The sequence below is a fragment of the Vibrio sp. Vb1574 genome, from assembly GCF_033338675.1.
On sequence record NZ_JAWOTC010000020.1, the window covers coordinates 1 to 57671 of the forward strand.

Consider the following 57671-nt stretch of genomic DNA (forward strand, 5'->3'; position numbering starts at 1 on the left):
GAGTAGTTTTACAGGCAAAGCCGAAACGGATGATAACCACCTACTGAAGTAGGTGGTTTAGGGCTGAAAACAAAAAAGCAGGCTACTAAGCCTGCTTTCTAACATCAGAATTTAATGGTGCTCTTCATTCAACAGATCGTCTTTCGCAGCAGCTAAATATTGAATCATTGACCAATATGTCAAGAAAGTTGCCACATACAAGGCCGCAAAGCCTAGCCAAACCATCCATTCATCGTAACGCCATATCAACACCCATAAGGCGAACATTTGCGAAACAGTTTTTACTTTGCCAACCCAAGATACCGCAACACTCGCTCGCTTACCGATTTCAGCCATCCATTCTCGCAATGCTGAGATAATGATTTCTCGCGCAATCATCGTTACCGCAGGAATGGTCACCCAAATTGAATGATAATGTTCCGTGATTAAAATCAATGCCGTTGCCACTAGCACTTTATCAGCGACAGGATCAATAAACGCGCCAAAACGAGAAGTTTGGCCAAGTTTACGGGCCAACATGCCGTCAAGCCAGTCAGTAAAACCCGCTACCCAAAACACCATTGCTGCTGCAAACGGTGCCCATGAATAAGGTAGATAAAAGACAACCACAAAAACAGGGATTAGGAACAGTCTAAGAAGAGACAGAATGTTCGGGATATTCAAACGCATTTTATTATTCTCTTACACATTGCGGCTTAATGTTGCGCGATTTTCCTTATTGTTTCAATGCTTGGAAAATAATTTCTGCTAAAGAGTGACTTATTCCCGGTACTTTGGCGATTTCTTCGACACTTGCACGTTTAAGTTCTTGTAACCCACCCATGTACTTGAGTAACGCCTGACGTCGTTTAGGGCCGATTCCCTCAATCCCTTCGAGTGCACTCGTACGTCTAGTTTTACCTCGCTTAGCACGGTGCCCCGCTATAGCATGGTTATGGCTTTCATCACGAATATGTTGAATAAGATGCAGCGCAGGAGCATCGCTTGGTAAATGAAACTCGTCCCCATCGACTGTAATCAGCGTTTCTAAACCTGGTTTGCGAGTAACGCCTTTTGCAATACCAATCATGATAGGACGCTTTGGCCAATCCCCCCAGTACTGCGAAATGATGTCATGCGCACGATTTAACTGACCTTTACCGCCATCGATAAAGATGATGTCGGGAATTTTCTCTACGTCCAATTGCTTCGAATAACGGCGCTCCAACGCTTGTCCCATTGCTGCGTAATCATCACCACCGGTAATCCCAGTAATGTTGTAGCGACGATACTCTTGCTTTACGGGGCCTTCGTTGTTGAACACAACACATGAGGCAATCGTGCTTTCCCCCATCGTATGGGAGATATCAAAACATTCCATTCGAGCTATAGACTCCAACTTCAATGTTTCGCGAAGCGCATGAAAACGCTGATTAATCGTCATCTTGTGATTGATTTTGGTGGTAATCGCCGTTAGTGCATTCGTGTTCGAAAGCTTGAGATACCTTGCTCGAGAGCCAGTTGGCGACGTATGAAAATGAACCTTACGCCCTGCCACTTCACTTAACGCTTTCTGTATTGGCGCAATATCTTCTGCCAACTCTTGATTCAAAATAATACGAGAAGGAATTGTACGTGCTTCGTTATGGCTCAAATAATATTGAGTCAGAAAACTATCGAACACTTCCTGCTGGCTTGTATTTTGTGGGATTTTCGGAAAATGGCTACGGCTACCAAGCACTTTGCCTTGGCGTATCATCAGGATATGGATACACGCGATACCATTCTCCTGAGCAAACCCGAGTACATCCATATCATCCATGCTGTCTTCTGAGACGTACTGCTGCTCTTGAACACGCCTAATCGCTTGGATTTGATCGCGAAATTTAGCGGCATCTTCAAAGCGCAATTGCTGACTGGCAACTTCCATTTTCTCGATCAGTTGTTTGAGTACTTGCTGATCTTTGCCTTGCAAAAACATGCGCACAAAGCCAACCAACTCTGCATATTCTTCATCAGAAATGATGGTATTAACGCATGGTCCTGCACAGCGACCAATTTGGTACATCAAACATGGGCGCGTTCGGTTGGAATAGACAGTGTCTTCACACTGGCGCACAGGAAATATCTTTTGCAGCAAATGCAATGTTTCTCTTACTGCACCAGAATCTGGGTAGGGGCCAAAATATTCACCTTTGCGCTTCTTGGCGCCACGGTGGATAGAAAGCCGTGGGTGCTTATGACCGCTAATAAAGATATAAGGGTAAGACTTATCATCTCGCAGCAACACATTGTATTTCGGTAAATACTGCTTGATGTAGTTATGCTCTAAGATCAGCGCTTCTGTCTCAGTGTGAGTCACCGTGACGTCTATTTTGGCGATATTACTGACAAGCGCGCGAGTTTTCTCACTGTCTACTTTTTTTCGAAAGTAGCTTGAAAGGCGCTTTTTAAGGTCTTTGGCTTTACCTACGTAGATTACAACAGCTTCGGCGTTGTACATTCTGTAAACGCCGGGCTGATGAGTTACTGTCTTGAGAAAGGAAGCCGAATCGAAGGGAGGATTCACGCTAAAGGGTCTCGGTGTCCAGCATTCCGTGGCGAATCGCTAAGTGAGTTAACTCAACGTCACCATTAATGTCCAATTTACTAAAGAGTCGGTAGCGATAGCTGTTGACTGTCTTTGGACTTAAATTAAGTTGCTCAGAAATATCCGTTACCTTTTGGCCTTTGGTGATCATAAGCATGATCTGCAATTCACGTTCGGATAAGTCTTTAAAAGGGTTCTCAGAGGCTGGAGAAAATTGACTCAATGCCATCTGCTGCGCAATCTCTGGCGAGATGTAACGCTGCCCACTATTAACTACACGAATCGCATTCACCATTTCGTCAGGGCCAGCACCTTTGGTTAAATAACCAGACGCACCTGCCTGCATCACCTTGGTTGGAAACGGGTTTTCTGTATGAACGGTAAGTACGATGATTTTCACATCAGGATTCACGCGAAGAATTTTTTTAGTGGCTTCCAAGCCGCCAATTCCTGGCATGTTCATGTCCATTAAAACGACGTCAGCATGATTACTGCGACACCATTTTACTGCATCTTCACCGCTGTCAGCTTCTCCTGCTACGTTCATTCCACGGACGTCTTCAATAATACGTCGTATCCCTGTGCGAACCAGCTCGTGATCATCTACAAGGAAAACATTTATCAAACTTGTATCTCCACACTTTGTATTGGTTCTGCACCCACATAACCATTATTTGTTAAATGTGGATATCAGTATGACTGCCTATATACTAACGTAATCGACAAAAAATTGCTTTCTATGAATATGTGCTGAAACGCAAACTTTAGCAAGAACTTATTCATAAACCACTCTATTATTTTAGAGCGTGATGAGCAGAACCGAAATCTAAGAAAAGACAATTAACAACATTAAGTACAATAAATCAAGTAACTAGGTTTCATATTGCCCAGAGAAACACGCTATAACTTAAAATGACACTGTCCCTCTTGCACCAAAGACTAACTTGTAATCACTAATTCCAGCAAAAATTTGAGACGCTTTCTTTACTGGTTATTTTTACAGTTCTTAGTGTTAAACTAACGTTCTTCAAGTTTTCTAAGGTTTCTCACATTTGAATATTCAACAAGGCTTCCTGCTAACTCGACAGGCACGAGACATCAAAGGTCAAACTCAAATCGAGCTGTGGCTTTCGACAGAAGCAGGTCCTACTCAGTTAATTATTAATGGTGAGAAGCCAGTATTTTTCATCGCTCAGAAACACTCAGAGCAAGCAAAAACACTCGCACGAGAAAAAAACATATTCGTCGACATCCGCCTTTTGGATCTCAAAACGTTTGAACATACGCCTCTTGCTGCCTGCTATACCAATGTAACCAGAGACGCTCTCGCACTCAAAGACACATTCGCTCAAAAAGATATCACTACGTATGAAAGTGATATTCGCCTCGCCGATCGCTACCTAATGGAGCGTTTTATCAAAGGCAGTATCGAGTTTACAGGCAATGTGACTCGCACCAATGGCTACCAACGCGTCCAGAGCGCAAAATGCCGTGCGGGGCAATATGAGCCGAAGTTAAACGTTGTCTCGTTAGATCTAGAATGCTCTGAGAAAGGCATTCTTTACTCAATCGGATTAGACAGCGTCATGGATTCCCGCGTTATCATGATCGGAGAACCAGAACCTTCGGAGACACCGATACAGTGGGTTAAGGATGAAAAAGCGCTTCTAGAAGCACTCATCGTTTGGTTTAAACAATTCGACCCCGATGTCATTGTCGGTTGGAACGTCATTGATTTTGACTTTCGTCTGCTACACAAACGAGCAGAATGGCACAACATGAAGCTAATGCTTGGTAGAGCAGACCAAGCCAGCTTTTTCAGAAGTTCATCTCAAAGCCAACAAGGGTTTATTTCCATTCCAGGGCGAGTTGTAATGGACGGTATCGATACGTTAAAAACGGCGACTTATCACTTTCGGTCTTGGTCATTAGAGTCTGTATCTCAAGAACTCTTAGGGGAAGGGAAAGAAATCCACAACGTTCATGACCGCATGGATGAGATCAATCGTATGTACCGCTCCGACAAACCATCGCTGGCTAAATATAATTTACAAGACTGCATGTTAGTGAATAAGATTTTCAATCACACTCACCTGCTCGACTTTGCAATAGAGCGCTCTCGTCTCACTGGTGTCGAACTGGATCGTGTCGGCGGTTCGGTTGCAGCATTCACAAACCTATACATGCCTCAGATACACCGAGCAGGCTACGTTGCTCCGAACCTACACCCTGAAAATTGGATTGCCAGCCCCGGCGGTTACGTGATGGACTCCATCCCTAACCTATATGATTCTGTTTTAGTATTGGATTTTAAGAGTCTATATCCATCGATTATTCGCTCTTTCTTGATTGATCCTATGGGTTTAGTTGAGGGGTTATTGCTCGATATTGGAAAAGAAGAAAATCAGGCTGTACCTGGCTTTCGCGGTGGGCAGTTCCATCGTACGAAACACTTTTTACCAGAAATGATTGAAAAGCTTTGGGCAGCACGTGATGTGGCAAAGAAGAACAATGAAAAAGCTTTTTCTCAGGCAATCAAAATCATCATGAACTCCTTTTATGGCGTACTGGGCTCATCGGGATGTCGTTTCTTTGATACTCGGTTAGCTTCTAGTATTACCATGCGCGGACATGAAATCATGAAGCAAACTAAGGTGCTGATTGAGGAGCAAGGATATCAAGTGATTTACGGCGATACGGATTCCACATTCGTGTCGTTGAATCGACCATACAGTCAAGTAGAAGCTGACGCTGTTGGAAATCAACTAGTTGATTACATCAACTCTTGGTGGCAAGAACACCTGCGTTCTGAGTACAACCTAACATCTATGTTGGAAATCGAGTATGAAACCCATTATCGCAGATTCCTTATGCCAACGATTCGTGGCGCAGAAACTGGCTCGAAAAAGCGCTATGCGGGTTTAATCGGTGAAGGAAAGCAAGAACGGATTGTATTTAAAGGGTTAGAAAGTGCCCGTACTGACTGGACCTCGTTAGCACAGAAATTTCAAAATACACTCTATAGCATGATTTTCCATGGTGAAGATCCAAGCGACTATGTCCGAGAGATGGTTGAGAAAACTAACAACGGTGAATTTGATGAACAGTTGGTGTATCAAAAGCGACTGCGAAGAAAACTGCATGAGTATCAGAAGAACGTCCCGCCACAAGTGCGTGCAGCTCGTTTAGCCGATGAGATAAATGCCAAGCTTGGCCGCCCATTACAGTATCAAAACAAAGGGCGAATTGAATACATTATTACCGTGAACGGCCCTGAACCTTATGAGTACCTCAATAGCCCGATTGATTATCAACATTACATTGATAAACAACTCAAACCCGTTGCGGATGCGATTCTCCCTTTCATTGGGACGGACTTTGACAGGCTTTCAGCGCCACAAATGGGGTTGTTTTAGCCGATACGAAACTCTGTTTTCTGGTACTGTTTGACTAACCAATCACCAAACGCATCAATTAGCCCGATAACAGAACGCTTGGGAATACCCCGGCCAGAAAGTAAAATTTCTAGCCGCTCGATCTCAAGCTGCTTTTCAGGATGATAAGTTAAGAATACCTTGCCACATTGTATAGGGTCATCAAACCAACGTTTATCTCGATACATCACCAAAGAGTATGACGCTCTTAGTAACTTTTTTGCAATCACGCGCTGGGCGGCCACCTGCTCTTCTATCGTCTTCGCTTGTACGATTTTTTTGCGATACACCGTAATCCAATCTTCCACATCCATATTCCAGTGCTTAGCAATTTCCCAACTTGGGACGTAATCACCGAAGCAGTCTGCTAGATCATCACCATAAACACAGACACAGCAATGCTTAAGCATAAAGCCCCAAGTAAAAATACTATCTAAATTAGCCACTTCGCTCACTAAGGCTGTACGGACCGATACACCATTAACGTGAGGGTAACTCTGCTGCGCACGCCACTTAATTGTGTTGAGCAAAGTCGCGCGATTGTGCTCAAAGGATGATTGAGTAACGACAACCAAGTCTAAGTTCGACTTCCCAACGATCGCTGTTTTGCGAGCAACACTACCGTATACATAAACGCTGTGTAAGTTTTGCCCCAGTCCACCTTTGAGACAAGCGGTGACTTCCCTAATTAAAGGCGCAAACTCTGGTTGAAATGGTTGTTTAGGATCGATAACAGGCAGAGACATGACTTAAAACGTGTTCTCAGATGGTTCAAGAAGTTGGACTATATGTTCTCTTAGCCGACTCACTGAATCAAGTCCATTCAGGTGTTTAGTCATGGGAGTAACAACAAATTTCTGCAATGAATTTTAATGCTAGGCGGCTAACTTAGCGCTATAATCACCGAGTTTTGCTTAATAAGTATGAATAGGAATATACAATGCCAAAGGCAAGTGAAATCAAAAAAGGCTTCGCAATCGAGTCTAATGGTAAAACTCTTCTAGTTAAAGACATCGAAGTAACGACTCCTGGCGGTCGTGGCGGCGCTAAAATCTACAAAATGCGTTGTACAGATCTAAACACGGGCGCACGTGTAGATGAGCGTTACAAGTCTGATGACGTTGTTGAAACGGTAGAAATGAACAAACGTGCAGTTGTGTACTCATACGCTGACGGAGATGAGCACATCTTCATGGATAACGAAGACTACTCACAATACACATTCAAGCACAATGAAGTTGAAGACGACATGCTGTTCATCAACGAAGATACACAAGGTATCCACATTATCCTTGTTAACGGTGCTGCAGTGGGTATTGAACTACCATCTTCTGTTGAGCTAGTGATTGAAGAAACTGACCCTTCAATCAAAGGTGCTTCTGCATCTGCTCGTACTAAACCAGCACGCTTCGCTTCAGGTCTTGTCATCCAGGTTCCTGAGTACATTGCAACTGGTGACCGTGTTATCATTAACACAGCTGAACGTAAATACATGAGCCGAGCATAAGCATGTCTGATTTGATTTCTTACGACGACGTCATCGACGCAGCGTACGACATTTTCCTTGAGATGGCTCCAGATAACCTAGAGCCTGCTGACGTGATTCTGTTTACTGCGCAATTTGAAGATCGTGGTGCCGCAGAACTTGTTGAAACCGGTGATGACTGGGTTGAACATGTTGGCTTCGAGATCGACAAAGAAGTATATGCAGAGGTTCGTATCGGCCTAGTAAATGAGGAAAATGACGTTCTTGATGACGTATTTGCTCGTATGCTAATCAGCCGAGACCCTGAACATAAGTTCTGCCATATGCTTTGGAAACGCGATTAACGTTTCTTCATCATGAACAAAGATACCAGCCTAGTGCTGGTATTTTTTTATCTGCTGTTTTTGTTTAGCTGAGATATTTGTTTATCCAAAACACCCTGCTCTATATCGGCTTTAGATCCTTTTGTTATGTAACAGATAAGAAAAAGGCTTGCCGAATTGGCAAGCCTTTCTGATGTTTTGCTATCGATTAACGATGCTTGTTGCGTGCGCCTTGGTCACCAGCAGTCTTCTTCGGCTTACGACGAGAAGGGTTGTTGCTGCGACCTTTTGGTGTGTTAACACGCTCTTCATGGCGCTTAACTGCGCGACGAATTTTTTGGCTGCGTGCACGCTCACGTTTGCGTGACGTGTTGTCTTTGTTCAGATCAAGCATGGTTTCTTTCTCTGGACGAAGCTCTACAAGCTCACGCAAGTAGTTTACTTCTTTCAGGTCAAGCTCCATCCAACCGCCACGAGGCAGTTTCTTGTCTAAGAAGATGTCGCCGTAACGAACACGTTTCAGACGGCTAACGGTACACTCTTGCGATTCCCATAGTCGACGAACTTCGCGGTTACGACCTTCGTTGATAACAACGTAAAACGTGTGGTTCATGCCTTCACCACCCGCGTAAACAACATCTTCAAAGCGAGCTAAACCGTCTTCCAGTTCAACACCTTTTACTAGATTACGAACTTTCTGTTCAGTTACTTCACCGAACACACGTACTAGGTATTCACGTTCAACTTGGCGGCTTGGGTGCATTAAGCGGTTCGCCAGTTCACCATCCGTTGTGAAAAGTAGAAGACCAGAAGTGTTCGCATCCAGACGACCAACTGAAATCCAACGAGAGCCACGAATTTTTGGCAGACGATCAAAAACAGTACGACGACCTTCTGGATCGTGACGAGTACACAGTTCACCCTCAGGTTTGTAGTACGCAAGTACACGACAAATCACTTCTTCTTGAATCTTTGCAGAGACAATGTGACCATCGATACGAACTACGCTGCTCTCGTCTTCAAGTCTTTCACCAAGCTTAGCGACTACACCGTTCACGCTAACGCGACCAGATTTAATTAACGATTCAATCTCACGACGAGAACCGTGACCAGCACGTGCTAATACTTTTTGTAACTTTTCGCTCATTTATCTACCTATGTGTCGTCTTCACAGACGTCTAGACCAGGATTGGTCTGTATTTTGCTATTTACCCATTTCAGTGGGATTTTTCGGTCGGACATTATACGTAACTTTCTTAGTTAATGTAAGCTAAATCGGCGCCATTCTCCACACCAAAATTCACTTCAAAAATGACCGAAATATTTGTCCTATTCTGCAACTTTTTTACTACTTAAAGCAGGCATTGCTCAACGAGAATCCCACTAATATCGGTCTTCCTGAACCACTTTAACCACGCGGTACCTGATAAAATTGTCAGGGTTACAACAATAACCACTTGGGGTGTGTTTACTGTTCGTATTGCTAGAAAGCAACGAAAAATAAGCCGTCCCTGTTTGCTGCTAAGTAATACCAATCACCGCAGACAATGAGCGCTCATAGCAAAGCAAGGTCGTGGGTAACAAGACAAAAATTGTCTTTAAGTCATTAGTTCACATCAAAAATAACACTAATGCTATCGTGTACTCTGACTCACTAGGTTCGCTCTGCACTCTCGGCGATTGGCATAAATCAGACAAAAAGGAATAGAACAATGTCTATGCTAAATCTCGACCTAAATTGGATTTTTGGGACATCTCAAGATGACGATATGACAGGCACAAAAGGCTCTGAAACAACCGATATTTTCTTCGGCTTCTGTGGTGATGATAAGTTTGTAGGATACGGAGGTAATGATATTGTCTTCGGTGGCTGGGGAGACGATACCTTGCTTGGTGGCCGAGGTAACGACTTTGTTTCTGGCGGCTTTGGAAACGATTTCCTATCCGGCGGATTAGGAAACGACAAACTCTTTGGTGGCTGTGGCGACGACACAATTTTTGATTATTCAGGCAACAACTACTTGAGTGGTGGCTGGGGTAACGACACACTCGTTGTTGGTGATGGTGAATCAGTACTGAGCGGTGGCTGTGGAGACGACACCTTCGTGCTTACAAACCGCCTGGCTATTGGTGTACCTGATCAGCCAGTATCTTCCAACGATATTGATGTCAAAGCCGACATTGTCGATTTTAATATTTTCCATGACAAACTTGTCTTTGATATGGGCCGAGACACTGATAACGATGGCATTCGAGATACCTTCTTGGATTCAGCGGATGATCTGACTTTATCTTACAATGAATGTGGCTGGGCAGTATTCTCAAGTGATGAATACAATGTTGAAGTGACACTAAACGGTGTGAGCTCTGCATACATCAACTATGCAGAACAAAATGGTATCGACATTTTCGATTTCGCTTAACCTCAATCAGTTAAGTTCAATGAGATATTCGATATGACAACTAAAATAGGAGGCGCGATGCCTCCTATTTTGTTTGACGGTGGTGTGCGTCTACTATTCGAATGGTGCAGGGTCACCAGATCCCAAACGAACCACAACAGGTTCACCTTCGCTAAAGTCAATTACAGTCGTAGGTTGTTCACCTAGGTAACCGCCATTAAGAATCACATCAACCGCATGTTCTAGTTTATCGCGAATATCCTCTGGATCAGATTCTGTTACGTCACTGCCAGGTAGAATCAACGACGTAGACATCATCGGCTCACCTAATGCTTCCAACAAGTCCAAGGCAATTTGATTGTCTGGAACACGGATACCGATGGTCTTACGTTTTGCATTCATCAAACGACGCGGCACCTCTTTTGTGCCTTTGAAGATGAAGGTGTAAGGACCTGGTGTGTTATTTTTCAGCAGTCGGAATGCAGAGTTATCCACTCGCGCATAGAGAGAAAGCTCCGACAAATCACGACACAGTAAAGTAAAGTTATGCTTATCATCCAGACGACGAATCTGACAGATTCGTTCCAGTGCCTGTTTGTTCTCCAACTGACAGCCAAGTGCGTACCCTGAATCAGTAGGGTAAACCACAACGCCGCCGTTACGAATGATTGCTACTGCTTGATTAATCAAGCGAGCCTGTGGGTTTTCTGGGTGAACGTAAAAAAACTGGCTCATTGTAATTCCTCATTATCGAGCCTCTCGGCTCTATATTTTTATGGGTTCTCGACTTCGTATTACTGAGTATTATTCAACGAAGGATCTATTCCCCAATCTTTCCAAACTGGTTCGACGCCAGCAGGCAACCATAGGTTCCTTCCTAGCTCCATCCACGGTGATGGGTAGTGAAAATCACTGCCTTGAGAGGCTAATAGTTTGTATTGTATAGCATAATCAGCCAAGTTGCGCCTTTCTTGTTGCGCTTGCTGTGGCTGTGCAACTTCCATCGCATCACCACCCGCTTCGACAAACGCTGCTAGAAGACGCTTAATCCACTTCGCTGTCAACTTATATCTACCAGGATGCGCTAATACCGCCATTCCACCAGCCGCATGGATAGCATCAACCGCATCCTTCATCGAACACCAATTCGGTGGTACATAACCTGGGTTATTACGCGTTAGGTATTTTTTAAACACCATTTGCATGGTTTTTGCGTAACCATTATCTACCAACCATTTCGCGAAATGCGCTCTTGTCACTGGAGCATCACCGGCGATTTGCCTTACCTCTTCAAGCACACCTACTCGAGTTGCTTTTTGTAGTCGCTCTGCAATTAACTCAGATCGTGTTATGCGATGCTGCTTCTGCTGTTCTATGAGGGCAGATAATTGTTCATTTTCCGGATCGATATTCAGGCCGACAATATGAATGTCTTTGTTTTGCCAGACGGTCGATATCTCAATGCCATTGATGATTTTTATCGGCAAATTATTATCTTGAACGTATTGCTTAGCTAACGCCAAACCGTCAACCGTATCGTGATCAGTGATCGCCAAAACCTCGATATCAAAACTCAGCGCCCTTTCCACTAAATCTTTAGGCTCTAACCGACCGTCCGATGCAGTGGTGTGACTATGTAAATCAATTCTCATATTTTTATCGTTTTAATGCCGTTTTGGGGTTGACTTTTTACTCTCGCACTAGTTAACTAGTACATAAATACAAAGTACGTAATTTAAGGTTCACCATGTTACAAGAATTTAACCAAAACCAAAAAGCGAAAGTTGCGGTTTGTCTTAATAAGGCAAACTCATCAGATCTTGCTTGGTGGCGCACTTGGACTAGTTCTTGGTGGGCAAACGTATACTTCTAGTTTATAGAACCAAACGTTGTAAAGCCCGCTACTTAAGCGGGCTTTTTTGTTTTGTTGCTCATTTCACATTCAACTGCCTAAACATTAATCGAATATAGCCAACTCTAGATTGGGAGAACGTTTGCTTTATGCGACTATGTACGGCAGGAAGATTTAAACAGCTACAAGGAGGTCTTGTGAACAAGGCCATTGAAATTAAGAAACTTGGACAGCTTGAAGTGCTAACGGCTTCCGTCCCTTATACTCAAGACCCGACTCGCTTGTTCCACACACTATGTGAGAACAAAACTGACAGCCTATTGCTGGAATCTGCTGAGATCGATTCAAAGCAAAATTTAAAATCCCTGCTGATCGTAGATTCAGCGGTTCGCATTGTTTGCTTCGGCCATACCGTTAGCATGCACGCCTTGACCAATAACGGTAAAAACCTACTGTCTCACCTAAACCAGAACATCCGTGGTGACGTTGAGAGCAAGTTCGATGGCGAAACGCTAACTTTGCAGTTTAACCAGCCATGCGACACGTTAGATGAAGACTCTCGCCTACGTGAAGCCTCTTCTTTCGATGCGCTGCGTTTGGTTCAGCATAGTTTTGATATTTCACAGCAAGACAAACACGCAATTTTCCTTGGTGGTCTGTTTGCCTACGACTTAGTCGCAAACTTTGAGCCGCTTGGTAATGCCGAAGCAACAAATCAGTGTCCAGATTACGTTTTCTACGTCGCGGAAACACTACTTGTTGTCGACCATCAAACGGAATCTTGCCAGCTTCAAGCGACGTTGTTTGTTGATGGTTCAGAGAAAACAGCGTTAGAGACTCGTATTGCAGAAATTAGCGCCCAATGTGCAGCGCCAAAACTGTTGCCGAGTGCAGAGCAAATAACAGATGTAACGGTAGAACCTAGCGTGTCTGATGCAGACTTCTGCCAAACCGTTCGCGACTTAAAAGAGTTCGTAGTGAAAGGCGATGTATTCCAAGTTGTACCGTCTCGTAGATTCACTCTACCTTGTCCTTCTCCACTGGCGGCTTATAAAGAACTGAAACAAAGTAACCCAAGCCCTTACATGTTCTACATGCAAGATGAGCTGTTCACTCTGTTTGGCGCATCACCAGAAAGCGCGCTTAAGTATGAAACCGATACCAACCAAATTGAAATCTACCCAATCGCAGGCACACGTCGCCGTGGTAAACGCCCGAATGGAGAGATTGATTTCGACCTAGATAGCCGCATCGAACTTGAACTGCGCACAGACATGAAAGAAAACGCAGAACACATGATGTTGGTTGACTTGGCACGTAACGACGTCGCTCGTATTGCTCAAGCTGGTACTCGCCACGTAGCAGACCTTCTAAAAGTCGACCGCTACAGCCACGTAATGCACTTGGTGTCTCGTGTGGTTGGTCAACTGCGTGAAGACCTAGACGCCCTGCACGCATACCAAGCATGTATGAACATGGGTACGCTCACCGGCGCACCTAAGATTCGTGCCATGCAGTTGATTCGCGATGTAGAAGGCGCACGACGCGGTAGCTACGGCGGCGCTGTTGGCTACCTCACTGGTGAAGGCACACTCGACACCTGTATCGTGATCCGCTCAGCGTACGTTGAGAACGGCATTGCTCAAGTTCAAGCTGGTGCTGGCGTGGTGTTCGATTCTGATCCACAAGCAGAAGCAGACGAAACGCGCGGCAAAGCACAAGCGGTAATCTCTGCTATCCAAGCAGCGCATAAATCACAATAAGGAATAGGGTTCAGAGATGGCTAATATCATTTTTATCGACAACTTTGACTCGTTCACCTACAACCTTGTGGATCAATTCCGCTCGCTAGGTCACTCAGTCAAGATTTACCGAAACAACATCCCAGCAGAAACCATTGAACAAGCGGTAAACGAGCTTGAAAACCCAGTGGTTCTGCTATCGCCAGGCCCAGGCGCACCGTCAGAGGCAGGCTCAATGCCAGAGCTTATCCAACGCATGAAAGGCAAAGTGCCGATGATCGGGATTTGTCTTGGTCACCAAGCGATTGTTGAAGCATACGGCGGCACCGTTGCTGGCGCAGGCGAAATCATTCACGGTAAGGTCTCTATGATGGAGCACCAAAACCATGCGATTTACCAAAACCTACCATCACCACTTGCGATTGCACGTTACCACTCGCTGGTTGCGACCAAGGTTCCTGAGAGCCTAACCATCACAGCAGAAGTGGATGACTTGGTAATGTCTGTTGTACATGAAGAAGATAAAGTTTGCGGGTTCCAGTTCCACCCGGAATCTATTATGACGACCTACGGAGCAACACTGTTGGCCAATGCCATTGAATGGGCACTTGAAGAACAAACTTCAGCTAACCCACTCACTGCTTAAAAAGCACTGGCACATAAGAAATTTAGGAGAGGAAATATGGAAGCAATCATCAACCCTATTATTACCAAACTGTACGAGCAAGAATCGCTTACTCAAGAAGAGAGCCAACAGCTATTCGACATCATTATCCGTGGTGAGCTAGACCCAATTTTGATGGCATCAGCGCTGACTGCACTAAAAATCAAAGGCGAAACACCAGATGAAATAGCAGGCGCGGCAAAAGCGCTGCTGGCAAATGCAAACCCATTCCCTCGTCCAGATTATGATTTCGCGGATATCGTAGGTACTGGCGGCGACGGTCACAACACCATCAACATTTCAACCACTGCGGCGTTTGTTGCTGCAGCATGTGGTCTAAAAGTAGCGAAACACGGTAACCGCAGCGTTTCAAGCAAATCGGGTTCTTCTGACCTTCTTGATTCATTTGGTATCAACCTAGCTATGAGCGCAGACGATACGCGCAAAGCGGTCGACGATATCGGTGTTGCTTTCCTATTTGCACCTCAGTACCACGGTGGTGTGCGCCATGCGATGCCAGTGCGTCAAACCATGAAAACGCGCACCATCTTTAACATTCTTGGCCCACTGATTAACCCTGCTCGTCCTAACATCGAATTGATGGGCGTTTACAGTGAAGAACTGGTTCGTCCTATCGCAGAAACCATGCTACAAATGGGTATGAAGCGCGCCGCTGTAGTACACGGTAGTGGTTTGGATGAAGTGGCGATTCACGGCGAAACAACCATTGCTGAAATCAAAGACGGTAAGATCACAGAATATAAACTAACGCCTGCAGACTTCGGTCTAGAAGCGCACCCACTAGAAGCGATCAAAGGTGGCGATCCTGAAGAAAACAAGGCGATCATTACCAATATTCTGACGGGTAAAGGTACAGACGCACAATTGGGTGCAGTGGCGGTGAACGTTGCTCTGCTAATGCGTCTATTCGGCCACGAAGATTTAAAAGCCAACACGCAACAAGCGATTGAGGCAATGAATTCAGGCAAGGCGTACCAATTGGTACAACAACTTGCCGCACACGCTTAAGGAATTGAAGAAGATGACTGACTTCAACACTCAGCAAGCTGACAACCTGTCTGAGCACGTTTCTAAAAAAGAAGCAGAAATGGCAGAAGTACTGGCGAAAATTGTCCGCGATAAATATCAATGGGTAGCAGACCGTAAGGTGTCTCAACCGCTAAGCACATTTCAGTCTGATTTGCTGCCATCGGACCGCAGCTTCTACGACGCTCTGAGTGGTGAAAAGACGGCGTTCATCACCGAATGTAAGAAGGCATCTCCTTCTAAAGGTTTGATTCGTGATCACTTCGACTTGGATTACATTGCATCGGTTTATAACAACCATGCTGATGCAATTTCAGTATTAACAGACGAAAAATACTTCCAAGGTAACTTTGACTTTCTTCCTCAAGTGCGCGGTCAAGTCAAACAACCCGTTCTGTGCAAAGACTTCATGGTAGATACCTACCAAGTTTACCTAGCACGTCATTACAGTGCTGATGCTGTGCTACTGATGCTTTCTGTCCTGAATGACGAAGAGTATAAAGCCTTAGAAGAAGCAACACACAGCCTGAACATGGGTATCCTGACCGAAGTCAGCAACGAAGAAGAGCTTCATCGTGCAGTTAAGCTAGGCGCACACGTTATCGGCATCAATAACCGTAACCTTCGCGACCTAAGTACTGATTTGAATCGTACAAAAGAACTGGCACCGACAATTCGCGAACTGGCTCCTAACGCAACAGTAATCTCAGAATCTGGCATTTATACCCATCAACAAGTTCGTGATTTAGCAGAATTCGCAGACGGCTTCTTGATTGGTAGTTCGCTGATGGCGGAAGACAACCTTGAACTTGCAGTACGTAAAGTGACGCTGGGTGAACACAAAGTCTGTGGTCTTACTCATCCAGATGACGCAGCGAAAGCGTATCAAGCTGGTGCGGTATTTGGTGGCCTGATTTTTGTCGAGAAGTCGAAGCGTGCGGTTGACCTTGAAGGTGCTCGCTTAACCATGAGCGGTGCTCCTCTGAATTATGTAGGCGTTTTCCAAAATCACGATATCGATTTTGTTGCTTCTGTCGTGACCTCTTTGGGTTTAAAAGCGGTGCAACTGCACGGTCAAGAAGACCAAGCTTACGTAAACCAACTCAAAGCCGAACTACCAGCAGCGGTAGAAATTTGGAAAGCTTACGGCGTGACTGATGCCAAGCCAGAACTGCTAGCAGACAACATTGATCGCCATTTATTAGATGCGCAAGTTGGCACTCAAACTGGTGGAACTGGTCAAGTGTTCGACTGGTCACTGATCGGCGACCCAAGTCAAATTATGCTAGCGGGCGGACTGTCGCCAGAAAATGCTCAACAAGCAGCGACACTAGGTTGCTTGGGATTAGATTTAAACTCTGGTGTAGAAAGCGCACCAGGCAAAAAAGATTCACAGAAGTTGCTCGCGGCATTCACTGCTATTCGCAACTACTAAAGCTGGATATCAGCTAAAAAATTTAAAGCTATTCGTAGCGAAAAATACGAGAAGGAATATAACGATGGCAAAACTGAATGCCTACTTTGGCGAATACGGCGGTCAGTACGTTCCGCAAATTCTAGTTCCAGCACTGGAGCAACTAGAGCAAGCGTTTATCGACGCGCAAGAAGATCCAGAATTCCGCAGCGAATTCATGACGCTTCTTCAAGAGTATGCGGGCCGTCCAACGGCTTTGACTCTAACTCGTAACCTAACCAAAGGTACGAAAACCAAACTGTACCTAAAACGTGAAGACCTACTTCACGGTGGCGCGCACAAGACCAACCAAGTGTTGGGTCAAGCGCTGCTTGCAAAACGCATGGGTAAAAACGAAATCATCGCAGAAACAGGCGCAGGCCAACACGGTGTAGCAACTGCACTAGCGTGTGCGCTGCTTGGCCTTAAGTGTCGCGTTTACATGGGTGCAAAAGACGTTGAGCGTCAAAGCCCGAACGTATTCCGTATGAAACTAATGGGCGCAGAAGTTATCCCTGTCCACTCGGGCTCTGCGACACTTAAAGATGCATGTAACGAAGCGCTACGCGACTGGTCTGCAACTTATGAAGACGCGCACTACCTACTAGGTACAGCGGCAGGTCCTCACCCATTCCCAACCATCGTGCGTGACTTCCAACGCATGATTGGTGAAGAAACGAAGAATCAGATTTTGGCACGTGAAGGTCGTCTTCCTGATGCGGTTATCGCATGTGTGGGCGGTGGTTCAAACGCGATTGGCATGTTTGCTGACTTCATCGAAGAAGAAAGCGTTCGCCTAATTGGTGTTGAGCCAGCAGGTAAAGGTATCGATACTGACCAGCACGGTGCACCACTTAAACATGGTAAAACGGGTATTTTCTTTGGTATGAAAGCGCCATTGATGCAAGATCCAAACGGTCAGGTTGAAGAGTCATACTCTGTCTCTGCTGGTCTTGATTTCCCTTCAGTTGGTCCACAGCACGCACATCTAAACGCAATTGGCCGTGCTGAATATGACAACGTGACGGATGATGAAGCACTAGAAGCATTCCAAGAAATTGCGCGTCACGAAGGTATCATCCCTGCTCTAGAATCTTCTCACGCACTGGCTCATGCACTGCGTATGGCTCGTGAGAATCCAGAAAAAGAGCAATTATTGGTCGTTAACCTATCAGGTCGTGGTGACAAAGACATCTTCACCGTACACGCCATCTTAGAAGAAAAAGGAGCAATCTAATGAGCCGTTATGAAAAGATGTTTGAGCGCCTAAACGAAAAGAACCAAGGCGCATTTGTACCGTTCGTAACGGTTTGCGATCCAAACGCCGAGCAGTCTTACAAAATCATGGAAACACTGGTCGAGTCTGGCGCAGATGCCCTTGAACTCGGTATTCCATTTTCAGATCCTCTTGCGGATGGCCCGACTATCCAAGGTGCGAACATTCGTGCTCTAGATTCAGGCGCAACACCGGATATCTGCTTCGAGCAAATCGGTAAGATCCGAGCTAAGTACCCAGAGTTGCCTATTGGCCTTCTGATGTACGCGAACCTTGTTTACTCTCGTGGTATCGAGAACTTCTATGAGCGTTGTGCAAAAGCAGGCATCGATTCTGTTTTGATTGCAGACGTACCAACTAATGAAAGTGCTGAATTTGTTGCTGCTGCAGAAAAGTTTGGTATTCACCCAATCTTCATCGCACCACCAACGGCAAGTGATGAAACACTGAAGCAAGTATCAGAGTTGGGTGGCGGATACACTTACCTACTCTCTCGTGCAGGTGTTACTGGCGCAGAAACCAAAGCAAACATGCCTGTAGGTCATATGCTCGATAGACTGAACCAATTTGATGCACCACCAGCGCTACTTGGTTTTGGCATCTCTGAGCCTGCACAGGTGAAACAAGCACTAGAATCTGGTGCGGCTGGTGCAATTTCTGGTTCAGCCGTGGTAAAAATCATTGAAGCGAACGTTGAGCAGCCACAAATTATGCTCGACAAGCTAGGTGAATTCGTTTCTGCAATGAAAGCTGCCACTCAAAAATAATTTCAGTTTGATATGACACAACAACGCCCGCTTAACATTATGTTTAGTGGGCGTTTTCTTACTATCGCGTTTATACCACGTCATTTTTTGTTCAACGCCCGCACTTTCCAAATCTATCTCAAGCAGAGCACTCAAAGAGTGTTAAGCTTGGGTAACTTAACTAACTCAATAAAGCAATGTGCAGTAAGGTTGCTACATGGAAGAAGTCAAAACACTGCTAGCCAAATGTCCTGTACTATCAGGGCTGCCAGATAAAGGGCTTAGTGAAGCAGCGCAAATGACTAAGGTTCGCTGCTTCGACGAAAAAGCACTGATTTGCAATAAAGGTGCGCTTCAATCTTCTCTTATGGTCATAGCTCAAGGTGCAGTGAGAGTGAACTCAATTAGTTCAAAAGGCAAAGAAGTCACACTGATGATTTTCGAAGCTGGTGGCTGGTTTGGAGACAATGTTTTTTCTCCCGGCATGCCTCGTATTTTTGGTGCGACCGCGCATTCGGACGTGACTGTAATGGAGCTTCCTGGAGATAAATTTCGCCAATTACTCGCCAAATACCCTCAAAGTTACCCCACTATACTCGACTTACTTAGCCGCCGCTTGTGGTCTGCTATTTCTGTTATCGAAGATGACGCGATTAGAGGAATTGAAGAACGAGTCGCCAAAAGGTTGCTGCTACTTGCTGAATACCAACTTAATCAAGCGATCAATACTCGACCATGCGTTGTCAGGGTAACAAGAGAACATATCGCTAACATGATGGGGCTAACTCGTCAGAGCGTACACAAGATACTAAAACGATTAGAAAGTATTGGGATGCTAGAGCTAAACTATGGCTCAGTAACCATTACCAATCCGAAACGCTTAGAAGAATACTTTAAAGAACTCGAGCAATAGATCCATTCAACAAACGGTAAGTATTGTCTAACGATAGCTAAAAACCTTATGCATCTAATTGGTCAAGAGCACAACACCATTTGCACTTAGGCAAGTGGCGCTGTGACACAAAAACCATTGAATTGACTAAGCTATATTCAATTCAGATTTCAACTCACGTTTCAAAATCTTTCCTGTCGCACTCATCGGGAGGTGTTCACGAATTTCGACATAACGAGGATATTTAAACGAGGCTAATTGCTCTTTACCCCACTTTTGTAATGAATCGGCGTCAATGTATTCTTTTGGTTTAAGTACAACGTAGGCTTTTATCTCTTCGCCATACTCTTCATTTGGAATCCCTATCACCGCGACCATTGAAACGGCAGGATGAGTCATGAAAACTTCTTCAATTTCTCTGGGATAAACATTAAATCCACCTCGAATGATCAGATCTTTCATTCTATCGACAATAAATAAATTACCTGAACTGTCAAAGCGGCCCACATCACCAGTATGGAACCAACCATTTTGTAGCGCAGATTCAGTAACTTCTGGGCGGTCAAGATATCCCTTCATAACATTATGACCACGCACAACAATCTCACCTTCTTCGCCTATCGGTAGTGCATTGCCTTCAATGTCGATAACTTTTACTTCGACGCCTTGAACCGGTTGACCTACCGAGCCTGGTATTCGCTCCTGATCTAAATGATTAAAACATGCAATAGGACTTGTCTCCGACAACCCGTATCCTTCTAAGATCGGCACATTAAATGTTTCTTCAAAGGTTCGAAAGATTTCGGTTGGTAATGGCGCACCACCGCTTACTGCAACACGCAATGACGAGGTATCAAATTGATGCTGCACATGAAGCAGACCGATGTACATCGTTGGCACACCAGCAAATATCGTCACCCTATGTTTTTCCACCAGCTCAAGAACATGTTTAGGCTCAAACCTAGGCACTAACACCAATGTTGCCCCGCCCAAAACACTAGCATTTAAGTGGACGGTTTGACCAAATGTATGAAATAAAGGCAAAGTTACTAAGTGAATATCATCGGCCTGGCTGCCCATAATGTTTTGTGCCACCAGAGCGTTCATTATGATGTTCTGCTGAGTCAGTTCAGCGCCTTTTGGTAAGCCTGTCGTCCCTGATGTATACAAAATCACACATGTATCATCCGCATTACGCGGTATATAATCCGGCAACGGTTGGACATCGGCTATAAACGCATTGAGAGTTATTACCCCATTCCAATAGCTTTCATCTTGAGATTGAGTCAATACGACTATGCCTTCGCATGTATCGACTTGTTCAAAGGCTTTGACACCCTCTTTTGCCATTGGCAGTTCTTTCGTCCCTTCAAAGCAGAAATAAAACTTCGCTTTTGAATCTTCTAAGTGATACTTAATTTCTCGCGCTTTCAAAAGCACATTTAATGGGACTGCAACCGCGCCAGCTTTTTGTATTGCATAATAAACAAACGCGAAAAAAGGAATGTTTGGGCATGAAATCGCAACGCGGTCACCTGGCTTTACGCCTTTATTGATTAAAGACGCTGCGATCTTGCCGGCGATCGCATCAAACTGCGCATAATTTATCTTTTCAGTGCCACATATCAACGCCGTTTTATCTGGTTTACTCGCAGCATTTCTTTGTAACGCAGCAGCAAGATTCATCATAGTCTCTTCACCTCTTACTTGTCTTTCTCGTCTAATCAGCTCAGGAGCATTAACTAAGCAAGTTATCTCTAACACTGGATCGTCAGCATTTGAGTCTCACCAGTCATTACAATTTAACATTATGTTTACAACGCAATTAGAGCCAAGAATGTAAAGCAATTAACATTTCAGAAGGCAAATTAATAAAAGTGTGAGCTTGAAAGAGATGAATTGTTATAGATATCAACCCAAGTCACTAAAAACTCTGACTGCAATAGCAAATACAAAAGCGGTTAAAATTAACAAAAAGAAAACAAATAAAGAAAAATAAACTTGAACAATCCTAAGCGCGACCCTTATAAGAAAAATCAATAGCAAACGTTTGCTATTGAACAAAACTTTATCGTTCGTCAATAAAATATCGATTAATCCATCAATAATACCTTGCTGCATATTGCCAATTGTAAACGATAAGTGTAAAAAGCAAGGCGAGATAATTATCCGTAAATCCATTTATGGTTAGTGGGTAATTTTAGGATTTTACATTTTATTAGCACAGAGGTTATGGAAGTGTTAAAAGAAAAGAGTTTGCTAAACAACATTGGCGTACAAGTCGTAATCGCCATGATCGTGGGCACAGCCGTTGGTGCCATGATGGGTCATGATGCGACAGTGTTCGCTCCTTTAGGTGCTATCTTTATCAACTTAATCAAAATGTTGGTTATTCCTTTGGTCGCTGTAGCCTTGATTTCTGGCGCCGCTGGTCTTGGGAACAGCCAGTCAGCAGGTAAAGTTGGTATCGTCACTCTAGGTTATTTTGGTTTAACATCCGCCCTAGCCGTTGCGCTTGCACTATTTATGGGTGAAGTATTCCAACCAGGCATGGGTATCGACGTCTCTGGCGTTGAAGGCATGTTCTCAGCAGAATACGCTTCAAAAGGTGAACTACCTACTTTCTGGGCAACCATCACTGGTATGATCCCAACCAACGTTTTCCAATCACTAAATGAAGCAAACATCCTACAGATCCTCGTTTTCTGTATGTTCTTTGGTATTGCGATTTCTAAGCAAGCAAAAGAACGTCGTGAACCAATCATCAATGGTGTTAACTGCATCGTTGACGCAATGGTTTGGATGATCAACAAAGTAATGATCATTGCACCTATCGGTGTATTTGGTCTGATGGCAGAAGCCGTCGGTACGTTCGGTTTTGGTGCGCTAATGGTGGTGTTTAAACTGTTCGTTGTTTACGTTGCCGCCATCCTAATCTTCGGTTTCGTTGTTTACCCAGCAATGGTGCATGTTTTCACGAAGACATCTGCGAAGAAATTCCTGTCTTCAATGAAGAAACCGCAAGCAGTTGCGCTTTCAACAGCGTCTTCTATGGCAACACTGCCTGTCACAATGGACACCTGTGAAAAAGAGCTGGGCGTAAAAAATTCAACTGCATCATTTGTTCTGCCTCTAGGCGCAACGATCAACATGTCAGGTAATGCGATTTACTATGGCTTGGTTGCTATCTTCTTTGCTCAACTGTTCAATATCGATCTAGGCATGGGCGCTTACATTGCAATTATCGTAACGTCTACATTGGGTGCGGTTGGTCAAGCGGGTGTTCCTGGCCCTTCTTTCCTAGTGGTTGCCGTGCTTCTTGCCGCTGGCATTCCAATTGAAGGTCTACCGCTGCTATTCGCTCTTGACCGTATTTTCGATATGATTCGTACAGCACTGAACATCACAGGTGATGCTGCATGTGCAGTTATCGTTGATGCGCTAATTGAAGAAGAAACGGCAGAAGCTGAGCTAAAAAAGCAAGAAGCCTAACCCTTTCTTGAATAGACCAAAAACCGCTCATAATGAGCGGTTTTTTTGTCTTTTCTTGCATTACGTAACTATACAAATAGAAACCGATGGCATAAATTTTTCAAAATGATATAAACCATTACAAAATATAACAAAACGTTAGAACTAGGTTATATCATGAGTCTTGAGCAATCTTTGGAATATCTCACCAAAACAAATTTGCCGATCGAATCAAAGCAGCAGGCACTGGTTGACTCAGTTATTCTTACCCTAACGAAACAAAAACGAGATGCTCTTTTTCAACAGGTTGCTCTGTATCGAATAAAACTGCTTAAATCTCTCTTTCCTAAACACGCATCAAAAAGTCTTTCTGCACTATTTGAGTTAATGGATTATCGAGATTTAGTGCAACAGTATCCGACAGGTTTCTCCAAAGAGATTCATTTACTTGAACAACTTGCCGCAGATTGTTACCCGCATTGGATGGTTTTCTGGTGTCAATGCGAGATCGAAGCAATCAAGCAAAAATATCCTTCAAACGAAGCTGCGATTCCTACTCCGCTTCCGTTTGACGACCACAGCTATACTAGCGTGTTAATTGAAGATATCGCAGATTGCGATCTTGAGGTAATGCTGCCAAATCATGCAGCGTTAATGCCGATTTCCGAAGCGATCACACTGAGTAATCTTGAGCTTTTCGTCCAAACTGAACAATGGTTTGAAATCTTGCCTCTTTTATCACTCTCGCAAAAAGGGCAGCACTTTGCGCTCTTGCTCAAATCGTCATCTTCACCAATCATGGTCTCCTCCGCTTTAGTGCAAAGCTGGCATCAACGAAATAACTGGCTCAGTTACTCACCACAGTTTAGTAACGAACAATGGCAGTTTTGCTTTCCTAATCATGGGTACAGTGTTCTCAATCAACTGGGTATTTTGGAGTGTCGTGCTCTAACTCATGAGCACACTCTTATTGAGTTTGATGCTCAGTTTCAATCTCGTGTAAAGAACACTGAAGCGGTTTGCGAAGTGCTGCGCCTTACGGTGGGAGGCAACATCCAACAAAAGCTGTATTTTTTGTATCTGGCGCAAAAAACAATGATGAGTGAGCTTTATAAAACAGGCTATAAGCTCGGCTTTACCATTATTGAGCAAGTATTTATGTTAAATTTCTATCAATCTATTGATTTAAGTGCCTACTTTCACTCAGGATACCGCGACATTAACGGTGACGGTACCAAGACATACCGCGGTTTCTGGAATTTAGGTATGATGGTTGAAGCATTTCAAGACATACAATTTCGCGACTACAAACATTGCGTACGAACAAAAAGAATGGATAAAAAGGTGAATGAGCATGCTTGATGTTCATTTGCATGGTCTCTTTTACCCAAAAGCAATGGCATTGTACGCGACTGTACTAATAGTATTCGCTTGGCTACTGTATTACTGCTATCGCCTAAAACAGAAGAGTGAATCAATCTTAGGCTCGCATCACGCGCCTTACATCGCTTATTCCAGCTGTGTCATTGTTTGGATAAGCAGCAACGCCTATTTCCATACCGATTTATTGCCAGAATTAGGCTCTGTTGGTGGTATTTTTATGGCTAAGTTAGCGAACTTAGCGTCTTTTTTCGCCTTTGCGTTTGCATTCTATTTTTCTTGCCAGTTAACCGCAGATGTTAAAAAAACAGCGGTCAAAGTCTGGCAAAAAGTCGTCTTTGTCGCACTAGCAACGTATTCACTGTACATCAACTTAGTGCCGAATCTTACTGTCGAAAATGTCACCATTAGTGGTCCAAGCCAGTTCGTCATTGAATTTGGCCCACATACCTCATATTTTTTCATTAGTTTGCTAGCTTTCGTGGTACTAACGCTGCTTAACTTGATTGCCATGCGCGCTAACAGCAGCAAGCTCACGCTAGCAAAAAGCAACTATATGATCGCTGGCATTTTGGTATTCATGTTATCTACGGCAGTGATACACCTTGGAATGACGTATTTCCTTGGCGACTTCTCCCTAACTTGGTTACCACCAGCACTTTCAATCAGCGAAATGTTGTTTGTGGGCTATGCCCTACTTACCTCTCGCTTCTACAGCGCTAAATATCTCACGTACTTAACGGTAAGCGCGCTCTTAGTCTGCGCCATTTTTGTTCTGCCGCTAGGGGCGATATTTATTCCTATCTCTGAAGATAACCAATGGCTTGTTGCAGTACCTTTATGTGCGCTTATCGGTATCACTTGGCACTTGCTTTTTAAGCGAGTCAGTCGTTTCGCTTCGTATTTTATTTATGGGAAACGACACACTCCCGTTCAGCAAATCCTTGGGTTAGAGGAAGAGTTTAAACGCTCAATAGATGATGCTATGCGTCAGTTGGCATCGTTACTTAACATACCAAACAACAAGCTACAGCTAGTCACTAGCAATTACACAGAAACGTTTTACGAAGAGTACCTGCCGTCAAGCAAGTCAGTTCTCGTGCTTGATGAGTTGTCTGAAGAAATTGATTATGCCTCCTCTTCTAAAGGGTCTATGAGAAAGCTCTACGAGCGTATGCGCTCAAGCAATACTGCGCTCGTTATGCCTCTCTTCGGTCGTGGAAAATCTGTTACTCACTTGCTGATTTCTTCACATAAAATAGATAATAAGCTGTTTTCTAATGAAGAAATCTCAGCTCTGCAAACGTTATTAGTTCGCATCCAGAGCACCATTGAAGCCGATAGAAAGGTACGCCAAAGCCGTGCGCTGGCTAACTCCATTGCACATGAAATGCGTAACCCTCTCGCTCAAGTACAATTACAATTTGAAGCTTTAAAACAGCATATAGAGTCAAACGCCTCACTGGATACGCTAAAAAGAGAAATTGATAAAGGTGAAGCCGCTATACAACGCGGTCGACAACTTATCGATATTATTTTACGAGAAGTTAGCGACAGTTCACCAGAGCATGAGCCTTTAGCTCTCACTTCCATACATAAAGCCATCGAACAAGCAGTAAGCCGTTATGGTTTTGAAAACGATCAAATAATAGAGAGAATTAACCTGCCACAGGCACACGATTTTGTCGCGAAGTTAAATGAGACCCTGTTTAACTTTGTCATTTTCAATTTGATTCGTAACGCTATCTACTATTTTGATTCTTATCCCGACAGTCAAATTGAGATTCGTACCCAGACGGGGGCTTACGAAAACATTCTGATCTTCCGAGATAGTGGGCCAGGTATAGATCGCAGTATCTTACACAAGATATTTGATGACTTTTTCTCGTATCAAAAAAGCGGAGGCAGTGGCTTAGGTTTGGGCTATTGCCAACGTGTTATGCGCTCCTTCGGAGGACGAATAGAGTGCCAGTCTGAATTGAGCGAGTTCACAGAATTCTACTTGTATTTCCCAGTCGTACCAAACGCACCAAAACCAGAGACATTGAGAGCACCGGACTTTGATAGCTGGAAAGCAACTCCATCACATTCTGAAAATCATTCAGCTCAACACGTACAAATATGTAACGATGCACCAACAGTGCTCATTGTTGATGACAAAGAGGTGCAACGCACCTTGGTACAGATGTATTTGAAAAGACTGGGAGTCAACAGCTTACAAGCAAATAATGGAGCCTCTGCGGTAGAACTATTCCACTCTCACAAGATTGATCTCGTTCTTATGGATGTCCAAATGCCGGTAATGAATGGATTTGACGCAAGCCAACGGATTAAGCAAATCACATCCTCCGTTCCAATCATTGCCTTATCTGGTGAGTCTGGAGCTAGAGAGTTGGAGCTAATTTCGAAACTCATGGATGACAGACTCGAAAAGCCCACCACGTTAAATGCACTTCAAGTCGTCATCCAAAGATGGTTACAGAACGAGAATTTTGCACCTTCCAACACTTTTTAATCTGCAAATATAGAATTGGCACTAGATGTGCATTATTGGAGTAAATCGAATTATCCAGAAGGTCAAGCAGGCTGCAAAAGAGTAGCGTATGAGCTTGATAAGGAGATCGCCATGTTACTTCATCGACATACATACTACGGCTTGATTCATCATGGAATCAAAACACTGTTACTTGATCGCTTAGGCCACTATACAGAAGAAGAGTATCATCAATATCTGAGCCTGATGACAGGTAAATCCACTTGCTTCACGATGTCTCTCGAAGAGCTAGAAGCAACGGTCGATAACTTACTACGGGAAGGCTATTTAGAAGATGTAAAAACGCTTATTTCCCAATATCAACGTGTGGCTTAAGGTTTAAAACTCTCAACTCTATTGCCGCTTCACGCGGCAATTTTTATTCCTTCCATATGCTGTTTCGACATGGAAGAATCTTGCGGTCTATACGATATACTAAGCGTTACTATTCTTACCTTAACTTCCTCAGTATTCACATCTTGTCAGATTCCGTTAGACTGTCTTCAATTCAATAATTAGGTAGATTTTGCCATCATGAAGCAGATCCTAGACTTTATACCACTCATCATTTTCTTCGCTTTATACAAGCTGTACGACATCTACGTGGCGACAGGTGCACTGATCGTAGCAACAGCCATTCAGCTTGTCGTCACCTACGCGCTGTATAAGAAAGTCGAAAAGATGCAACTAATAACATTTGTTATCGTCACTATCTTCGGCGGCATGACCCTTTTCTTCCACGACGACAATTTTATAAAGTGGAAAGTCACCATCATTTACGCGATTCTGGCGATTGGCTTAGCAGTGAGCCACTCATTGGGAAAATCAGCCATCAAAGGTATGCTAGGCAAGGAAATTACGTTACCTGACGCTGTTTGGGCAAAGATTAACTGGGCTTGGGTTGGCTTCTTCTCATTCTTCGCTGGCCTAAATATTTATATTGCTTACGAATTGCCGTTGGATGTTTGGGTTAACTTCAAAGTATTTGGAATGTTGATCGCGACATTTGCCTACATGATTGTGACTGGCTTTTACATTTATAAATACATGCCAAAAGAACAAAAAAATAACTCATCCGATGTGTCCACTGATGATTAAAAACTCAGTTTTGCTATAATCCGCGACTTCACAGCGACCTTTGGGTCGCTGTTTTGCTCCATGTATCAGTAAACCGCTCAAACAACGTACCGTTTTCAGACCATTCTTGCTGCTGTAAACCAACTTTCTCTGGTCCGGTATCTGCGGTTTTTTAAGGACCTTTGGTTCTAGGTATTTACTATGTTGGCGCTTAGTTTGAGCGCCTTTAAGATTTAGGATGTCACAATGAGTCAAGAAATTAGCTCTCCGAAAGGTCAAATGCTGCTTCGTACCCTTGCAATGCCTGCAGATACAAACGCCAATGGCGATATTTTTGGCGGTTGGATAATGTCTCAGCTCGACTTAGCGGGCGCGATTCTGGCAAAAGAGATCTCTTGTGGTCGCGTTGTCACCGTTTCGGTATCAAGCATTACGTTCAAAAAACCTGTTGGTGTGGGCGATGTCGTATGCTGCTACGGCGAATGCACTAAGATCGGCCGCACATCCATGAGTGTCGATTTGGAAGTATGGGTCAAACCCGTCAAAGCTCACGGTGTTGGCGAACGCTTCATGGTTTGTGATGCGACCTTCAACTACGTAGCCATTGACAGTGAAGGTAAACCACGTCCGGTTCAGAATTAGTCAACCTACAACGCTAACAGTTAGAAAGGATCTCACATTTTCTGTTGTTCACTTGTGAGAGACACAAAAAAGGCGTTAAATTAACACTTTACCCTACCAATTAAGGAACTATGCTATGTGGTATGTCATCTTTTCACAGGACGTTGAGAACTCGTTGGAAAAACGCATGAGCGTTCGCCCACAACACTTGGGTCGCTTACAAAAGCTACAAGACGAAGGTCGCCTTCTTACAGCTGGTCCGATGCCTGCGATAGATTCTGACAATCCTGGTGAAGCTGGATTTACGGGCTCAACTGTCATCGCTGAATTCGCCTCTCTAGAGGATGCTAAAGCGTGGGCAGAAGCCGATCCTTATGTAGCGGCTGGTGTTTACGATCATGTAATCGTGAAACCGTTCAAAAAAGTGTTTTAATTTATGAAAAAATTACTGTGTCTTTTCTTGGTATTTGGTGCTCTGGCTGGCTGTTCATCAACCGATGATAATCAGCGCCAACTTGAGCTTATGGCATCAAACCGAGCAGGAGTCTTGTCTGCGGGCCTCCCTTTAGAGTACGGTCCACTGCAAATAATGCGTGTCTCATCCAACAAAAATGTTGTAGAGATGATGATGATTTATAACGATGGCGCACTCGGTGCAAAGCCGTTAAATCAAGTACTGAATACCAGTATCTATACCTACTGCAGCAACCCAGAAGTTCGCAAGCAAATTGATATGGGCTTGATGTATCGTATTAAGGTACGTAATTCTCGCGGTCAGTTGATGGCAGATGAGTTGGTTTCCGCACAGACTTGTACTCAGGTGAAGTAGCTACAGTAATTTTTGTTGCTTTCGGCATGAGACGATGATTCGCTATTATTGGATAATCTGAAAACGAAAGTTAACAATTAAGAATAGAAAAACGGAGACCACAGTCTCCGTTTTTATTTGCTGTAACGATGTGTTACGCCAGCTCAGCACGGAGCTTCTTCGCCGCTGAAACCAGATTTGCCAATGCGGCTTCTGTCTCCTTCCAGTTTCGTGTTTTCAGACCACAATCTGGGTTTACCCACAAACGTTGAGCCGGAATTTTTTCTGCCGCTTTCTTGATTAAACCTTCAATCCATTCTTCCGTAGGAATGTTTGGTGAGTGAATGTCATAAACACCAGGGCCAATTTCGTTCGGGTAATTGAACTCTTCAAATGCTTTCAGCAGCTCCATATTTGAGCGAGATGTTTCAATGGTAATGACGTCCGCATCGAGTGCCGCAACCGAATCAATGATTTCATTGAACTCGCTGTAACACATATGAGTGTGAATCTGAGTTTCTGGTTTTGCACTTGCCGCAGAGACCTTAAACGCATTTACGGCCCATTCTAAGTACGCTTTGTGATCGCGTTTTTTGAGTGGTAAACCTTCTCGAATGGCTGGCTCATCAATTTGAATGATATTGATGCCTGCATCTTGCAGGTCAGACACCTCATCACGCAGTGCCAAAGCAAGTTGCTGCGCAATTTCTTGACGTGTGATGTCTTCACGTGGGAACGTCCAACATAAAATCGTTACTGGTCCAGTCAACATGCCTTTCATCTGTTTGCTGGTTAGCGACTGGGCGTACGTCGACCATTCAACCGTGATCGGTTTTTCACGTTCAATGTCAGCAACTACAATGGCAGGTTTCACACAGCGAGAGCCATAACTCTGTACCCAACCAAATTTGGTCGTTTGAAAACCCGCCAAGTTCTCAGCGAAGTATTCCACCATGTCGTTACGCTCTGCTTCACCATGAACAAGCACATCTAGGTCGAGCGCCTCTTGACGTTTTACTGCGTCAGCAATATGTCCTTTAAGTGCTTGGATATATTCAGACTCAGATAATTGACCTGTACGATAAGCGCTGCGCTGCACCCGGATTTCACCCGTTTGAGGAAAAGAGCCGATTGTCGTTGTTGGCAACAAAGGCAAGCCCAATACTTCAGCTTGATGCGCAGCACGCTCTGCATAAGGTGCGCTGCGCTCGGCAAGTGACGCGGTAATGTTGTTTAAACGCGCTTGTACTTGAGGTTTATTCACATGTGTTGCTGTCTTGCGCGCTTTGATTGGCTGGCTATAGGTATCACAAGCGAGAATCGCATTTTGGTCACCATCGAGCGCTCGGCCAAGCAAGGCGACTTCTGCCACTTTTTGTTTTGCAAAGGCAAACCAACTTTTTACTTCTTCGCTCAGTTCTGTTTCCAGTGCTAAATCAACAGGGCTATGTAGCAGAGAACATGAACTGGCAACCCAAAGTTTGTCGCCCAGTTTCTCTTTGACTGGCTGTAGACGCTCGAGTTGGGCACTTAAATCCGAACGCCACACGTTACGACCATTCACAACGCCAGCAGAAAGCACCCACCCCTCCGGTAACTTGGCAACCACATCGTCAAGCTGCTGAGGGACGGCAGATAAATCGATATGCAAACCATCCACCGGTAGCTCTACAATTTTGTCTAGCGTATCGCTTACGGAGTCAAAGTACGTCGTTAGCAGCACTTTTACATCGCTTCGAATCACTTGGTAGGCTAGCTTAAACGAATCAGCCCATTTGCTTTCTAGCTCCAGTGACAAAATTGGCTCATCAATCTGAACCCACTCAACACCTTGACTTGCTAGCTTTGCCAAAATAGCTTGGTAAGCAGTAAGTAAGCGTGGTAGCAGGGTTAAGCGGTCAAACCCTTCTTCGACCTCTTTGCCCAAGTAAAGGTAACTGACTGGGCCAAGCAAAACAGGCTTCACTTGGTGGCCAGCTTGAAGCGCTTCGTTGACTTCTTCAAACAGTTGCGGCCAGCTCACTTCAAACGTATCGTCCTTGCTGAATTCAGGGACGATGTAATGGTAGTTTGTGTTGAACCATTTGGTCATATCCGATGCCGCAGCGCCCGCACAGCTGCAACCCGCCTGAGATTGACCGCGACCCACTTTGAACAACGTATCCAGGTTAGGGAAACCATCAGCGTGACGCTTTGGCACATGACCCAATAGCAACGTGGTCGTCAGTACATGATCATACCAAGCGAAGTCGCCAGCAGTGGCAAAACTCAAACCTGAATCCGTTTGTGTTTGCCAGTTTTTGGCGCGTAGATCTGCCCCAACCTTTTTAAGCTCAGCTTGATCAATTTCTCCTCGCCAGTATTTCTCCTGAGCGAATTTTAATTCTCTTTTTTCACCAATGCGTGGATAACCTAGTATGTGAGTCGTTGTCGCCATGTCCCTATTCCTTTCTCAATTTTGTTCAATTTGTTTGGATCAGAGCATCTTTCGGTAAAGAATAAGATGTCTGGATGGCTAAACTATCGCTCTCATCTGATATTAGAACAACGTCCATTTATTCAACTTGTTTATTAAAAAAATTCATCATGAAGCGACATGATTCGCAAATAAAAACAACAAATAGACGTCTAGACGTTTACATATCCATTTTTTGTCGTTAAGTTATTTACACGATTGCTATTCTGTTCATAGCGAGCAACAAAGGATGAAAGGAATTCATGATAGAGCTAAAACATTTGCGGACACTCACTTCGCTTCGAGACACTGGCTCTCTAACGGCGACAGCGACCGCTTTGCATCTCACTCAGTCGGCACTGTCTCATCAGATCAAAGATTTGGAGGCGCGAATTGGAGGGCAACTGTTCCTGAGAAAGACTCGTCCGGTGAAGTTCACTTCAGAGGGAGAAATCCTATTGCGTCTTGCAGAAGATATCCTTCCGAAACTCGCAAGAGCAGAAAATGATTTAGCGAGCTTGAAAGAGGACGTCAATGGCCGATTACATATGGCCATTGAATGTCACTCTTGCTTCCAATGGCTAATGCCTGCACTTAGGGAGTACCAACTTGCTTGGCCTAGCGTAACATTGGACTTTTCCTCTGGTTTTGGCTTTGAACCACTCCCAGCTCTATTGGCAGGCGAACTCGATCTCGTTATTACTTCCGATATCCAACCTCGATCCGAAGTCCACTACGAGCCTCTATTCGACTTTGAAATGCGTTTAATTACCGCAACCAACCACCCATTGGCGGAAAAAGAAATTATTGAGCCGCAAGATCTCGCAGATCAAACCATGCTCTCTTATCCGGTTCAAAAACAAAGGCTAGACGTCGTAAAACACTTTCTTCAGCCAGCAGGAATAGAACCTGCGAAATGGAAGCAAGCCGACAACACTCTCATGTTAGTTCAGATGGTCTCTGCTGGATTAGGGGTGGCGGCACTACCCAATTGGGCGATTTCTGAATTTTCTCGCCAAGGTCTTATTACCAGTAAACCTTTCGGCCAAGGCTTATGGCGTCGCTTGTTTGCTGCAACGCGTCACTCAGAGAAAGAAAAGCGTTACTTACAAGCTTTTTTCGCAACCGCGAGGCTACAATGTAAAAGCCACCTTGACGGAATCAAGGTGGCTTAAAAGATTTGGGTTATGAAAGGCTTAGCGTTGATATGCTTTAAATTGGTTAGTCAATGGATCGTACTGATAACCGAGCATATCAAGCTTGCCGACTACAGACTCTACATCCATCTCATACACTGATACTAACTCGTCAAAACTGTCGCACTCTAAACGTAGCTTTTCGTTGACGATACCTAGCAAAATAGTGCTGTCCAGATTACCTACATTGCTTAAATCCATCGCGACTCTCCTCTTCGACAAGGTATATAAACAAGCGTAGTAGCAATTATGCGAATTTAAAGTGAGTGCGATCTAAAACGTGATCACCTTATACCCAAACACCAAGAAAGCACTTGGATATAAGCCGTCTAGCTTTGTCTTTAGAATAGAGGTTAAGCCGCGAGAGAGAATAAACCTTGCAGGCTCGTCATCGACACGAGTGCTAGCAACAAGGCTACGCTCAGTTGCACCTTTTCTGGTTTCTTATGCGTAAAAATATGCCAACACCACACAATAATTGAAGAAATTAGCATAGCTAAAGACAGCAAGATCGGCTTTGTTGCAGCGTTCAGTGCAGCTTCATTTAACTGGTAAGAAGCAAACAACGTTGCGATGACTAATAGCATTCCAGACACAATGCCCGTAACTGGTAAAATGCGGTGAAATGCCTGTAATCTGCTGCGAGATATCGTAAGCAGCAATTGAGAAAATGACGCCCCAAGGAAAAATATCATTAGCGCCATCGCTATCGATGCTGGCCAGCTTGATTGCTCAAATACTTGAATACTCACATACGCAAAGGCCAAACCATTCGCTAAATGCATCGCCCATAGTGGCCCTTTTTCACGCGTTTTCTTGGTTTGAACCTGAGAATAGAAGTAGAAAATAGCAAACACGATCATAAATGCTTCAATGCGAAGTGACGCAACAGCGAGCCACAATACAGCTACTGCTGGCAACATTTTATGAAGACGTCCTCGCTGACCAGGACAAATATCGCCCTTTATTAGAAGCAAAGTCAGTAGCGCTTGTGCGCCAAATAGCATCGGAGGGAAAGTAACCAGCAATTGTTGAATCATGTTGAATGCACGCTCAAAAGTCATTTTGGGGGGCGATAATATCAAATCAACTATCGCCAAACCACCGAAAGTCGGCCCCAAAATGAGCTAAAACGGTAAGACAATTTTATTCACAGAGAAGCAAGATACTTCAACGCGTCTTCCTGCGTTAAAACTCCACGGTACTCTTCTTTGGTATTACACAGTACCCAAGGGAAACGAATCCCGGTTTTAACCAACTCTCGAATAACAGAGACAGGTAAATCCTCATCAACCAACACAAATTCGGTGCTCATTATCTGATTAACAGGACGTTTCCAAATTCGGCTTTCTCGTTCAGTTTCTCGCTCTGTGCCCATCGAGGGCGTTAGGTGTAAATTCACCGTCTCTTTCATAATTAACCCAACACAACGATTTTCATTGAGAACAACTAAAGGCAAGCTTGGATTCAAATTCATGTACTCAACTGCCAAGGAGAGCGGTTCTCCAGGGTCCATAGACCTGACTTGTTCATGGCTCAAAGATTGCAACACATCACTTTGCTTAGACTCAATCGCGATGTCAGAGAACAGATGCTCATAACTGTCCGCTTTATCCATCAAATCGACAGGCACGGCAGCAGAAAATAGAAAGCCCTGCATGTAATCGACACCGATTTCTGCCAATACTTGAAGTTCTTGCTTAGATTCCACGCCTTCAGCAACCACTTTTACATTCATTTGCTGTGCAAGCTCGGTGACCATTTTCACAATGTTATAGCTAGTGCTCCCTTTATGAATGTTCTTGACGAATTTTCGGTCTATTTTCAGTAAATCAAACTGCCCTTTTTCTAGATAAGAAAAAGAAGAATACCCAGTACCGAAGTCATCAATCGCGATCTCAATGCCCTCTTTCCGCACTTCCTCTAGAGCTCGAGTATGCTCCTCATCTTGTTCAAAATACGCGGTTTCTGTTAGCTCGATAGTTACTCGCTTAGGGTCTACACCACTGGCTTTAATCAAATCATGCGACCGCTGAAGGATCTGAAGAGAATCCAATTTCGTATTGAGGGAGCGATTGATGGTCACGCCCACTTCCTCGCCATAAATTTCTTGTAAGCGCGGAAAGTGCTTCAACGCAGCTTGGCAGACCACATCATCAAGTGCCGCTATGAGTTCTAGATCTTCAATAATAGCGATCATCTTTTGCGTGCAATACGCATCATTTTCATCATAGAAGCGTGCGAGAGCCTCGAACTTAACCACGCTTCCGGTTTGAACGTCGATAATCGGTTGAAAGTAAACGTCCACTAGCCCACTCTCTATTTGCGCCTCCAAAAACGCCTCGAGATGTTGGCGCTTCACTAATTCAGAGTGAAGTTCACTGTCGTAAAAGTTGAAATAGCTACCTTCACCGGAAATAGAGGACAACATTGCTTGCGCTGCATGTGCTAGCGCTTGTCTTGGTCGGTTCGTATCATAGCCAAGGATTGACACACCAGTTTGGCCTTTAACGATAGTGGCATGCATTTTTGTGCCCATTTCATTTCTAAGCTCATTAAAGAACCCTTTCATGGCAATTTGGATCAAACGAACCGGGCTCAACCATTGACAATGAGGGGTCTGCAAGCATACGACAAACACATCCCGAGATAACTGCCCCGCAATACTGGTGTAGCGACTTCGCATAATAAAATCTGCAAAACCTAATTGCTGTTCAAGCAAGTATCTCTCCGAAAACTTGGGTCTTAGTGTCATAACAATGTTGAGTTCTTTATTTCTGCTTTCATTCGCTAAGGTAGCTAATTGGAGTTCAAATTCTTTCCTCGTCGGTAAAAAGGCAGCCCAATCATGCTGTTGTTCACAACGATTTTTCATCCACAACAACGAAGCAGAAATATCCGTAGAAAATCCGAGATAAAGAATTCGTCCAGAATGAAACGTAAGTCGGTAAATACAAAGATGATGAGCTTGGTTGCTACCGTTTGCTGTTTTGCTCAGCAAGTTACCACACCAACATCCTTCATCATTAATTTGCTGCCACAGCTGATCATAAAACGCTTGGCTATGGTGAGAGGTACTGAAAATATGAGTTTTAAGCCCAACCAGATCTCGGTTTTGATAGCCCATTTGTAACTCAAAGGCACGGTTACAACCTAAGATGCGCGTATCTTCATCGGCAACTAAAACGCCCACATTCGGCAAATCAAAAATCGTTTCGAGGATTGTCGCTAACTCCTCGCAACCAGTGATTGTTAATTGTGGAATGATAGTGCCTTGGATAATGCGCTTATTGAGCCTTTCAAAACTAATAGTCACGTGCACTAAGTTAACGTTTTTTAGCATCATGCAACAAGAAAACCGCCCCCGTCCGCCAAAGAGTTCCACTTCTAGAATTCGTTGTTTTAGCGTTTCTTGTTGCCCCATCAGCATATGATCAAACAAGTTATTTAGGCTGGTTACTGGCGTACTTATCCCAAATGCCTTTGCCATTCCTTGCTGATCACATTCGAACTCGCGAGTATCAATATCGTAAGACCACTCTATAACAGGAGTTAGACTGGAAGTCGTTTGCATTTTTGGATGCACTGTTGTCGTAGATTCACTCATACCCTAGCCCCTTTTTTTTTGTAATTAGCCCAAGGCTCAAAATTCACAGTCAATTCGCGACATTCCAGTTGGGACCTGCCGATCCTCTTTATAGATGGATTGTGTCAACGATAAGCCTATCGACTTAGAACTATTTCCAGAGCAGCTCAGCCTTTTGCATTTAATATGCACTAATTTGATTATAGGCTTTACCCCACATAAGCACACCATTGCTTATTCTTTGTATTAAGATTGCGACATTTTTCATGAACCGATCTATAACCATGAGGCTTTCAAGGTGAAATTAGACAGAAAATCGCCGATAGAGCATTGATATTTTTACAAACCAAATAAAACTCGATGAACTAAGCTTGAATAGATGAGTTTGTTATAGATACCTGATAATCAAATCGCTATAATTCGCGCTCCCTGGAACAGAGAGCAAAATATGACCAATAACATCACTCCTATTCATGAGTACAAAAAATACTGGGCAGAGTGTTTTGGTACGGCACCTTTCTTGCCGACCAGTCGCAAAGAAATGGATGCCCTAGGATGGGATAGCTGTGACATTATCATTGTAACCGGTGACGCTTATATGGATCACCCAAGCTTTGGTATGGCTATCATTGGCCGCCTGCTAGAAGCACAAGGTTTCCGTGTCGGTATCATTGCTCAACCAGAATGGCAAAATAAAGATGCGTTCATGCAACTTGGTAAGCCAAATCTGTTCTTCGGGATCACTGCGGGTAACATGGACTCCATGATCAACCGTTACACCGCGGATAAAAAGCTTCGTCACGATGACGCGTACACACCGAATAACGAAGGTGGTAAACGCCCAGACCGAGCAACGTTGGTTTACTCTCAACGTTGTCGTGAGGCATACAAAGAAGTACCTATTGTTTTAGGTGGTATCGAAGCTAGCCTACGCCGTGTGGCACACTACGATTACTGGTCAGATAAAGTTCGCCGTTCTGTACTGTTTGATGCAAAAGCAGACATCCTACTTTTTGGTAACGCAGAGCGCGCACTTGTCGAAGTAGCACATCGCATCGCAAACGGCGAAGACATCAGCACCATGACCAATATTCGTGGTACTGCCGTGAACTTGCCAGCGGCGCCAGAAGGCTACACGGTTATTGATTCTTCTCGCATTGAAAAACCTCGTAAAGAAGCGTTCGTACCAAAGAACCCATACGAAGTAGAAACTCAGTGTGAAACTAAAAAAGACGAGCCAGTTGCACAACCAATCACAATTCGCCCATCACGCCACGATGCTGCGACGACTGCGGTCCGTTTACCTTCGTTTGAAAAGCTAAGAAACGATCGCATTCTTTATGCGCATGCAAGCCGTGTACTGCATTTAGAAACGAACCCGTACTCTGGTCGAGCGTTACTTCAAAGCCATGGTGATCGTGAACTTTGGGTAAACCAAGCTCCAATTCCATTGACGACCGAAGAGATGGACTTTGTGTTTGGCCTGCCTTACGCGCGTGTCCCTCACCCTATGTACGGGAAAGCAAAAATTCCTGCGTACGACATGATCAAGACGTCTGTAAACATCATGCGTGGTTGCTTTGGTGGCTGTTCTTTCTGTTCGATTACCGAGCATGAAGGTCGAATCATTCAAAACCGTTCGAAAGAGTCTATCATCAACGAGATTGAAGAAATTCGCGACAAAGTTCCAGGCTTTACCGGCACAATTTCCGATCTTGGTGGCCCGACTGCAAACATGTACCGCCTGGGCTGTAAAGATCCAAAAGCGGAAGCGAACTGTCGTCGTCCTTCTTGTGTATTCCCGGGCATCTGTAACAAGCTAAACACAGACCACAAACACACGATCGATTTATACCGCGAAGCGCGTAAAGTTGAAGGCGTGAAGAAAGTGATGGTTGCATCTGGCGTACGTTACGACCTTGCGATTGAATCACCAGAATACGTGAAAGAGCTCGTGACTCACCACGTGGGCGGTTACTTGAAGATTGCACCGGAACATACAGAGAAAGGTCCTCTTGATCTAATGATGAAGCCAGGCATGGGTACGTACGATCGCTTTAAAGAGATGTTCGAGAAATACAGTGCAGAAGCAGGCAAGAAGCAGTACTTAATCCCTTATTTTATCTCTGCGCACCCAGGCACAGAAGACGAAGACATGCTGAACCTTGCTCTGTGGCTCAAAAAGAACAACTTCGAATGTGACCAAGTACAAAACTTCTACCCTTCGCCAATGTGTAACGCAACGTCGATGTACTACTCAGAGACAAACCCTCTGAAACGCGTGAAGTACAAAAAACGTGAAGATGTACCTGTAGCAAAAGGTGAACGTCAACGTCGCCTACATAAAGCGCTGTTGCGTTACCACGATCCAGCAAACTGGCCAATGATCCGTGAAGCCCTAGTCAGTATGGGTAAAAAACATTTGATTGGTGACAAACAAGGCTGTCTCGTTCCTGCAGAAGACATTGAAGCACAAACACCTGCGCAACGTCGTAAATCTGGTCGTCACGGGGCAAACCGCTTTGCAACCAAACATACCAAAAACCAACCAGGCTTCGGTGGTCATTTGAACAAACGCTCTGAAGGCGGTTCAAAAGATGGTAAACCATCTGGCAACCGTAACGGTTCGGGTAAAGCTACAGGTGGTCAACGCCCTGCAAGCAACGGCCAACGTCCTAGCGGCAACGGTGCAAACCGCCCGGCAGGTAGCAAGCCGCAAGGCCAAGGTCGCCCACAAGGACAAGGCAAACCAGCTGGTCAACGTAAACCAAAGCGTCGCTAATTATTTAGAGCTTAAATACTAGAAAGGGCTCCAGAGTTAACTCTGGAGCCCTTTTGTTTTGTCAGCTCATTGAGGCATCACTAATAACTCAAACTTTGATTCAATCAATACAAAAAATGGTAAACACCAACCAACTTATTGGAAAAACAAACAATTATTTGATTGAAGCAAAACCATAAAAATATAACTCATTGATTTTTAATTGCTTTATTTTGGTGCGATATTTGCGTAACAGAGTAAAACTCTTAAACATGGGCTAACGATGAATAATCCACTTCCCCCAAAAACTTCTATGTTCTGGTATGACAACAGCTATACCTATGAGGAGGCCGTTCAGGCATTTGAAAGAGATGGTACACTGAAATCGCTGAATATCGTTCCAACCACGGAATCCGATGATCTTGCTGGCTCACCCCCAGAGCGCAGTATGTTTTGGGAGGGAGAAACAAAAAAAATCGATCCGCCACCGCCGTCTGAACCAGAGCCTCTCAATTTAAAAACTGAAAAAGAAGCAACGGAAGCATCACCTGCGCACTTTATCCCAGTCCGCTATGCCATCGATCAGCTAGAAACAGAAGAGACACAACCTTTTGGTTTGCCTGAAGAATGGAAAGGCCAAGGCCCAGCCAAACTCAATACCGTTGGTTACACCCTGCGTCAACTGCGCGACGGTTGGCTGTATGTGTATGATGCAATCAACAAAAGCTTAGACGAATACGAAATCAAAGGAACGCAATTCACGCTCTATAAGTTGGGAGAGTCAGAAAGCCCAAAATCAGAGCTGCGTGGGACACCACAAGATGCAAAGCCCTTCCTTACTTACGTCAACGGAAGCGTACTATCGATTTGCTTCTCTGAGCACCGGTGGACATGGCACACGTTCATGCGCGTACTTAACAATCCGAGTAATCATATCGATCGCATGCAAACCATTGTTCTGTCCTCAAACGAGAATCAGCACAACATTGCACCAATAGATAAGTTAACCCAAGTCGCTGATATTGAATCTTCTGCCGTCGATGATGGTCGCTTTGCGGATTCTGGCATCGCCACCAAAGCAGATGAAGATGGTTCTGTCTTTAAACCTGTCGCAGTCGAAAGCGATTTAACCTCTGCGATTCCAGAAGAAGAATCAGGCTACTTCGTCGCGATAAAAGATTACGCCGCAGACATTCAAGATATGTCACTGCATTTTGTTGGTGCCGCAAGCCCTTACCGCCTTTTCACTGACCAGTTTTCAAACCAGTGGAACTTGATGCAGACCGCCATGCAACTGTGTATGTTCGGGGCAAGTGACAATATAGACATGCCCACAGGAGTAAAGCGCAAAAACCAAGAGCTTGAATTCTATATGGACATGGCGGATTACTATGACAACTCAGCAATGGTTGACCTTACCAGTGAATCTCAAGCAGCTATCATCAAAGGAATGCCATCTTCATTTTCCCAGCAAGCTATCGATGATTACCAAAAATCCACTTCAGAAATAGCAGGGGCCATACAGAAGAAATATGGCATTTCAGCAAACCGATTTGGTAAATACGAGCAATGGATAGCGACTGAGCGTTGGCGTAAGCAACTCAACTGGAAACAAATGCTGAGCGAAATGCAAGAGCTGTCAGAACAAAAAGAAACCATGCTAGCCCAAGTTGTCTCGGTCAAACGCGACTTTATCGCAGTAATGGAGTCCTTAACGCCGCATCATCTCGAAAGAACCTTCGACCTATACAGCGAAGACACACAGTACAGCTTGTATCAACTGCACAAGCAAGCCGTTGAGTCATTTACTTTGGTGATACAAGAAGAAGACCGACAGTGGGCTGAAAGCCAATGGGAAAAACCAACCAGTTTACTTGCTCTCTATGCCTCTGGGTTTAGTCGTAGTTTATTTAAAGTGATGGAGAAGAATATTACTGAGGCGCAGAATGAACAGTCGATCACCTCAGAAAATTCTGATGCTGATAATCAGTTGATGGACCGGATCTCGGCTACCAGCAACCGTGTGAGCATGTACTCTAAGATCATGGATTTTGTTTCCAACCCAAACACTGCGGAAACGGACTTTCTCAAGGATATCGCCAAAGGTTTCCAAGAGCTGGACATTATCTTTAAATCTGCAATAGGTGCACTTGCAAAAGGCGTTGTAGAGTTTGGCGTTAGCATGACTTCACAAGCATCGATTTTACTGATGCCTGTTTTAGCTAAACCTCTGAACCGTCAGAGCTATTATTTGTTTGCCGTTATTGCAGAGCATATGGCACACAATATGCCGGTGACTGTAAATGAAAGCTACGCTCGCGATTTTGAAAAATGGAAAACACGCGTAAATGATTACCTAAGTGAGCTCAAGAAAAACGATGCGGTCATTGCTGACTTCCAGAAAAACAACCGCAAAGCTGACTCTAAATACACAACAGCTTTAAAAAATAAAAAGAGAATTAAGAAGGCACTCGCTGTGGCTACATTGGAGTACCCACAGTATATTGAATTACCCGATGATCTACCGCAAAGAACCGTCGAGCTTAGAACTGGGATCGCTATGAATAAGCTCGATGATTTGAATAAACTGTTCGAGAATGCCGGTGGTCTAGGCTTTATGGCATTAGTATTTAACTGCATCGCGCTTGGTGATGCCATGAGCAGTATTCAAGACACTGGATTAATGTCCTCAGATGAATTTTTGGATATCCAACAAAAGCTTTTTTATACAGTCAACGCTTGGACGGGTATTCGCACCGGTAAACTTTGGGACAACGTAAGAGTAGATAAAACGCTACGAGCACGTTCTTTATCTGCCCTAAAAGAAATGGCGAAACGTGATACCACAATACCTATTTCTTCTTTGAGTGATCTTAAAATTTTCAACAAATGGCTTGCGGTAACAGGAATAATAGGTGCTTTAGCTTCAGGGATAGAAGCTTACCGGTCGTTACAACAACTTGATAGTTTGAATGGCACTGCAAAAATTGCGGGATACTTCAACTTTTCTTCTTTAGTTGGACTTACAGCAGTAGGGACCTTTCAAGCTGTAGGAGGAATAACTGGCGTATGGTCAGCAAACGTTCTTTTCGGTGGGCCAATCATGTTTGTCATTATGGGGCTAACTGCAATTTACCTTTTGAGCAACTATGTAATGAGCAAGTTCAAACAAGACGATTTTCAAAAATGGTTAGATAAATTACCGTGGGGATATAATTCCGCCAGAGCACAATGGAGTCAGTCTCCAGATCTGTTAGAACGAGAAAAACACAACTCTTCATTAGTACAAAAGGCACTATTTGATTTACAAACCATCATAAATAAACCATCAATCTACCAAGTGCCAATGATGCGGGTTGTTCCCAATTCATCAACGCAATACCCATCAGCAATGCAGGAGCTGTTTGGTATTGCGTTGCATATCCAAGTTCCTACCAAAATAGCAAGAGATGGAATTAAACTTCGGACAAATACTTCTGTAACTAAGGGAGAATTGATATCAGGAACTTGGTACACCGGAGTAGATCTAGAAACCTTGAATAGCCCGATGAACTCCACAAACTCTCAAAGCGTGTATAAATTGAGTTTACCTATGAAAGACTCAACTGACTATCTAGCATTTGAGATAGAATACATCCTCGATGATGAAAACGAATTAAGCCGTAAGTACTGGTTCCAAAATAATGCAAAACAGCGTGCAACTTATACGGCGATTTCAGACAATACTAAACAAGCAACGATCAGAAGTTCATTAACTTCAGATACTAGTGAACTTAGCTTACAGGAGTAACCCTTGGCTTATTTACCTTTTTACATCACGCCAGACGAGTTTTCGGCTTATCAAGAAGAACAAGAGCAACAAATTCTAAAAGGGAAAGAGCTCACAACCTGGCACAAGCACGATATTGAAGAGCCTTTTCGATACTTATACTTATCAATTGCTATAGCCGCAGTCAGCCCATTATTTTTCCTTACCTACTTTCTGCACGATAGTAGTCAGATGCTCTTGACCTACATATTATCAGGCTTAACGATAATCATGTCCGGTGTTTCTTATCTTACATTTGGTTTAGACAATCGTTATGACTACACCATATCCGAGCAAGGCATGGTCTTGAGAAAGAGACGTGATCTCCCTACTTGGGTGAACTCAGCAGCGCAAGTGATGGGTTGGTTTGGAGCAGTAGTCTGCGTATTTATGGTAATCGCAGTAGGACCAATGGCTCTAGTCGGTGCTGGTGGATTTATTTTAGTTTCATTTCGCATGCTGAAGCGCCAACCTGAAGAAGAAACTGAAGTACGAGTGGGGCTTCGCAAAGATTCATTGTTTGCTCAATACAACAAACAGCGAAAACTCATTGTGATTTATCACAAATTTGACGACTGCTATTTCTTTGACATTGAGCATAAAGAAGTCAGTCGAAACCAAACTCGTGGTCGAAGTTATATATTTTGCAAAACTGAATCAGAAGTGGATTACTTGTTGAAGTTGTTAGTTAACAAGTGGAACATCGAATGCTCTGAAGAAAACAACATTAAACAGCTTTTCAATACAGGCCTAATGTACGAAAAACTTCAAGATATTCCAGTAAGAGGAACTAAATATCTACTAAGCGAAGTAGATAGCCTGAGAAATAAGAATGCCACATTACCCGAACTAAAATACTTGCGTGGTGACTTATGGCTAAGCGAAGCGGAAATCGACCAGCGCAAAGCAGAACTGAATACAACCAAGGAGTAACCCTTGGCATATTCACCATTTTACGTCACCCCAGAAGAATTAGCAGTTTATCAAGAGGCGCAAGAGCAAGAAATACTCGCAGGCGATAATGTCAGAACATGGCATAAGTATGATGTAGAGGAACCATTTCGCTATTACTTTAAACTTTTTGCGTTTCCATTTGTGATCGCTCCATTCCTATTAACTTTGTTTATACATACGAGTGACACGGTTGACGTAACTATTTTTTCTTTTATTTTATCGGTGATGGTGTCTGGAGCCTTTTACCTTACGATTGGCCTCGACTATCGCTATGACTATATTTTTTCTGACAAAGGCTTTGTGATGAAGAAACGTCGCAACATGCCTAAGTGGGTGAATACCGCCACGCAAGCCGTTGGCTGGATAGGTGCAGTGGTGTGTGTGGTGATGGTAGCGATGGTTGGCCCGATGGCGTTAGCAGGCGCTGGTGCTTTTATATTAGTCTCCTTTAAAATGCTTAAACGCAAGCCTGATGAACCAACAGAAGTAAGAATCGGAGAACGTGAAGACTGGCTCTTTGCTGATTACAATAAGAAAAGAAAAGTAATTAAGTTCTTTTTTAAGCATGACACATGCGAATATATTAATATAGAACATACTAAGATTTCACGCTTACACAACCGATTCCACTATTACGTATTTTTCAAAACCGTGTCTGACTTAGAGTCTATGGTCAATCAGCTAGCCACGGAATATAAGCTTGACTGTACAGAAGTCGCCGACCACAAAAAGCTATTTGAAGCTAAGCCAGAGGCTAGACTGTTTGGTACGCCAGTTTGTTATAAAGAATATCAAACCGATGAGGTATTTGATTTAAGGGCGTCAAATGCCCCGCTCCCAGAGCGAGAGTACCTATATAACGGCAAGTGGCAAACCGAGTCTGAAATCGAACAATCAAAATCTGAACTAACGGCAGCCAAGGTATAAACCTTGGCTTGTTTACCTTTTTACATCCCCCCATGAAAAGCTTTAGGTTTACTCTGATGTACAAAAAGAAAAATTGGTTCAAATAACGAATTTTTAACTCGAGGATAGGATAGTAAGCCCGAACCTTTCTATCCTCAACTAAACACCCATTTTGCACTGAGTAAATAGTTACTCACCATGCCTGCCAATATGCCTAAGATCAAAGCCAAATAGACCATCACCCCTTGCGTTCCTAGCGCGAGCGTTACGCCTTTGAACACAATAAAGTTAGGCAAAGCACTGATAAAGGCACTCGCCATAAATTTTTGCCATTGAGCGAAAGGGTTGGTTTTTTCTGCTTGAGAGAAAGTCAGCCAGCGATTGCCAAGCCACGTTGTGGTAGCTGCAAACAAAAATGCTATCCCACGAGCCAGCATCAGATCCAGACCAAACCTATGGAACAACACAGAAAAGATAAGGGTGTCGACCATAAAGCCGACACCACCTACTAGAGCAAACCTTGTTAACGAAGCAAACCTTTCCAGCGAAGTAAATTTTGGTAATTTGCGCATTCCGTTATCCAACCACACAGGTGTAGAGTGAGCGTTTCGATTTTGCTGTGAACTCGTTGGTACAACTCAACGCATTTTCATGAATCATGCTATCCACTTGCTGCGATTTACCAATCAGGCGGAATTTCTTCAGATTGTTTAAGTCATTCTTATCTTCAAGCTTTTTCGCCTGACCATGACTATAGAACTGGCCTGAGAACGGGCGCTTACCAATATAAAAGACCGGAGCGTTGTCATTAATTTGCGCGAAGATAATGCGGTCGCTGCGGCTATCCGCTTTGCCCATATTCAAAACCAACATCGCAATCATAAGCAGGGCTGGCAACACCGCTGCCGTTCCGGTCAACCATTTGAAATCGTGTTTATCCACCAGCATCGCAATCAAGATACCCAACGCAGGCACACCCGGTAGTACGTAAGCAGGCAAAATATTCCCAGCCATGGTGAACAAGAGCATTGGAGAAATCAGCCAACACATCAGGAAGCTAAATAGACCTTGATGATCGGTTTCAATGGCTTTGAGCACCTTACGACGTTTCCACGCCAAGATAGGCAATACAATTGACCAAGGCGCAGCCGACTGCAGCCAGAATACCCAGATCATCCCACGTGGTTGATCATGAGCAGAGCCATACAGGTCCCCTTCCCAACCGCTGACAACAAAACGCTTAAAGTGCTCGCCAACAATGAAGTAATCAATAAATCCAGGCGTCGCCATTTCAGCCATGATGTACCAAGGCAGAGCAATCGCTAACATGAACGCCAACCCCGATACAATTGGAAAACGCTGCCACAAGGCTTTGAAGGCACCAAAAAAACCATGCTGAATCACGAGCCAAGGAAATACTGCGATGCCCATGATCACGATCGCCACCGGACCTTTTGCTAACAGCCCGCAAGCCAAGCCAAAGAAACCGAGGTAACCCCACAATCGGCTGTGTTTGTCTTTGCCAAGCCAGCAATAGTAAAAACCAACCATCGCCATCGTCATTGCCAACGTCAGTGCCATGTCTGTCATCACCGCACCCGCCGCAATTGAAAAGATGCCACACGTCGCCAGTACCAACGCTGCGATGACAGCATTAAAGCCAGCGCGATGCGCCATGAAAGCAACAAAAACAATCGTCGCAACGCCCGCTAACCAATGAGGCGCGCGCACTGCAAATTCATTCAATCCAAACAGCTCAATGCCGTAAGCACTCATCCACGTGAACAGGGGTGGCTTCCCCCAAAAAGGCACGCCATAATCAAACTGTGGGGTAAGCCAATTGCCTGTTTCCACCATTAAGCGCGCCATTTCGCCGTAGCGGGCTTCTGTGGTGTCCATCAAAGGGTAAGCGGCAAGTGAAATAAGACGGAGTAAAAGAGCAAACGCCAACAACAACCACAGATGGGTTTTATTAATACTCATGATTACGCGGTTTCTCCCAGTTTAAACTTCATGGTTTGGATGGATTGATGTTTTGCAGGCTGCTCGTAAACAGACTGAACAAGATAAAGAGGACGTTGCTTGGTCTCGATAAAAATGCGGCCAATGTATTCGCCCAAAAGGCCAATCGACAGCAGTTGCACACCGCCCAATGCAAGTTGGACGACCATCATGGATGGGTAGCCAGTGACAGGCTCACCAAATACAACAGTTTTCATCACAATGAATGCGCCATAGATAAAGGTACTGAACGCCACTAACGCACCAGCAAGTGTCGCTAAGCGCAAGGGGCGAATGGAAAACGAGGTAATACCGTCCATTGCAAGGCCAATCAACTTGAGGTAGTTCCATTTAGTCTCACCACAGAAACGAGCGTCACGCTCAAACTGAACCGTCACTTGCTTGAAACCCGGCCAAGAGAAAATGCCTTTCATGTATCGGTTACGTTCTGGCAGCGCACTGATGTGTTTGACCACTTTTGCGCTCAGTAAACGGAAATCGCCCACGTTCTCAGGCACATCTAATTTCGCCATGCTATTGAGCACTTTGTAAAAGCAAGCGGCCGAGAAGCGCTTGAACCAAGTTTCACCGTGGCGTTCGCTGCGCTGCATGTTCACCACGTCATACCCTTCACGCCATTTTGATACCATTTGCGGGATCAACTCCGGCGGGTCTTGCAAGTCGGCATCAATCACGATCACCGCTTCACCTTGACAGTGTTCCAGACCCGCACTCATGGCGGACTCTTTGCCGAAGTTACGGCTTAGTGCAATACAACGAACGTCGCTAGAAGATTGAGAAAAGTTTTGCGCGATCATTAGGCTCTCGTCTTTGCTGCCGTCGTCCACATAAACGATTTCACAGCGTTCTGGCATTTCATCCAAAACGGCGGCTAAACGACGATGAAATTCAGGTAAGACTTCTTGCTCGTTAAAGAATGGCACCACAACAGACAAAACTGTTTTAGGCTCAGTGTGTTGGCTCACCTTTGAAAAGGTTGCAGCGTGAATGTTGAAGGTTGACATGCTACTCTTCCACTAAATCCGATGAATGAATCCAGTCTACAAACATCAACGTGAAAGAGATGTTATTGACATCTTTTTCACGTCCTTAGTGAATAATGTTCGGTTAAGACGAAGTCTTATTTTCGAACACCTGCCCACTTGGAGAGAAATACATGAAACGCGTACTTTTAGTCGAAGATAATCGAGAAATTGCAGGCATGCTGTTCGATTATTTTGAGTGTGCAGGTATGGAACTCGATTATGCAGACAACGGCGAACTCGGCCTGAAACTAGCGATGGAAAACACCTTCGACATCATCTTGCTCGATCTCATGCTGCCACGCATGGATGGCCTGACCATGTGTAATAAACTTCGCGACGCGGGCAACAACACACCGGTACTTATGCTGACGGCGCTCGATAGCCGTGACGATATGCTCAAAGGCTTCCAACACGGTGCGGATGACTATCTGACCAAACCTTTCGATCTGGATATTCTTGAAGCGCGCATGATGGCACTGATCCGCCGTTACCGTGGCACTGTCGCATCGAGCAAGTTGGAATACGGTGAAGTGTCTATCGACCAAAAAACGCGTAAAGCTTATCGCCAAGATAAACTGTTGGCGCTAAACCCTACCACTTACACCATTCTGGAAATGCTTGTGAAAAGCGCGCCAGACGTAGTGACACGCGAAGAAATTGCCTTCCAACTTTGGCAAGAGAACGAGCCGAACAACGACGTTCTGCGCAGCCACATTTACCAACTTCGCAACCAACTTGATAAGCCATTTGAACAACATGTGCTTATCACCGTGCCGAAAGTTGGCTTCCGCTTGGAGACAGGTGCATGATCAATCGCTTACTTGCTAGCACGCAAAGCACACAAAGTATGACAGGGCGACTCGCTCTGTTTTTCTCTTTTGTGTCGGTCGTGATTGGCATCTTCTGCTTTTTGTTGATTACCGGCTCCCTGCTTTGGTCTGAAGACCGCGTGGGCGAGCGTCGTATTATGGTCGACAAAAAAGAAGCAATTGAACATTTCCAGTCCCACCCAGAGCAAGGCAGTATTCAGCTTGACCTGCTCACCACTGCATACAACGACATCTCATTGGTTGCCGAGCGCTATCAAAAATACCTGATTGGTCAAAAGCACTTTCTTGATGAAGTAGAAGACGGTGAATACTCGCGCATGGTTTACATGAGCGCTTACACCTACAAAGGCGTTGAACATCCCGTTATTCTGGTTTCCTTGATTGATGAAATCGAGATCACCTCAGAGGAATTCATTCTCGTCGTCGCTATGGTGCTGTCCATTGTCGCCGTGCTGGTGTTCCTGTTTGGTAGCCTCCTGCTGCGCTTATCACAACGCTTGATTGAACCCGTCAATGCGCTTAAAACTCAACTCGACCATCATCAAGGCGATGCTACGCAAACTTTTAGCGTGCCAGAGGGATCAGCCAAAGAGTTCCAAACCCTCGCGGATGAGTTGAATGAGTATCGCCACAAAATCAACCAAGTCATCAAGCGCGAGCAAGCCTTTGCACGATACGCAAGCCATGAACTGCGTACACCGTTAACCGTAATGAAAGGCTCAAGCAGCCTACTGGCGAGAAGTGCGAACACGGATTTCCAGACTCGCCAAGTGAACCGAATTCAAGATGCAACGCAGCAGATGTCGACCATGGTAGATGCCCTACTCGGCTTAGTGCGTTACGAGCGTAATGCAGATGATTCACCAGTGCGCAGTATCACCGAAGAAGAACTCAACCAAATCATCTTCCAAAGCCAAGCTCAGGCGGATGAGAAAGCACTCAGCTTTGATGTACAGATCGACGGCAACCCTAGAACGCGCGCGACCAATGCCGTGTTGACCATTATTCTTGGCAACCTGATTCGCAACGGCATCGCTGCGACACCTTCGGGATCAATTCATATCAATATGGATGAAAACACCATCTCGGTGCGCGATGAAGGTGAAGGCTTTTCGACCATTCCACATTCTGATGGGCACGGATTAGGTTTGATGATTGTGGACGATTTGTGCCAACGCTATGGCTGGCAATTTAAGATTGGTACACATCCAGAAGGTGGTTGTGAGGCAGTAATTGATCTTGCGTCAGAGCATCAGGAATAACCGAAATGGATGTACTGAAACCCAGACTTTTTATCTGGGTTTAATGGCGTTACACTACGCGCCCTTTTTAACGGCAAGGTCGCGTGGTTGGACACGTCAGCAGTCACATGAAACTCTCTGAAAGCCCGATAACTCAACACAACTTCAACGGTCATACGTTTTTTCTTAAGCGTGATGACATGCTGCATTCTCACTTTTCTGGGAACAAAGCACGTAAGTTTATGACGTTAATGGAAGAGCAAAATTCCGACATCACCACGTTAATAAGCTTTGGCTCCGCTCAATCTAATGCCATGTACTCGCTAGCGGCTCTCGCCCAGATTAAAGGTTGGGCATTTGAGTTTTATGTTCATCACATTCCATCTTGGCTAAAAAGCTCCCCCATCGGAAACTATCGCGGCGCTCTCGATTTGGGTATGAAAATCACCGCCATGCAAGACATCGGTAGCGAACTCCACCCTATTGAATACGTCCACCAGGTACGAAGATTAGATGAGTCGACATTGCTTATTCCAGAGGGTGGACGTTCCCACCTCGCTGAAGCTGGCATCAAACAGTTAGCACGAGAAATTCTTGATTGGACGCGATTGAGAGGTAAAGAACAGTTTACCGTCGCCCTGCCATCAGGCACTGGCACGACCGCTTTATATCTTCATAAACATTTAAGCCCACACGGCATAGAAGTGCTCACTTGCCCTTGCGTAGGCGATGCAGATTACTTAACTGAGCAGTTCAACCAGCTCGGTGAAAACAGCCACCCAACCATTTTAAGCGTGCGCAACAAACACCATTTTGGCCGCTTGTACGAAGAAGATTACATCACATGGAAAGCACTCTTTGAGCAAACCGACCTCGAATTTGACCTGTTATACGACCCGTATATGTGGCAATGCCTCACCCCTTGGTTGGAAGAGAACACAGATAAAACGGTGATTTATATTCACCAAGGCGGGTTACTTGGCAACGAGTCGATGTTGCCAAGATATCAACGAGAATTTGAATAGCGTGTTCAAATAAAGTTGTTGCTGATTACAGTGATTCCACTATTTGATGAGCGCCAGAATTTCTTTGAATTCAGGTGCTCGGCAATCTTCGACCATTTCATACAAACACATTTCTAACCCAGTGAGCACCACACCGTTAGCGGTTAACTTCGCAAGAGCGAGCGCTTTATTGGCAGCGGTTCGGGAAGAGACACAATCCGTGACTAATTCAACGCGATAACCGGACTGACGCAGAGAAACCGCGGTTTGATAGACGCAAATGTGGGATTCAATACCGCAAACCAACCAGGTATCAACTTTCGCGTTCTCCACCGCGACCTTAAACGTCGCCTCTTTGCAACCATCAAACGTGTACTTGGTAATAGGTAAATGCGTGCTTTCAAGCACTTCACGAATCGGCTCCGCGGTTGGGCCCAATTTTTCTGGATTCTGTTCTAGCCACAGAATAGGCAAATCTAGTGCTTTGGCGCCCTTTACCAGTTTCGTGATATTTTCAATCAGAGCGTCGCTTTCATGCATTAATGTAGCGAGTTTGCCCTGAACATCCACCACAATCAGGCCCGTGTTTCCTTTCGATAACATTTCCATCTCCTATTTTGTGCGACCACAAACCATACTCAACAAGTTGAGCAACAGTTAATGTATCAGAATCCTTTCATGCTAGAGCACTAAAACCTAGAAAGATGACCTTCGCTCACACATTTGCTCTTTGTTAAGAGTGGTTTGAACTGACTATTTAAATTTCTCTCGAATTAGCTCAATCAAGGCTTTGACTTTATTGGGCAGAAATAAGGCCGAGGGATAAATCAGAGTAAGATGCTGCTTCGGATGCGCGAATTGAGGCAGCACCTCGACCAACAAACCATCTCGCAATGCAGGCTTGGAATGAATTTGTGGAATAAACGCGATGCCGTTTCCTGCTATCGCCATCGAGCGCAGCAAGTTGAGATCGTCCGATCGCAACGCGACATGCAGATCTGAATCGAGCAAATCGGCATTGTAACGATTAGTTAAAAGGCGATGCTGCTTAAGATCTTCCACCGTTTTTACTGGCGGATGCGATTCTAGATAGGCTTTTGACGCAACAAAGTGACTACGATAAGGCAAAAGACTGAACTGCACATAGCTGTCATCGGTGACTTTGACCACGCTCGGAAGAAGCTGTAAATCAAACGATTGACGCTTGAGATCGACACTCTCTTGATGGTTTTCAATCTCGACCGAAATCTCCGGATACCGCGTTGTGTACTCGGTGATGATCGCGTTAAACGCGGCAGAGCTCATCAATGCGGAAGGAATGGCTAAACGCACCTTGCCCGTCAGCTCTTGTTGATATTCGTGCATGGCATTTAAACCTTGCTGAATATGGTCAATAGGCTGCCCCACCAACTCAAACAAGCGTTTCCCGTGCTCCGTCAACTCAATGCTGCGTGTTGTGCGAATCAAAAGCTGCACCCCGAGCGATTTCTCTAATTCTTGCAGACGACGACTCACTTTTGAGCGTTGTAGTTGATTCGCCTCTGCCGCTGCACTTATACCGCCGTGAACCACCGTCTGAGTGAATAGGTAAATATCATCAAAATTAACGTTCATTGTCCTATTTTTAGGTCATTTATGTTCGTATTATCATTCTACTGAATTGTGAGTGACTTCTCTATAATCCGCTATCCAATATGTTTAACGGAACTTGTAATGACGGCTGACCAAAAATTCAAACACTGGATGCGAACTTTGATTGTCCTGTTCATCGTACTATTTTTGTACATTATCATTGCTGACCGCCACGCCCCCTTAACGACCGAAGGACGAGTGCAAGGATACGTTGTCCAAGTCGCACCCGAGGTATCTGGTAAAGTGACCGACGTTCTCATCGAGAATAACCAGTCCGTTCAAAAAGGCGATGTGTTGTTTACGATTGATGATCGTAAATACAAGATAGCGCTTGAACAGGCGGAGCTGTCTCTGCAATCCGCCTATGAAAAAGAAGCAACACTGTATTCTCAACGCGAAGCCGCTCTTGCCAATATTGCCCGCGCACGAGCGACATTTGATAATGCACACCGCGAGTACAACCGCTTACTGACACTATCGAAGCAGAAAGTCATCTCTCAATCGACACTCGATAATGCCTTTGCCCAAAATCAGGTATCACGTGCAGCGCTTAAAGCGGAACGACAAAACTTAAAAGTCATTGAGGCGCAATTAGGCGATCAAAAAGGTCAAAGCACCGCCGTTCGAATTGCCAAAAACGGCATCGAAAAGGCGCAACTTGATTTGGCAAATACCGCGGTACTCGCTCCCAGTGATGGTGTCGTGACCAACCTGCAACTAGAAGTTGGCACGATGGCAAACACCAACATGCCATTGCTGACGTTTGTACCAACAGGATCACTCTGGGTAGCCGCTGATTTTCGTGAAAAGTCCGTCGCGAACGTAGACAAGACTTTCCACGCCTTGGTCACATTTGATGCCAACCCAGGTTCGGTGTACGACTTTGATTTAGCTAGCCGCGATTACGGTGTAGCAGCCGCACAACAAACGCCTAATGGCGCACTGACCAAAGTGGAAGTGAACAACCGCTGGGTACGTGATGCGCAGCGTACACGAGTGAACCTAACCAGCAGCGAAGAGTTACCACCAGCACTGTTTGTCGGCTCTCGCGCTACCATTGTTTTGTACCCAGACAACAGCATTTTCTGGCAGTTGATGGCGCAAGCACAGATTCACCTCGCAAGCTGGTTCCACTTCATTTACTAGGCGGCGACAATGAAAACCTTACGAATTTGGTTCGGCTGCTCTTTAGGGCTCGCGCTAAGCATGATCTTCGGTTGGTCTTACGGATTTTTTGCCATCATGATGCCGCTGTTTATATTGGGCAGAATGGACAACTTTAATATTTCGGCTTTATTGATCGTGTTTTTCTCTGCGGTGTGGACAACCATACAAGCCACATTTTTGCTGGAATACTTGCAGTTTCATCCAACATTAATGACCGTTGCCGTCGGAATTATGATGCTGTTCAAGTGCATTGCAATGATGAACCAGAAAACCTATTTGTTTGGTTACATGGGGCTGTTGGTGGGTTCAATTGTGTTGAATTTTGCCAGCTATAACTTCATGGATATTGAAGAGTTCAACGTCAACATGTGGGTGATGGCGTTCAGCAATATTTTTGTTTGCGCATTCGCGTATTGGTTGTTCCCGGAGCCAAAATCCCCCGCCGAGCACCTTGAGATGTCGACCCCAGTAAAAAGCGATATTGACTACATCAGCCAAGTTGCTATGGGTTGGGTAGTGGCGATGGCTGCGTTTATCGTATTCCAAGTAGCGGACTTATATGACTCGCTATCCGCACAAGCTTCCATTTTGATCATCCTAACCCCAATGACTTTAGCGGGCTCGCTCGCCATGGCAAAAATTCGCATCATCGGCACCGCACTAGGCTGCATCGCAGGGATGGCTGTTCAGCTGATATTGGGCAGTTGGTATGGGCATGGGCTACTCTTTTGGCTCGCCTTTACCATTGCAATGGGGCCATTCTGCTTGTGGCTCACCAAGGGGCAAATTAAAGCGGCTATCGCGTTTTCTGCCATGTCTGCCCTATCGGTTCCGCTGACGACCTCGTTGGTGCCAGAACAAAAAGACGCGTTCTTTTCGATCTTGTACCGTTTCAGCTCGATTTTCGTTGCGGTTCTGCTCACCGCGATGGTGATGTGGGTGGTGCATCACTGGATTCGTGTGATGTTGCTAAAGCATCCTGAGATTAAGAACGTAGAGTTGAATTAAATCTGGCCGAGGCTGGAAACGGGAAATGTATGCCGCTCACTTTACTGTGAGCGGCATTTTTATTTAAAACGGTCGCCCTGAACATCGAGGAACGAGCGTGGTTCAGAATCTACTCACCGAGTGCTGTGAAGTTCTAAGGTTATCGCCATTTCCTAGCGAGCTGTAACCCGATTCCTAGTCTCGTTTAAACTCGCTAGAATGACCCTCTCTTGGAGCTGCTCCAATACCTAGGGTTGTGGCGAGCGATGTATCTTCCAACACCCGTCATCCTGAACAGCGAGGGACGAGGTGATTCAGGAGCTACCCACCGAGTGCTTTGAGGTTCGTAGACTATCGCTATTTCCCAGCGAGTTGTAATCAGATTCCTAGTCTCGTCTAGACTCGCTGGAATGACGCTATCTTGAAACTGCTCTAATACCTAGGGTTGTGGCGAGCAATATATCTTCCAACATCCGTCACCCTGAACATCGAGGAACGAGCGTGATTCAGGATCTACCCACCGAGTACTTTGAAGTGCGAAAGTTATCGCCATTTCCTAGCGAGCAGTAACCCGATTCCTATTCTCATTTAAACTCGCTGGAACGATCCTATCTTGGAGCAGATCCAATGCCTGGGGTTGTGGCGAGCAATGCATTTTCCAACATCCGTCATCCTGAACAGCGAGGGACGAGCGTGATTCAGGAGCTACCCACCGAGTGCTTTGAGGTTCGTAGACTATCGCTATTTCCCAGCGAGTTGTTAGTAGATTCCTAGTCTCGTCTAGACTCGCTGGAATGACCAAAATTTGAATACAAGCCAAATAGTTGGGTATGTGAGTAACGTATCTCTTAACATCCGTCATCCTGAACAGCGAGGGACGAGCGTGGTTCAGGATCTACTCACCGACTGCTTTGAAGTGCGAAAGTTATCGTCATTTCCTAGCGAGCAGTAACCCGATTCCTAGTCTCACTTAAACTAGCTGGAATGACGTTATCTTGAAACTGCTCTAATAACTAGGGTTGTGGCGAGCAATATATCTTCCAACATCCGTCATCCTGAACAGCGAGGGACGAAGTGATTCAGAATCTACTAATCACGTGCTTTGAAGTGCGAAAGTTCTCGTCATTTACCAGCGAGCTGTTATCAGATCCCTAGCCTCGTTTAAACTCGCTAGAATGATCCTATCTTGGAGCTGCACCAATACCTAGGGTTGTGGCGAGCAATGTATCTTCCAACATCCGTCATCCTGAACAGCGAGGGACGAGGTGATTCAGGATCTACCCACCGAGTGCTTTGAAGTGCGAGAGTTATCGCTATTTCCTAGCGAGCTGTAATCAGACTCCTAGCCTCGTTTAAACTCGCTGGAATGATCCTATCTTGGAGCTGCCCCAATACCTAGGGTTGTGGCGAGCAATGTATCTTCCAACATCCGTCATCCTGAACAACGAGGGACGAGCGTGATTCAGGATCTACCCACCGAGTGCTTTGAAGTGCGAAAGTTATCGTCATTTCCTAGCGAGCAGTAACCCGATTCCTAGTCTCGTTTTAACTCGCCGGAAAGACCCTATCTTGAAGCTGCTCCAATACCTAGGGTTGTGGCGAGCAATATATCTTCCAACATCCGTCATCCTGAACAGCGAGGGACGAGCGTGATTCAGGATCTACCCACCAAGAGCTTTGAAGTGCGAAAGTTATCGCTATTTCCTAGCGAGCTGTAATCCGATTCCTATTTTCATTTAAACTCGCTAGATTGACCCTAATTTTAGTTCATGGTGCGGAGCCTAAGTATTAATATCAACCCACCAACTCTTTACGAATGATCTCCGCACCCGCACTTAACGCATTGAGCTTAGCGGTCGATACTTCACGAGACAAAGGTGCCATACCGCAGTTGGTACATGGGTAAAGCTTGTCGGCATCAACGTACTTCAACGCCTCTCGCAATGTGTTCGCTACTTCTTCTGGCGTTTCAATTTCGTTAGTAGCGACGTCAATCGCACCAACCATCACCTTCTTACCGCGAATCAACTCAAGCAACTCAATAGGCACTCGCGAGTTATGACACTCAAGCGAGATAATATCGATATTTGACTGCTGCAATTTAGGGAATACTTCTTCGTATTGTCGCCATTCAGTGCCTAGCGTTTGCTTCCAATCTGTGTTCGCTTTGATGCCGTAGCCATAGCAGATATGCACCGCAGTTTCACATTTCAGCCCTTCAATCGCACGCTCTAAACATGCAATGCCCCACTCGTTCACATCATCGAAGAACACATTGAACGCAGGTTCATCGAATTGAATAATGTCGACACCCGCCGCTT

At 44.8% G+C, this 57671-nt stretch carries 48 protein-coding genes and 1 other annotated feature (1 of these 49 running past the window's edge); of the genes, 30 read left to right on the forward strand and 18 right to left on the reverse strand.

Features of this window, described 5'->3' with window-relative positions; all coding sequences use genetic code 11:
* Positions 1-111: 111 nt before the first annotated feature.
* Genes pgsA through uvrY form a run of 3 tightly spaced genes read right to left on the reverse strand, consistent with a single transcriptional unit; the run spans position 112 to position 3194 of the window.
* Positions 112-669: a CDP-diacylglycerol--glycerol-3-phosphate 3-phosphatidyltransferase gene (gene pgsA, locus R7O12_RS13735; RefSeq protein ID WP_005394805.1), complete on the reverse strand. Its 558-nt coding sequence runs from the start codon at positions 667-669 to the stop codon at positions 112-114.
* A gap of 46 nt (positions 670-715) precedes the next feature.
* The gene (gene uvrC, locus R7O12_RS13740; RefSeq protein ID WP_080773718.1) at positions 716-2548 is read right to left on the reverse strand and encodes an excinuclease ABC subunit UvrC; all 1833 of its coding nucleotides are present in this window, start codon (positions 2546-2548) and stop codon (positions 716-718) included.
* 1 nt (position 2549) lies between these two features.
* A complete protein-coding gene (uvrY, locus tag R7O12_RS13745; protein WP_005386783.1) occupies positions 2550-3194 on the reverse strand; it encodes a UvrY/SirA/GacA family response regulator transcription factor in 645 nt (214 codons plus the stop codon).
* A 427-nt stretch (positions 3195-3621) separates the two neighbouring features.
* Between uvrY and R7O12_RS13750 the strand changes: the two genes are divergently transcribed.
* Positions 3622-5985, forward strand: coding sequence for a DNA polymerase II (locus R7O12_RS13750; RefSeq protein ID WP_054577041.1), 2364 nt, complete (start codon positions 3622-3624; stop codon positions 5983-5985).
* On the opposite strand, the gene R7O12_RS13755 is transcribed toward R7O12_RS13750, so the two are convergent.
* The gene (locus tag R7O12_RS13755; protein ID WP_017635724.1) at positions 5982-6749 is read right to left on the reverse strand and encodes an elongation factor P; all 768 of its coding nucleotides are present in this window, start codon (positions 6747-6749) and stop codon (positions 5982-5984) included. The two genes, R7O12_RS13750 and R7O12_RS13755, sit on opposite strands and share 4 nt — an antisense overlap.
* A gap of 194 nt (positions 6750-6943) precedes the next feature.
* Between R7O12_RS13755 and yeiP the strand changes: the two genes are divergently transcribed.
* Positions 6944-7510, forward strand: coding sequence for an elongation factor P-like protein YeiP (gene yeiP, locus R7O12_RS13760; protein ID WP_005376801.1), 567 nt, complete (start codon positions 6944-6946; stop codon positions 7508-7510).
* A gap of 2 nt (positions 7511-7512) precedes the next feature.
* A complete protein-coding gene (locus R7O12_RS13765) occupies positions 7513-7833 on the forward strand; it encodes an HI1450 family dsDNA-mimic protein (protein WP_005376800.1) in 321 nt (106 codons plus the stop codon).
* 187 nt (positions 7834-8020) lie between these two features.
* Here R7O12_RS13765 and rluB read toward each other — a convergent pair whose 3' ends face one another.
* The gene (rluB, locus tag R7O12_RS13770; RefSeq protein ID WP_005376798.1) at positions 8021-8959 is read right to left on the reverse strand and encodes a 23S rRNA pseudouridine(2605) synthase RluB; all 939 of its coding nucleotides are present in this window, start codon (positions 8957-8959) and stop codon (positions 8021-8023) included.
* Between the two features lie 565 nt (positions 8960-9524).
* Here rluB and R7O12_RS13775 point away from each other — a divergent pair.
* Positions 9525-10235, forward strand: coding sequence for a calcium-binding protein (locus R7O12_RS13775; protein ID WP_005376796.1), 711 nt, complete (start codon positions 9525-9527; stop codon positions 10233-10235).
* Positions 10236-10328: 93 nt separating this feature from the next.
* Here the strand turns inward: R7O12_RS13775 and R7O12_RS13780 are convergent, their stop codons facing one another.
* A complete protein-coding gene (locus tag R7O12_RS13780) occupies positions 10329-10949 on the reverse strand; it encodes an L-threonylcarbamoyladenylate synthase (protein ID WP_005376791.1) in 621 nt (206 codons plus the stop codon).
* 59 nt (positions 10950-11008) lie between these two features.
* On the reverse strand, positions 11009-11866 hold the full coding sequence (gene rnm / locus R7O12_RS13785; protein ID WP_005386777.1) for an RNase RNM: 858 nt from the start codon (positions 11864-11866) through the stop codon (positions 11009-11011).
* Positions 11867-11961: 95 nt separating this feature from the next.
* On the opposite strand from rnm, the gene R7O12_RS13790 reads away from it, so the two are divergent.
* From R7O12_RS13790 to R7O12_RS13825, 8 genes are all read left to right on the forward strand, one after another.
* Positions 11962-12087 (forward strand): trp operon leader peptide, encoded by a 126-nt coding sequence (locus tag R7O12_RS13790; RefSeq protein WP_005376787.1) that lies wholly within the window; start codon positions 11962-11964, stop codon positions 12085-12087.
* Positions 12034-12137: a sequence feature (Trp leader region), on the forward strand. It overlaps the preceding gene by 54 nt.
* Positions 12138-12263: 126 nt before the next feature.
* Entirely contained in the window at positions 12264-13829 is a 1566-nt protein-coding gene (locus R7O12_RS13795; RefSeq protein ID WP_033905669.1) for an anthranilate synthase component 1, read from the forward strand.
* A gap of 16 nt (positions 13830-13845) precedes the next feature.
* Positions 13846-14454: an aminodeoxychorismate/anthranilate synthase component II gene (locus R7O12_RS13800; RefSeq protein WP_005434961.1), complete on the forward strand. Its 609-nt coding sequence runs from the start codon at positions 13846-13848 to the stop codon at positions 14452-14454.
* 36 nt (positions 14455-14490) lie between these two features.
* A complete protein-coding gene (gene trpD, locus R7O12_RS13805) occupies positions 14491-15501 on the forward strand; it encodes an anthranilate phosphoribosyltransferase (RefSeq protein WP_017820480.1) in 1011 nt (336 codons plus the stop codon).
* A gap of 13 nt (positions 15502-15514) precedes the next feature.
* A complete protein-coding gene (trpCF, locus tag R7O12_RS13810; protein WP_318126011.1) occupies positions 15515-16954 on the forward strand; it encodes a bifunctional indole-3-glycerol-phosphate synthase TrpC/phosphoribosylanthranilate isomerase TrpF in 1440 nt (479 codons plus the stop codon).
* Positions 16955-17018: 64 nt separating this feature from the next.
* The gene (gene trpB, locus R7O12_RS13815) at positions 17019-18209 is read left to right on the forward strand and encodes a tryptophan synthase subunit beta (protein WP_005445041.1); all 1191 of its coding nucleotides are present in this window, start codon (positions 17019-17021) and stop codon (positions 18207-18209) included.
* Positions 18209-19015, forward strand: coding sequence for a tryptophan synthase subunit alpha (trpA, locus tag R7O12_RS13820; protein ID WP_025767264.1), 807 nt, complete (start codon positions 18209-18211; stop codon positions 19013-19015). The genes trpB and trpA overlap by 1 nt, the downstream gene beginning before the upstream one ends.
* A gap of 196 nt (positions 19016-19211) precedes the next feature.
* Positions 19212-19907, forward strand: coding sequence for a Crp/Fnr family transcriptional regulator (locus R7O12_RS13825; protein ID WP_132936807.1), 696 nt, complete (start codon positions 19212-19214; stop codon positions 19905-19907).
* A gap of 126 nt (positions 19908-20033) precedes the next feature.
* Here R7O12_RS13825 and R7O12_RS13830 read toward each other — a convergent pair whose 3' ends face one another.
* Positions 20034-21575, reverse strand: coding sequence for a long-chain-fatty-acid--CoA ligase (locus tag R7O12_RS13830; RefSeq protein ID WP_042522823.1), 1542 nt, complete (start codon positions 21573-21575; stop codon positions 20034-20036).
* Positions 21576-22118: 543 nt separating this feature from the next.
* Here R7O12_RS13830 and R7O12_RS13835 point away from each other — a divergent pair.
* The 8 genes from R7O12_RS13835 to R7O12_RS13870 all read left to right on the forward strand — a co-directional run bounded on the left by R7O12_RS13835 (position 22119) and on the right by R7O12_RS13870 (position 29797).
* Entirely contained in the window at positions 22119-23378 is a 1260-nt protein-coding gene (locus R7O12_RS13835) for a dicarboxylate/amino acid:cation symporter (RefSeq protein ID WP_005376774.1), read from the forward strand.
* A 156-nt stretch (positions 23379-23534) separates the two neighbouring features.
* Positions 23535-24719 (forward strand): acyl-homoserine-lactone synthase, encoded by a 1185-nt coding sequence (locus R7O12_RS13840; RefSeq protein ID WP_132936808.1) that lies wholly within the window; start codon positions 23535-23537, stop codon positions 24717-24719.
* On the forward strand, positions 24712-27252 hold the full coding sequence (locus R7O12_RS13845) for a hybrid sensor histidine kinase/response regulator (protein WP_132936809.1): 2541 nt from the start codon (positions 24712-24714) through the stop codon (positions 27250-27252). The genes R7O12_RS13840 and R7O12_RS13845 overlap by 8 nt, the downstream gene beginning before the upstream one ends.
* A gap of 111 nt (positions 27253-27363) precedes the next feature.
* Positions 27364-27606: a hypothetical protein gene (locus tag R7O12_RS13850; RefSeq protein WP_005376770.1), complete on the forward strand. Its 243-nt coding sequence runs from the start codon at positions 27364-27366 to the stop codon at positions 27604-27606.
* A 198-nt stretch (positions 27607-27804) separates the two neighbouring features.
* Positions 27805-28368: a septation protein A gene (locus R7O12_RS13855; protein ID WP_132936810.1), complete on the forward strand. Its 564-nt coding sequence runs from the start codon at positions 27805-27807 to the stop codon at positions 28366-28368.
* A 225-nt stretch (positions 28369-28593) separates the two neighbouring features.
* Positions 28594-28989, forward strand: a complete 396-nt coding sequence (gene yciA / locus R7O12_RS13860; protein WP_005376768.1) for an acyl-CoA thioester hydrolase YciA — start codon at positions 28594-28596, stop codon at positions 28987-28989.
* 115 nt (positions 28990-29104) lie between these two features.
* A complete protein-coding gene (locus R7O12_RS13865; protein WP_017634695.1) occupies positions 29105-29401 on the forward strand; it encodes a YciI family protein in 297 nt (98 codons plus the stop codon).
* Between the two features lie 3 nt (positions 29402-29404).
* Entirely contained in the window at positions 29405-29797 is a 393-nt protein-coding gene (locus tag R7O12_RS13870) for a GspS/AspS pilotin family protein (RefSeq protein WP_005386726.1), read from the forward strand.
* A 133-nt stretch (positions 29798-29930) separates the two neighbouring features.
* Here R7O12_RS13870 and metE read toward each other — a convergent pair whose 3' ends face one another.
* Complete coding sequence (gene metE / locus R7O12_RS13875; RefSeq protein WP_132936811.1) at positions 29931-32213, reverse strand: 5-methyltetrahydropteroyltriglutamate--homocysteine S-methyltransferase; 2283 nt, start codon at positions 32211-32213, stop codon at positions 29931-29933.
* Positions 32214-32494: 281 nt separating this feature from the next.
* Here metE and metR point away from each other — a divergent pair, with 281 nt between their 5' ends.
* Positions 32495-33406 (forward strand): HTH-type transcriptional regulator MetR, encoded by a 912-nt coding sequence (metR, locus tag R7O12_RS13880; protein ID WP_005386724.1) that lies wholly within the window; start codon positions 32495-32497, stop codon positions 33404-33406.
* Between the two features lie 21 nt (positions 33407-33427).
* Here the strand turns inward: metR and R7O12_RS13885 are convergent, their stop codons facing one another.
* The 3 genes from R7O12_RS13885 to R7O12_RS13895 all read right to left on the reverse strand — a co-directional run bounded on the left by R7O12_RS13885 (position 33428) and on the right by R7O12_RS13895 (position 37034).
* A complete protein-coding gene (locus R7O12_RS13885) occupies positions 33428-33628 on the reverse strand; it encodes a DUF4250 domain-containing protein (RefSeq protein ID WP_005376762.1) in 201 nt (66 codons plus the stop codon).
* Positions 33629-33780: 152 nt separating this feature from the next.
* The gene (locus R7O12_RS13890) at positions 33781-34491 is read right to left on the reverse strand and encodes a hypothetical protein (protein ID WP_165935360.1); all 711 of its coding nucleotides are present in this window, start codon (positions 34489-34491) and stop codon (positions 33781-33783) included.
* An 86-nt stretch (positions 34492-34577) separates the two neighbouring features.
* Entirely contained in the window at positions 34578-37034 is a 2457-nt protein-coding gene (locus tag R7O12_RS13895; protein WP_206949241.1) for an EAL domain-containing protein, read from the reverse strand.
* Between the two features lie 427 nt (positions 37035-37461).
* On the opposite strand from R7O12_RS13895, the gene R7O12_RS13900 reads away from it, so the two are divergent.
* The 4 genes from R7O12_RS13900 (at position 37462) to R7O12_RS13915 (ending at position 45463) form a co-directional block, all read left to right on the forward strand.
* Positions 37462-39795 (forward strand): YgiQ family radical SAM protein, encoded by a 2334-nt coding sequence (locus tag R7O12_RS13900; protein ID WP_318126015.1) that lies wholly within the window; start codon positions 37462-37464, stop codon positions 39793-39795.
* A 262-nt stretch (positions 39796-40057) separates the two neighbouring features.
* A complete protein-coding gene (locus R7O12_RS13905; protein WP_206949242.1) occupies positions 40058-43564 on the forward strand; it encodes a T6SS effector BTH_I2691 family protein in 3507 nt (1168 codons plus the stop codon).
* A 3-nt stretch (positions 43565-43567) separates the two neighbouring features.
* Positions 43568-44515 carry a hypothetical protein gene (locus R7O12_RS13910; protein WP_064368608.1) on the forward strand — a complete coding sequence of 316 codons (948 nt, stop codon included), beginning with the start codon at positions 43568-43570 and terminating at the stop codon, positions 44513-44515.
* A 3-nt stretch (positions 44516-44518) separates the two neighbouring features.
* Complete coding sequence (locus tag R7O12_RS13915) at positions 44519-45463, forward strand: hypothetical protein (RefSeq protein WP_064368609.1); 945 nt, start codon at positions 44519-44521, stop codon at positions 45461-45463.
* Between the two features lie 134 nt (positions 45464-45597).
* Here the strand turns inward: R7O12_RS13915 and R7O12_RS13920 are convergent, their stop codons facing one another.
* The 3 genes from R7O12_RS13920 to R7O12_RS13930 are packed head-to-tail and all read right to left on the reverse strand — an operon-like array spanning position 45598 to position 48468.
* Positions 45598-46014, reverse strand: a complete 417-nt coding sequence (locus R7O12_RS13920; RefSeq protein WP_064368610.1) for a GtrA family protein — start codon at positions 46012-46014, stop codon at positions 45598-45600.
* A 4-nt stretch (positions 46015-46018) separates the two neighbouring features.
* Complete coding sequence (locus R7O12_RS13925) at positions 46019-47425, reverse strand: ArnT family glycosyltransferase (RefSeq protein ID WP_064368611.1); 1407 nt, start codon at positions 47423-47425, stop codon at positions 46019-46021.
* 2 nt (positions 47426-47427) lie between these two features.
* Complete coding sequence (locus R7O12_RS13930; protein WP_081048904.1) at positions 47428-48468, reverse strand: glycosyltransferase family 2 protein; 1041 nt, start codon at positions 48466-48468, stop codon at positions 47428-47430.
* 152 nt (positions 48469-48620) lie between these two features.
* Between R7O12_RS13930 and R7O12_RS13935 the strand changes: the two genes are divergently transcribed.
* From R7O12_RS13935 to R7O12_RS13945, 3 genes are all read left to right on the forward strand, one after another.
* Positions 48621-49298, forward strand: a complete 678-nt coding sequence (locus R7O12_RS13935; protein WP_005389368.1) for a response regulator transcription factor — start codon at positions 48621-48623, stop codon at positions 49296-49298.
* On the forward strand, positions 49295-50581 hold the full coding sequence (locus R7O12_RS13940) for a sensor histidine kinase (protein ID WP_064368612.1): 1287 nt from the start codon (positions 49295-49297) through the stop codon (positions 50579-50581). The genes R7O12_RS13935 and R7O12_RS13940 overlap by 4 nt, the downstream gene beginning before the upstream one ends.
* Before the next feature lie 107 nt (positions 50582-50688).
* Positions 50689-51585, forward strand: a complete 897-nt coding sequence (locus R7O12_RS13945; protein WP_318126017.1) for a 1-aminocyclopropane-1-carboxylate deaminase/D-cysteine desulfhydrase — start codon at positions 50689-50691, stop codon at positions 51583-51585.
* 39 nt (positions 51586-51624) lie between these two features.
* On the opposite strand, the gene R7O12_RS13950 is transcribed toward R7O12_RS13945, so the two are convergent.
* Both R7O12_RS13950 and R7O12_RS13955 read right to left on the reverse strand, forming a co-directional pair.
* Complete coding sequence (locus R7O12_RS13950) at positions 51625-52167, reverse strand: hydrolase (RefSeq protein ID WP_054701260.1); 543 nt, start codon at positions 52165-52167, stop codon at positions 51625-51627.
* 150 nt (positions 52168-52317) lie between these two features.
* Positions 52318-53178: a LysR family transcriptional regulator gene (locus tag R7O12_RS13955; RefSeq protein ID WP_017634710.1), complete on the reverse strand. Its 861-nt coding sequence runs from the start codon at positions 53176-53178 to the stop codon at positions 52318-52320.
* A gap of 99 nt (positions 53179-53277) precedes the next feature.
* On the opposite strand from R7O12_RS13955, the gene R7O12_RS13960 reads away from it, so the two are divergent.
* Positions 53278-54342, forward strand: coding sequence for an HlyD family secretion protein (locus tag R7O12_RS13960; RefSeq protein ID WP_025625303.1), 1065 nt, complete (start codon positions 53278-53280; stop codon positions 54340-54342).
* 9 nt (positions 54343-54351) lie between these two features.
* Entirely contained in the window at positions 54352-55371 is a 1020-nt protein-coding gene (locus R7O12_RS13965; RefSeq protein WP_171344318.1) for a DUF2955 domain-containing protein, read from the forward strand.
* Between the two features lie 1773 nt (positions 55372-57144).
* Here R7O12_RS13965 and R7O12_RS13970 read toward each other — a convergent pair.
* Positions 57145-57671 carry the 3' portion of a methionine synthase gene (locus tag R7O12_RS13970; protein ID WP_031780992.1) on the reverse strand. The gene runs 502 nt beyond the window's last position, so only the last 527 of its 1029 coding nucleotides appear in the window; its start codon lies off the right edge, out of view; the stop codon is at positions 57145-57147.

What these genes read in the sequence shown, in the direction of transcription:
- R7O12_RS13775 (WP_005376796.1), top strand. Translation starts at nt 9,525, where the DNA reads ATGTCTATGCTAAATCTCGACCTAAATTGGATTTTTGGGACATCTCAA.
- R7O12_RS13865 (WP_017634695.1), top strand. Translation starts at nt 29,105, where the DNA reads ATGTGGTATGTCATCTTTTCACAGGACGTTGAGAACTCGTTGGAAAAA.
- R7O12_RS13955 (WP_017634710.1), bottom strand. Translation starts at nt 53,178, where the DNA reads ATGAACGTTAATTTTGATGATATTTACCTATTCACTCAGACGGTGGTT.
- R7O12_RS13845 (WP_132936809.1), top strand. Translation starts at nt 24,712, where the DNA reads ATGCTTGATGTTCATTTGCATGGTCTCTTTTACCCAAAAGCAATGGCA.
- R7O12_RS13940 (WP_064368612.1), top strand. Translation starts at nt 49,295, where the DNA reads ATGATCAATCGCTTACTTGCTAGCACGCAAAGCACACAAAGTATGACA.
- R7O12_RS13885 (WP_005376762.1), bottom strand. Translation starts at nt 33,628, where the DNA reads ATGGATTTAAGCAATGTAGGTAATCTGGACAGCACTATTTTGCTAGGT.
- R7O12_RS13950 (WP_054701260.1), bottom strand. Translation starts at nt 52,167, where the DNA reads ATGTTATCGAAAGGAAACACGGGCCTGATTGTGGTGGATGTTCAGGGC.
- trpCF (WP_318126011.1), top strand. Translation starts at nt 15,515, where the DNA reads ATGACTGACTTCAACACTCAGCAAGCTGACAACCTGTCTGAGCACGTT.
- R7O12_RS13935 (WP_005389368.1), top strand. Translation starts at nt 48,621, where the DNA reads ATGAAACGCGTACTTTTAGTCGAAGATAATCGAGAAATTGCAGGCATG.
- R7O12_RS13830 (WP_042522823.1), bottom strand. Translation starts at nt 21,575, where the DNA reads ATGATGAATCTTGCTGCTGCGTTACAAAGAAATGCTGCGAGTAAACCA.
- R7O12_RS13870 (WP_005386726.1), top strand. Translation starts at nt 29,405, where the DNA reads ATGAAAAAATTACTGTGTCTTTTCTTGGTATTTGGTGCTCTGGCTGGC.
- R7O12_RS13790 (WP_005376787.1), top strand. Translation starts at nt 11,962, where the DNA reads ATGTTACAAGAATTTAACCAAAACCAAAAAGCGAAAGTTGCGGTTTGT.
- R7O12_RS13855 (WP_132936810.1), top strand. Translation starts at nt 27,805, where the DNA reads ATGAAGCAGATCCTAGACTTTATACCACTCATCATTTTCTTCGCTTTA.
- R7O12_RS13925 (WP_064368611.1), bottom strand. Translation starts at nt 47,425, where the DNA reads ATGAGTATTAATAAAACCCATCTGTGGTTGTTGTTGGCGTTTGCTCTT.
- R7O12_RS13965 (WP_171344318.1), top strand. Translation starts at nt 54,352, where the DNA reads ATGAAAACCTTACGAATTTGGTTCGGCTGCTCTTTAGGGCTCGCGCTA.
- yciA (WP_005376768.1), top strand. Translation starts at nt 28,594, where the DNA reads ATGAGTCAAGAAATTAGCTCTCCGAAAGGTCAAATGCTGCTTCGTACC.
- R7O12_RS13755 (WP_017635724.1), bottom strand. Translation starts at nt 6,749, where the DNA reads ATGTCTCTGCCTGTTATCGATCCTAAACAACCATTTCAACCAGAGTTT.
- R7O12_RS13835 (WP_005376774.1), top strand. Translation starts at nt 22,119, where the DNA reads ATGGAAGTGTTAAAAGAAAAGAGTTTGCTAAACAACATTGGCGTACAA.
- R7O12_RS13900 (WP_318126015.1), top strand. Translation starts at nt 37,462, where the DNA reads ATGACCAATAACATCACTCCTATTCATGAGTACAAAAAATACTGGGCA.
- R7O12_RS13945 (WP_318126017.1), top strand. Translation starts at nt 50,689, where the DNA reads ATGAAACTCTCTGAAAGCCCGATAACTCAACACAACTTCAACGGTCAT.
- R7O12_RS13890 (WP_165935360.1), bottom strand. Translation starts at nt 34,491, where the DNA reads ATGACTTTTGAGCGTGCATTCAACATGATTCAACAATTGCTGGTTACT.
- R7O12_RS13960 (WP_025625303.1), top strand. Translation starts at nt 53,278, where the DNA reads ATGACGGCTGACCAAAAATTCAAACACTGGATGCGAACTTTGATTGTC.
- metE (WP_132936811.1), bottom strand. Translation starts at nt 32,213, where the DNA reads ATGGCGACAACGACTCACATACTAGGTTATCCACGCATTGGTGAAAAA.
- R7O12_RS13765 (WP_005376800.1), top strand. Translation starts at nt 7,513, where the DNA reads ATGTCTGATTTGATTTCTTACGACGACGTCATCGACGCAGCGTACGAC.
- R7O12_RS13850 (WP_005376770.1), top strand. Translation starts at nt 27,364, where the DNA reads ATGTTACTTCATCGACATACATACTACGGCTTGATTCATCATGGAATC.
- R7O12_RS13825 (WP_132936807.1), top strand. Translation starts at nt 19,212, where the DNA reads ATGGAAGAAGTCAAAACACTGCTAGCCAAATGTCCTGTACTATCAGGG.
- R7O12_RS13840 (WP_132936808.1), top strand. Translation starts at nt 23,535, where the DNA reads ATGAGTCTTGAGCAATCTTTGGAATATCTCACCAAAACAAATTTGCCG.
- R7O12_RS13920 (WP_064368610.1), bottom strand. Translation starts at nt 46,014, where the DNA reads ATGCGCAAATTACCAAAATTTACTTCGCTGGAAAGGTTTGCTTCGTTA.
- trpD (WP_017820480.1), top strand. Translation starts at nt 14,491, where the DNA reads ATGGAAGCAATCATCAACCCTATTATTACCAAACTGTACGAGCAAGAA.
- R7O12_RS13780 (WP_005376791.1), bottom strand. Translation starts at nt 10,949, where the DNA reads ATGAGCCAGTTTTTTTACGTTCACCCAGAAAACCCACAGGCTCGCTTG.
- R7O12_RS13800 (WP_005434961.1), top strand. Translation starts at nt 13,846, where the DNA reads ATGGCTAATATCATTTTTATCGACAACTTTGACTCGTTCACCTACAAC.
- metR (WP_005386724.1), top strand. Translation starts at nt 32,495, where the DNA reads ATGATAGAGCTAAAACATTTGCGGACACTCACTTCGCTTCGAGACACT.
- rluB (WP_005376798.1), bottom strand. Translation starts at nt 8,959, where the DNA reads ATGAGCGAAAAGTTACAAAAAGTATTAGCACGTGCTGGTCACGGTTCT.
- trpA (WP_025767264.1), top strand. Translation starts at nt 18,209, where the DNA reads ATGAGCCGTTATGAAAAGATGTTTGAGCGCCTAAACGAAAAGAACCAA.
- trpB (WP_005445041.1), top strand. Translation starts at nt 17,019, where the DNA reads ATGGCAAAACTGAATGCCTACTTTGGCGAATACGGCGGTCAGTACGTT.
- yeiP (WP_005376801.1), top strand. Translation starts at nt 6,944, where the DNA reads ATGCCAAAGGCAAGTGAAATCAAAAAAGGCTTCGCAATCGAGTCTAAT.
- pgsA (WP_005394805.1), bottom strand. Translation starts at nt 669, where the DNA reads ATGCGTTTGAATATCCCGAACATTCTGTCTCTTCTTAGACTGTTCCTA.
- R7O12_RS13930 (WP_081048904.1), bottom strand. Translation starts at nt 48,468, where the DNA reads ATGTCAACCTTCAACATTCACGCTGCAACCTTTTCAAAGGTGAGCCAA.
- R7O12_RS13895 (WP_206949241.1), bottom strand. Translation starts at nt 37,034, where the DNA reads ATGAGTGAATCTACGACAACAGTGCATCCAAAAATGCAAACGACTTCC.
- R7O12_RS13905 (WP_206949242.1), top strand. Translation starts at nt 40,058, where the DNA reads ATGAATAATCCACTTCCCCCAAAAACTTCTATGTTCTGGTATGACAAC.
- rnm (WP_005386777.1), bottom strand. Translation starts at nt 11,866, where the DNA reads ATGAGAATTGATTTACATAGTCACACCACTGCATCGGACGGTCGGTTA.